Below are 43,797 nucleotides of genomic sequence, written 5' to 3' on the forward strand. Positions count from 1 at the left end.
CGGCCAAGCGCTTGCCAGCGGGGACGAATTTGGCCAGAACGTGGACAGGTCGGCCCCGTGGCTCAACTGGATAGAGCAGCCCCCTCCTAAGGGGCAGGTTGCAGGTTCGAATCCTGCCGGGGTCACCATACGCGCCAGATAGCATCAGAAAGCTGTCCGCAACCGGTGCCGCCGGGCGATCGTTGCGACGTCAACGACGGCATCCGGGAACAGGTTGCCGGGGTCAAACCTGAAACCGCATGACCCGGTGCACCCGGTCGTCAGGCCTCGGCCTCCAGACGCGCGTGCGGGAAATGCGCCAGGGCATCCGTGCCACGCGCGGGCGGCAGCAGACAGAGCGCGGTCGATAGCCCATCGGCCACGGCCGCGGTGGGGGCCGAGACCGAAACCAGCGCGCGCGAGGGCGCACCGCCGGCAGGGTTCAGGATATGGCCCTGTCCGGTTGTGGCATTCAGCAGGGTGCCTTGCGGCGCAGATGTGGCGAGCGCGCGGTCGCTCAGGGTCATGCGCCGAACGATTCGGCCCGCGGGGTCGGCGATGCCCACCGACCAGGGCGCACCGTCGGCGCGGCGGCCCGATGCGGCGATCTCGCCCATGTCGATCAGCACGTCGCGCAGCCCCCGTGCCCGCAGAAGTGCGGCGATCCTGTCGGTCACCGCGCCCTGGGCGATGCCGTTCAGCGTGATCGCCATGCCCGGGGTGTCGAAGCGCACCGCAGCGGCGTCAAAGCGCAGCCCGGTCCAGCCGATACGTGCGCGGGCCGCCTCGATTTCCTTTCCGGTTGCCAGCGCCAGCCACAGCGGCTGCACCGTCGGATCGAACGCCCCGCCGGTCGCATGATACAGAGTGTCCGACAGGCTCAGAACCTGCAGCAACTCGGGCGAAGGTGCGGCCAGCACGCCGTCACGGTTCAGCCGGGCGATCTCGGAGTCGGTGCGGTAGAGACTGAAGATCGCTTCCAGCCGAATCAACTCCCGCTCGACCTCGGCAAAGATCGGCGCGGCTTCCTCCTCGGACAGCCCGGCCAGTTGCATCGACACCCCGGCGCCCATGGCGCGGCCCTGCCAGCGGGCGGTAACGGGTGTCGCCCCGGCCGGCAGGGCGGCGCAGGCGGCGGCGATGGTCAGAAATCTGCGGCGGCTGAAAGGGGTCATGACGGAATCTCCAGTAGCGGGGTCTCAAGGATTTTTTCCAGATCGACGGGGCCAAGGGCGGCATCGTCGGGAATGTCGGATATCGGCAGTGCCTGGCCGCCGTAGCGGGCGATGAATCCTTTCGCCTCTGCCGCATCGGCAAAGGGCACGATCTCGGGCGCACCCATGCCGCCGGCGACTTCTGCACCGACCACGAATATCGCAGTCCCGGCGGCGGTCCAGTTCTCGGGGCCGGGGTTTTCCCAGCTTCCCGCGCGGCCCATGTCGCTGACATAGACAGCGGTGATTTCGGCGTCGCGCTCGGGGCTTTTCAGATAGGCCACAAGGTCACGTACCTGGGCAAAGAACAGCGGCTGCTCGTGGCCGTCCAGGTGAATCTGCCCCTTGGGTCCGCCGTGTTCGGCGATGCTCATCTGGCAGAAATAGCTCAGCGCGGTTTCGGTCAGCGGCGCCGGGGGCGGGGGTGCCGCGGCCTCATCCTCCTTGCAGGCGGTCAGCGCCAGCAGCGCGGCAAGGACAAACCCATGTTTCATGGCTCGACCCTCCGGAAGGCGGCGCGGGCGGCGGCAAAGCCCAGCACCGGCCAGACCAGCAGCGACACCGGCGCCGCCCAATCGGGCAGGGCGCGCGCCGCACCGGCCATGCCGCTGCTCAGCGCGACACCATCCGAGGCGGCGATATTCCAGACCCGGAACGCATCGGCGGGGTTGGCCACCATCACCCAGGGAAACACCGATTGCGTGAAGGCACCGCCCTGGTCCATCACCACCGCGCCGAGCAACCCGAGGTCATAGAGCACCACGAAGATCAGCCACAACCCGGCCGACATCCCCGCCGCGGCGGTGGTGCCCGGCGCCAGGGCCGAGATCAGGTAACCCAGCGTCAGGAACACCGCGCCCAGCAGCACCGAGGTGCAGATCAGCCGGGCCAGCGCGATGAGGCTGTCTGATCCCGCGCCGCCGGACCATGCCGCCACCGCCCCGGCGCTGCCGAACCCGATGACCATGGCGAAGGCAAGGGCTGCCAGTTGCGCGGTGAACTTGCCCAGCAGAACCTCGCCGCGCCCGGCCGGGTAGGACAGCAACAGCGCAAGGCTGCCGCGATCGGCCTCGCCCGCGATGGCGTCGAAGGAGATCATCAGCGCCAGCAGCGGCGCGAGATAGACCGACAGCGTGGTCATCGAGGCGACGGAAACCGTCAGCATGTCGACCCCCAGCGTGCCGGTGGGCGCGCTTCCCGCAAAGGTCAGTGCCAGCGCGAACAACACCATGATCAGCGTCGCGACCACCAGCCAGCGGTTGCGTTTCAGGATCAGCATCTCGGTTCGGGCGATGGCGAGGAAACGGATCATTGCGGCACCTCCTGCGCATAGTGGCGATAGAGGTCCTCCAGCCGGGGCGGGGTGATGTCGATGTCAGTCACGGCCTCGCCCATCGCGGCGACCCGGCGCAGCGCCTCCATCTTTTCCGCCGGGCTGCACAGGATCTCGACCGAGGCGCCGTTGACCCGCCGCCCGCCGGTCTGTTCGGCAATCGCCCCGGCATCCTCGCGGGCGCGGATGCGCAGGCGGATCGGCAGACCGGCCCGCGCGCTCAGCCCGGCAAGGGTATCGTCGGCCACGAGCACACCCCGGCGCAGGATGGCGATCCGGTCGGTGCGCGCCTCGACCTCGGTCAGGGCATGGCTGGCAATCAGCACTGCGGTTCCCTGCCCGGCCAGTTCGTCGATGATGTCATAGAGATCCTGCCGCGAGATCGGGTCAAGCCCGCTGGTCGGCTCATCCAGCAGCGCCACGCGCGGGCGGCCCAGCAGCACCTGTGCCAGACCCAGCCGCTGCCGCATGCCCTTGGAATAGGTGCCGATGCGGCGGTCGAGCGCGTCGGCCAGCCCGACCCGGTCGAGCAGCGCGGGCACATCGGCGCGGGCGCCAGCCAGCCGGGAAAACAGCGTCAGCTGTTCGCGCCCGGTCAGCGCGGGATGAAAGCTCACCGCCTCGGGCAGAAAGGCGGTCGCCGCCCGCGCCGACCCGCTGCCCGGGGCTGTTCCGGCGACGGAAATGCGCCCGCCGCTGAGCGGAGTCAGCCCAAGAATGGCCTTGATCAGGGTCGATTTTCCGGCCCCGTTATGGCCCAGCAGCGCCACTCGTTCGCCGGGCGCGACCGACAGCGACACGGCGTCGAGAACCCGCAGCTTGCCGCGGGTCTTGCTGGCCTGTTCGATCTGCAGAACATTATCCGTCATTTGTCACCTTCTGGCTGGCCTCGGGCCGCGCCGGTTTCATCACCGGATGGGAATCGATCACACCGCCGGGCAGCAGCGCCGGGAACGCCGATTGCGACCAGCGTACCAGTTGCACCGCCGGCGATCCCATCAAAAGCTTGGCCGCCGGCTGGGTCCACAGCACGTGGTCCATGCTGTCGTTGGGCCGATAGGGCGCGTCGGCAATGCCGTCACCATCCACATCGAAGCCGGCGAAATCGCTCCAGTAGTTGCCGCGACCGTCCTCGGACCATTCCACCCATTTGGTCGAGACATACTTGACCTGTGTGCGATTGCCGACAAAGGCATTGCCGCTGATCCGGTTGTCCTGCGATCCGGCGGTGAAATGGATTCCGATGCCGCAGCCCTCGAACCAGTTGCCGGCAAACCGGTTGCGGTGCGCGTTGTAGAGAAAGGCGCATTTGCCCTTGGTGCCCTTCACGTAATTGCCGCTGATCTCGCCCTTGTTGGCATAGTTCAGCATCACCCCATGGTCGCGATCCCCGACCGAGACGTTGTCGGTGACCTTGACCCGGGTCGAGAACATCACCGCATAGCCGAGGTGATTGCCGATCGAGACATTGCCGCTGACCTCGCTGTCATCGGCATACATGTAATGTACCGCAAAGCGCAGATCGCGGAACAGGTTATCGCGAAAGATGTTGCGCTTGGACGAATTGACAAAAATCCCGTCGCGGCCAAACCGGATGTCGTTGCCCTCGACCACCGCGCCGGGTGCGTTCCAGACATAGACGCCGTTGCCGCGGGCATTCATGCGGGCATCAAGGCGCCCCTCGATCCGGTTGCCGGCAACGCGAGCGTCCCTGGCGCCGTGGATGTCGATGCCATAGAGATTGCCCAGCAGCACGTTGTCCAAGATCTTCGGCGCGCGCGCCGTCTTGGTCAGCTTGATGCCGCTGTCGATCCCCTCGTGCCCCGAGCCTGAGCCGATGACGGTCAGGCCGCGCAGGGTGACGCCGGGGCCGGTGACGGTGATTACGCTGCCCGCGCCCTGGCCGTCGATAGTTGCGTGCCCTTGCCCGTCCAGCACCACGGGCCGGTCGAGCACGAGGGTTTCGGCATAGGTGCCGGGACGCAGCCGAAGGACGTCGCCATCCTCCGCCTGCGCCAGGGTTTCGGCGATGGCCCCCGGCCGGTTCGGCACGTCCCACTCCGCCGCGGCGGCAACCGCGGCGAAGAGGATCGGCATCAGGGCAAGAAGCCAGCGCATCGGTCAGACCGCCCGCGGCTCGACCAGCATGCGGCCGCGCATCTCCATGTGCAGCGCGTGACAGAACCACTGGCAATAGTACCAGTGCACGCCCGGACGGTCGGCGGTGAAGGTGATCGAGGCGGTCGCCTGCGGTGCAACTTCCATCGCCACGCCATAGTTCGAGATGGTCAACCCGTGCGTCAGGTCGTCGATGTCGTCGATATTGGTGACATAGATCGTCACCTCGTCGCCCTGTTTGACGGTGAACTTTTCCAGGCTGAACACAGGCGCCGAGGAATACATGTAGACCCGCACCTTGTTGCCATCGCGGATCACCTCGTCATGGCCGTCCTCCAGCACCACACCATCGGCGGCGGCCTGTTTGACCGCATCGGCGAACATCGGATCGTCCCGCGACCAGACCCGCGCAGGGTTGACGATATCCGACCGGACCAGGATCACGTCATGCGGTTCGGCAAAGGTCGGGCCGTCATGCACGACCTTCATGTCGTCCGTGGAAATGTCGATGATCTGCTCGTTCTCGGGCTTCAGCGGACCCACGTTCAGGAACCGGTCTTTCGAGAACTTGTTGAGCGAGATCAGCCACTTGCCGTCGGCCTCCTTGGTTTCGCCCATGGTCGTGTGGTTGTGGCCGGGCTGGTAATGCACATCGACCTTGGAGATGATGGGATCGACATCCTCGCCGGCATAGGCGCGCACTGCCTTGGCCATGTCCCATTTCACCACCTGGCTGTCGAGGAACAGGGTGGTATAGGCGAACCCCTTGCCGTCAAAGGCGGTGTGGAGCGGCCCCAGCCCCAGTTCCGGTTCGGCCACCACGCAGGAGCGCGGGTCGGCATCCTCGTCGAACAGCGCATCGACCTTGGTGACGTCGATCACCGAGCAGGTCGGCGACAGCTTGCCGTTGATCACCACGTATTGCCCGTCCGGGGCGGTGTTGCAGCCATGCGGGCTGTTCGGAATCGGGACATAGCGGGTGTATTTCTTGTTCTGGCCCTTGCGCCCGTCGATCACCGGCACGCCGTTCAGCACCTGCACATCGCCCGACGCCACGCCCTTTTCGATCTCCTTGAGGTTGAAGATCACCACATGGTCCATCTCGTTCTCGGTCATCTCGGTCAGGGTCATGCCCATTTCCGAGTTGTACGAGGTCGAGAACGCGTATTTGCCCTGATAGTCGCAGTCGGTGTTGTCGAGGTTGCCCGAAACGATCACCTGCCAGGACACATCCATCGTATCGCCGTCGATGGCGGAAAAGATGTTCACGTATTTTTCCGGCTCGTCCAGAATCGACCCGTCGTTGACCAGCGGCGCCTCGTGTTCGCCATTGGCAAAGACATATCCGGTGCGCGGGAATTTCTGCGGCCGCAGCCCATGAATGTCGCTGGCGTTGGGGATCTCGGTGATCTTGTCGCATTTCATCACGTCGCAGCGCACCCGCGCGACACGGGTATTGGCCTTGTCGTTCATGAAGAGATAGCGGCCGTCATAGGTGCCGTCGGTGAACGACATGTGCGGGTGGTGCAGGTCGCCGTTGTCATAGGTGACCTTGCCACGCTTGGCGAGGAACTCCTTGGTTTCGGGCAGCAGCCCTTCGGTCAACACCTTGAGGCTTTCGTTGGTCTGGCCCCAGCCGGTGGCCGAGCAGCGGTTGAACACCGGCACCCGGACCAGCTCGCGCATCGAGGGAATGCCCAGGATGCGCAACTCGCCGGACTGGCCCGAGGACCAGAAGCCATAGTATTCGTCCAGTTCTCCGGGCTCCAGGTTGATCTTGCCGGCGGCGTTGGCCGCGGGTGCGCTCATCAGCGTCGCACCAAGGCCGGTTCCGGCCATCACGGCCCCGGTTGCCGTCGCGCCCAGCAGGCCGCGACGTGTGACATTCAGTGTCTTTTCCTGTTCCGACATTGTGTGCTCCTTTCAGGAAGTGGGTGTTGGTTTCGCGTTGGGGTGGTTCGCCGGCGGATCGCCGAGCGGCATCTTCAGATCGGCGGTCCCCACCTTGGCCCGGCGCTTGATCCGCTTGATTACCACCGGGCATTTGCTTTCCGACTGGTAGAGAACCTGGCAGTGCAGGCAGTCGATGCATTCGTTGGGGTTGATCTCGCCGGTCGGGTGGATCGCCTGCACCGGGCATTCGTTGGCGCAGGTCTGGCACGGGTTGCCGCATTCCTTGTAGCGGCGCAGCCAGTCGAACATGCGCATCCTGGCCGGGATCGCCAGCGCCGCGCCCAGCGGGCAGAGATACCGGCAATAGAACCGCTCGACGAACAGCCCCAGACCCAGCAGCACCAGCGCGAACACCACGAAGGGCCAGTCGCGCATGAACTTCAGGATGATCGCGGTCTTGAACGGCTCGACCTCGGCATAGGTCTCGGCCATCGGGATCGAGACCATCGACAGCCCGAACAGCCCCAGGAATATCATGTATTTCACCGGCCACAGCCGTTCGTGCAGCCCCCAGGGCAAGGTCCATTGCGGCAGCCGCAGGGCGCGGCCGATCTGGTTGACCAGCTCCTGCAGCGCGCCAAAGGGGCACAGCCAGCCGCAATAGGCCCCCCGCCCCCAGAAGATCAGCGCAGCGGCCACCGCAAACCACTGGATGAAGACCAGCGGATCCAGCAGGAAGGCATCCCAGGTAAATCCGGTGCGCAGCGTGCCGGCCAGCGCCATCAGGTTGACCACGCTCAGCTGCGCATTGGCATACCAGCCCAGGAACACCAGAGACACGGTCAGGAACCCGATCCGGAACCAGTAGAACACGCGCTCGTTCGCGGTGGCCTGGAACTGGAAGAAGAACACGCCCGTCAGCACCAGCAGCATCGCGGCCAGTCCGGCGATCTGGCCGGTGCGATCCTTCCAGATGCGTTGCCAAAGGGCGGTCTTGGCGGCCTCTTCGCCGCTGGTATCGCTGACCAGCTCGGGCGCGGGCGCCCGCGGCAGCAGATATCCCTCGGGCAGGCGATAGCCCAGGTCGAAGGTCAGATAGCTTTTCTGGACCGCCCCGACCGCGCGCTGCACCAGCAGTTGCAGGCGGTACGGTTCCGCCGGATCGAACCCGGCATCGGCGGGAATGCGGAACAGGTCCAGCTCGGTGAATTCGGGGGCGTCGGCCGCGGCCAGCGCGCCGATCCGCTTGTGCTGGCGATCGACGAAGCGCACCGATTGATCGCCCTGGATTAGCTGGATACGGTCGAAGATGCCGCCGCGGACATAGCCCGATCCCTTGAAGCTATAGCGCCCCCGTCCCATCACCAGGATCGCCTGTTCGCCCGGCTCCAGCGCCTGGGTCAGATTCTGGTACTCGGAGTCGCCCAACAGGCTGCGCCCGATGCTGGGAACCGAGACCAACGCCATTTGCAGGTCGATGAAGGTGTCGGATGCCTCGCCCGGCTCCGGTCGGCTGATCGCGCGGGCATCGCCGCTGGCCTCGAACGCCGCGTTGATCTGGCCCACGTCCAGCGTCAATCGCCGCACCGATCCGTCGCCCGCCAGGGTGATCCAGTCGGTCACCTCGGTCTGGCTCATGTCGATTTCACGCGGGGGGCCGCTTGGCCGGGCCGGTGACAACCCGCCCAACCCCAGCGCGCGCGCCACCTTCAGCCCGCCGCGCACGATGCTGTCGTCGATCACCATGATCGTCACCGTCGCGCCCGAGATGATGTCCAGATCATGCGACTCGCCGCCGGTCTCGGCCTCGGCCTTGAGGTCCAGCCCGGCATAACCTTCGGTCAGCCGAATCATCTTCGCGTTGGGAATGCCAACAAGAACAATGGGTTCGGAGTGCTTGACCAGCTTGACACCGGTCATCACCGCGTCGGGGTCGATCGCGGCCACCACGTGGATCGGCTTGCCGGAATATCCGGTGGTGCCGACGAAATCCGAGGTCAGGAACGCCCAGGCGACGGTTTCGCCGCCCTTGAGCACCGGTGCGACCGGCACGTCCTCGCGGATCGGGCCAAAACTATCGGCGCCGGGAACCAGTTCGTCTGGGGAAATGTCGGGAAGGAAACTGGCCAGGCTGTCTGCCCGGGCCGGAGTGGCGAGGATCGGAGAGAAGATCAGGGCCAGGGCCATCAGCCAGGAAGATATCGCGCGCTTTACGTCCACAGCGCACCTCCTTTGTTGGGGATTGACGCTTTGGACGCGACCGGGGCGCGGTCGGTCATGTTCTTGGGCGCGGACGGGGGGCCGCGCGGGCTGGGCCAGACCGCGCGCGGCACGGCACGGTCGGTTTGTGCATCAGGCAGGGTCGCGGCACGCGCCGCACCGTGAAGAAGGGTCAGTGAAATCGGGTCAGGCGGAACCGCCGCAGCAGTGCCACCGTGGGACAGGCAGAAACCGCAGCAATCACAGGGGCCGTCAGGGACGCGTGGCGATTGCGGCGCCTCTTCGTCCCCGAAATCCACGGGCACCACCACGACACCCTGATCGGAACAAATCTCCATCCAGTCGGCCTGCGACGCCCGCGCCAAACCCGGCGCCAGCAGTTGCAGGATCAGCGCGAAAATCCCCAGAATCGTCGCCACCGGGCACGCGCCGCACCGGCGCCGGGGCGCGGCGTCGGACACGAAGGCCGGGTGCTGGATCCGGAGAAACATGGTCACTTCCATACTCTTGTTCTGCGTCGGGTGTATGCCCCAGTGGTGCGGATCGACTTGATTCATGTCAAGCAAACCCATTCATTTATCCAGAAAACCCAGCCTGAGGGATTTCACTCGGAAGGAACCGCGACCCGTTCTTCAAATATCGTAATTTCGCAATATTAACAGGAAGTTGAGCAAATCTGTTGAAATCGGCTCAGATGGTGCGAAACCGCGATCCCACACACCCGACAGCCCCGTGCCCGGACATAAGCAAGCGATTTGGAACCGGCTTCGCGACGACGGATCTGCCCGGACGAAACGGCCTCTCCACAGCGGTTCAAAGGCGGACCATTCCTTTGCCGCTTGCGATGTCTCCGCATCCGTCAGTCGATCCGGGCAAGGTGACGGGCTCCTCTGGGTGCATTGGTCTGGACCACGACCCATGCAGACCGGTCGGCTCACCTCGATCCCCGCCCGTCGCCGTGGACGATCGGCTCGCTTTTTGCTAGCACAGGCGCGGGAACCGGCGGCAGACCCTGCCCGTGCAGGACAGCAACGAAAAAGGACAGGTCTTGATCCAGGAACACCACAGGGTGATCGCGCGCAAGTCCGTGCTGCTGCGCTCCCTGCCCGATCAGCACGTCGAACCGCTGTTGTCCCGGGCGATCCACCGCCACTACGAACGGGGCGAGACGCTTTTCCTGCAGGATGAGGCCGCCGACGCGATCCACATTGTGCTAGAGGGGTGGGTCAAGCTTTATCGCGTCACCCCGAACGGCAACGAGGCGGTGGTCGGGGTCTTCACCCGTGGCGAAAGTTTCGGCGAGGCGATCGCGCTGCGTCACCTGCCTTATCCGGTCTCGGGCGAGGCGGCGACCTCGGCCGAGGTTCTGTGCCTTCCGTCCAGCGTCCTGATCGACCTGATCAAGCGCGACGCCGAGGTTGGGCTTTCGATCCTGTCCTCGACCTTCACCCACCTGCATTCGCTGGTGGCCCAGCTGGAGCAGCTCAAGGCGCAGACAGGGGCGCAGCGGGTGGCCGAGTTTCTGCTGGATCTCTGCGATGGCGATGGTGGCAGTTGCATGGTGAAGATGCCCTATGACAAGGTGCTGATCGCCGGGCGGCTGGGGATGAAACCCGAAAGCCTGTCGCGCGCCTTTGCCCGGCTCCGGCAGTCCGGGGTGACCGTCGAAAGGAACCAGGCCCGGATCGAAAATGTCGAACATCTCCGGGATCTGGTGGAAAACAGCGGCTGAGCACGAGGAAAAACGAGCAGATGACCGGACATCTTGACCAGGCGCTTGCCGCCATCGACACCGCCAACGCCGCCGATCCGCGCCGTGAATCGGGGAGTCCAGAGGCGCTTTTGTACGGTCAGCGCATGAGCGCGGAATGTGACCGCCTGTTCCCCGATGCGCCGGAGGTGCTGAAGATCGCCGCGCGCGGCCAGCATATCGAGCGTTGGGTGCTCAGGCGCGCCGACTACCCCGAGGGCCGGGCCGGATACCTGGCCTGGCGCCGGGACCTGGCCGAGCACCACGCGACCCGCGTGGGTCAGATCATGGCAAAGGCCGGCTATGATGCCGAGGCGGTGGAACAGGTCGGCCGGATGCTGCGCAAGCAGGGGATCAAGCGCGACGACACTGTGCAGGCGCTGGAGGACGTGATCTGTTTCACCTTCCTGAAATGGTATTTCGCCCCCTTTGCCGCCAAGCATTCCCCGGAGAAGGTGGAGGACATCGTCGAAAAGACCGCGCGCAAGATGTCGCCCGAGGCCCGTGCGCGGGTGCTGCGCGAGTTCGACTTGCCGGAAACATTGGCCGCCGCCTTCAGGACGTGACCCCGGGGACCAGGTAAAGCGCCAGCAGCAACAGGCCGAACAGCGTGAGCGTCAGGTTGAAACCACGCCGCCAGGACGGTGCCCGCCACAGCCCGAGGTATCGCGACAGGATCAGCCGCGATTTGACCAGCGCCAGCGCCAGAACCACCGCGCCGGCCAGCCGGCGGTCGATCTGCACCCCGGCCAGCGCGGCGACCAAAGCCGATGCGCCGCTGAGCGCGACAAGCGCGATCCAGGCCCGCGTGAGCGCATCGGGGCGCAATCCGGGCCGCGTCGCCGTTTGTCTTGCCGGTTTCAAATCCTCCATCGCATCGCCCTACCCAAGCAAATAGACGACCGGGAACAGCAGCACCCAGACCAGATCGACCATGTGCCAGAAGGCGGCGCCGGTCTCGATATTGGCGGGTTCGTCCCGCCAAGCCACCAGCAACAAGATCACGACGCCGGCGGCGACATGGGCGGCGTGAAATCCGGTGAGCAGGTAGTAGAAGGTAAAGAACGCGTGAGTATCCCAGGCGATCCCCTGTGCCGCCTTGTCGGCATATTCCGCGCCCTTGATCACCAGGAACACCGCCCCGAGCGCCGCCGCCGCGACCAGCGCCAATCGCGCAGCACCGCGCCGGGAAGCTTCGCGCAACCGCAAGGCCCGCGCGGCCAGAAAGCCGCTGGTCACAAGAACCACGGTGTTCAGCGCCGCGCCGGTGCGGTGCAGATGGTCCTGCGCCTCGGCAAAGCCCAGCGGGTCGGTCAGCCGCACCGCAAGGAACACGGCCAGCCCGGCGCCGAACACCAGCAACTCGCTGACGATCAACACCCAGATCATCAACTCGCCCGGCAATTCGTCCAGAATCGAGGGGGTTTCAACGTTCTGGGTCATCCGATCACCAGCTGGCGATAGATCTGCGGCAGCGCATGGGTCAGCTTGTCGGGATCGGGCACGATGGCAAAGCCGCCCTGTCCGAACATCCGCGCAAACCACGATTTTCCGGCGCGATCTACCGTCACGCCGTAAACCGCCTGACCGGCGCGGCGCGCCTCGCGCACCGCCATCGCGGTGTCCTCGATGCCGTGGCGCCCTTCGTAATGATCCAGGTCATTGGGCTTGCCGTCGGTGATCACCAAAAGCAGCCGGCGCTTGCGCGCCTGCACCGCCAGATCGGCCGAGACATGGCGGATCGCCGCACCGAGACGGGTGTAGAAGCCGGGGCGCAGCGCGCCGATGCGCTGTTCGACCTGCTCTCCCATCGGCTCATCGAACCCCTTGCAGCGCTGCACATAGACCCGGTCGCGCTTCAACGACGAGAATGCGTGGATCGCGAAACTGTCGCCGCAGGCCTCCAGCCCCCAGGCCAGCGCGTCCAGTGCCTCGCGCTCGATGTCGATGACCGCGCGGCCTGACACCGCGCTTTCGGTCGAACGGCTGACATCCAGCAGGATCGACACCGCCAGATCGCGCGCCTCGGGGCGCGACTGTAGCCAGATCCGGTCGCTGCCCTCGCTGTTGGCGCAGCGGTCCACCTGCGCGCGCACCGCCGCGTCCATGTCCAACCCGTCGCCGTCCAGATGCCCGCGCGTGGTCACCCGACCGGGGCGCAGCGCCTCGAACTGGCGCTTGACGGCGCGGATGCGGCGGGCGGCGGCGGCGTCATGGGCATAGGCGGCATTCGCCTCGCCCGCCTCGGCGATGGAGGTCAGCACGCAGCAGTGATCAGGCAGGTAACGCCCGGTGCGGCAATCCCATTCGGGATACATCACCTTGCCCGACAGCCGTTCGCGGTCGACGTCCTCGGGCGCCAGGTCCAGGTGCAGTTTCAGCCGCGTCGCCGGCGCCTTGGAGATCTGGCCAAGCCCGATCTCGTCCTGGTCGTCGGCGGCCTTGCGGGCGCTGTCGGGATCGTCGTCATCGACCCGGCGGTTAAGGTTGAGGAACTCGGCCCAGCTGAGGATCGCCTCGAACTTGTGCAGGATGAGGCTGTCGTTGCGTTCGGCCTGATCGGACTTGCGCCGCCGGGCGCGGTGGGTTTTCTCGCCGCTCTCCTCGGGCGGGCCGTCGGTGTCGCGGCTTTCGGCCTCCTGCGCTTCGGAAAACTGCACAGGTCGCAGATCGGGCCAGAGCGGCACCGGCCGGAACGGCCGGTAGCCGCGCGGTGCGCTCACCGCGTCCAGCGCCCCGGCGGTCATCCCCTGCCACATCGGCGTGGCGTCGGCCGACAGATCGTCCCCCAGCATGTGCCGAATGATCTGTTCCACCGCCGTCTCACTCGACGGCAGGTCAGGGGCAGCCCGGTGATGCAGGACACCTCCGCACAGCGCCTGATACAGGTCCGTCAGCCCCGGCGCGTTCTTGAGCGTTGCTGCCACCATGTGCCGCGCGGCGGCCAGTGCGCGCAGGTCGGCGTGCAGCGGGTCCTCCGCCTCGATCCGGCCCGGCGCATGGGCGGCGCAGGCCGCCAACCAGACGTAAAGCGCGCCGTTTGCCGCCCGCGTGGGCAGCACCGCCAGCCGGTCCGGCAGACGCAGCACCTCGCCGTCGAAACTGGCGCGCGGCAGGGCCTCGGCCTCGGTGCCCAGCCGCCGCCGCCAGCCCAGCCGGTGGCGCGAGATTTCGTCGGAGACCGGGCGCAACTCCACGCTCGGGTTGCCGCCCAGCCCCCGGAACAGAACGGCCAGCCGTCCGCCGACCTCGGAAAGATCGACAGCGGCCTCATCATGCGCCTGCGGCGCATCCAGACGGCTGGCAAAGCTGTGCCACAGTTTCCCGACGGTTTCCTCGGGCTCCCATGGCTCAAAATCGATCCGTGCCATCGCGGGCCTCACCCGAAAACAGCGGTGACAAGATCGAAGAGGCCGCGTTTTACATCCTCGTCATCGGTCAGGGGTTCGATCATCGCCGCGCGAATGGCGCGATCCGGCCCCATGCCCTGGGCGATCAGGGTCGCGGCATAGACCACGAGGCGGGTCGAGACCCCCTCTTCCAGGTCCTGTCCCTTGAGCCCGCGCAGTTTGCCCGCCAGCCGCACCAGCGGCTTCACCCGATCACGCGCAAGGCCGCTTTCGCTGGCGACCACCTGCTCCTCCAGCTCCGGCGGGGGAAAGTCGAATTCGAGTGACAGGAACCGCTGCCGGGTCGAGGGTTTCAGCGTTTTCAGGATGTTCTGGTAGCCCGGGTTGTAGGAGGCCACCAGCATGAAGCCGGGCGCGGCCTGCAACTCCTCTCCGGTGCGGTCGATCGGCAGGATACGGCGATCGTCGGTCAGCGGGTGCAGCACCACGGTGACATCCTTGCGCGCCTCGACCACCTCGTCGAGGTAACAGATCGCGCCCTCGCGCACCGCGCGGGTCAGCGGCCCGTCGACCCAGACGGTTTCCCCGCCCTTCAACAGGTAGCGCCCGATCAGGTCGGCGGCGGCCAGGTCATCGTGACAGGCCACGGTATAGAGCGGTCGACCCAGTTTCGCCGCCATATGGGCGACGAACCGGGTCTTGCCGCAGCCGGTCGGCCCCTTGAGCAGGACCGGCAGGCCGTTGTCATGGGCGGCGGTGAAGACTTCGCATTCATCCGCCTGCGCCAGGTAGAAGGGGGCGTTAGCCGCCCCCGTTCCAAGGGTCAAGGATCCGTCCATCGGCCTCACTCCGCCGGCGCCCGGGCGGGCCCGGGTTCGATCACCTCGCGGCGCGGCACCCAGAGCGCGTAGAGCAGCAGCAGCGCCCCGACGACAACCGCCACACCGGCGCCGAAGCGCATCCAGTAGAAGATCGCCAGCTGGTCCTGCACGTCCATGTAGTAGTCGCCGATGACCCTTTGCATGTGGGTCTGGATGGTGCCGGCAAAGGTCAGCGTGAAGGTCATGAAGACCATGCCGCCCGACATCAGCCAGAAGCTGCCCATGTTCAGCACCTGGTTATAGGGATCTCGCCCGCGAAGGATCGGCATCGCATAGGTGAAGATCGCCAGGTTGAGGCAGACATAGGCCCCGTAGAACGCCAGGTGACCGTGCGCGGCGGTGATCTGGGTGCCGTGGGTGTAATAATTCACCCCGTGCAGCGTGTGCATGAAGCCCCAGACACCGGCCCCGAAAAAGGCCAGCGTGGCACAGCCCAGCGACCAAAGCAGCGCCGCCTTGTTGGGATGGTCGCGGCGGCCCTTCCAGACCATGACGAAGGCAAAGGACATCATCGCAAAGAACGGAACCACCTCGAACGAACTGAAGATCGACCCGATCCACTGCCAATAGCCCGGTGTGCCGATCCAGAAGTAATGGTGCCCGGTGCCCAGGATGCCCGAGAACAGCGCCGCGGCGACGATGACATAGAGCCATTTCTCGACCACCTCGCGGTCGACCCCGGTCAGCTTCAGCATCAGGAAGGCCAGGATCGAGGCCATGATCAACTCCCACACGCCTTCGACCCAGAGGTGCACGATGTACCACCAGTATTGCTTGTCCAGCGCCAGGTTCGACGGGTTGTAGAAGGCGAAGAGGAACAGCAGCGCCAGCCCCCAGAGCCCCAGCAGCAGGATGCCGGTGATCGCGGTCTTCTTGCCCTTCAGCACCGTCATGGTGACGTTGTAAAGGAACATCAGCGCCGCCACGACGATGCCCACCTTGACCCATTTGGGCTGTTCGATGAACTCGCGCCCCTCCTTGCCGAGCAGCCAGTTGCCCTCGAACAGGTTGAACATATAGGTCAGCACCGCGCCCAGCGTTCCGATCACCAGGATCGCCAGTTGCAGATAGGCCAGTTTCGAGCTGTGGATCTCGCGTTCGGCCTCTTCCGGGATCAGGAAATAGGCGGCGCCGAAGAACCCCAGCAGCAGCCAGACGATCAGCGCGTTGGTATGAATCATCCGCACGATGTTGAACGGCAGCAGTTCCGACAGGGTATTGGGCGCGACATAGATCCAGCCGGCCAGCAGCCCGAAGCTCACCTGCGTTGCGAACAGCGCCATGGCCACGCCGAAATAGGCCAGCGCGATTTTCTGTGTTTGGTATTTCATGATTTCAGCCTCCTCAGCCCGCGTCGTTGGGCGGCCAGTCCTGCGCGTCGATCGAATCGACCCACAGCAGGAAGTCGGCCATGTTGCGAATTTCCTCGTCGTTCAGGTTGAACTGCGGCATCTGGCGGCGCCCCTCGATGCCGGTGGGCTGGGACTCCATCCAGCCCTTGAGGATGTCAAAGGCGCCCTCGGGGTCGTCCTCGACGCCCCAGCGGGTCATTACGTTGGCCAGTTCGGGGGCGAAATAGGCGCCCTCGCCCAGAATCGTGTGACAGTTGATGCAGCCCTTGTCCTCCCAGATGTGCTTGCCCGCCGCGACGCTGTCGGTCAGCGTGGCCGCGTCGGTTGAGGTGGTGACGATATAACGGTGTGAATGGACCGACAGGCCCAGAAAGATGATGATGAAGAACAGCGACCCGCCATAGAAAATGTTGCGGGCCATGCTCTTTGTCATGACATCGCGCATTGGGCTCTCCTTTGCGCCAGGTTGATAATGGCGGCAAACTGGGCCCGGACGGGCGGCACAGCCTTAACGAAAGTCAAGCCGGGGTCGGTTTCGCGCCGCGTTCATGCACCACGGGCCCGGCGTTTCAGCACCGGGCAGGTTTCGGGGTCGTGCAGGACCACCTGGCAGCGCAGGCACAACACGCATTCGTTCGGGTTGATTCGGCCAAGGGGGTCGATCGCGCCGACGGTGCATTTCTGTTCACACAGCCGGCACTCGCGGCCGCATTGCGGGCGCCGGTGCAGCCAGTCGAAGATCTTCAGCTTGGCCGGGATCGCCAGCGCCGCGCCCAGCGGACAGAGGTAGCGGCAATAGAACCGCTCGATGAACAGCCCCGCCGCCAAGAGCGCCAGCACAAAGACGACGAAGGGCCAGGCCCGGATCATCCGGAACGAGATCGCGGTCTTGAACGGCTCCGCCTCGGCCAGGATCAGCGCGTCCTTCATCGAGTAGAAGGACAGCGCCAGAATGGTGATGAACAGCGTGTATTTGATCACCCACAGCCGTTCGTGCAGCGCGTTAGGCACCGCGATCTGTTTTACTCCCAGCCGCCGGGCCGCCGCGTTCAGCAATTCCTGCAACGCGCCGAACGGGCAGAGCCAGCCGCAATAGACCCCGCGGCCCCAGAACAGCAGCCCCAGCGCCACGAAGCACCACAGTACGAAGATCACCGGCTCGGTCAGAAAGGTCTCCCAGCGGAACCCGTTCAGCAGAGATTGCAGAAAGGCGACCACCTGCACCACCGACAATTGCCCGCCCACGCCCCAGCCCAGCCAGAACAGCGTGACCGTCAGAAAGCCCAGCCTGAACCGCAGCCAGGCCCGCTTGCGCCGCACCAGCGCCTCTTGCGCGAACAACGCGGTGGTCAATACCACCAGCATCGCCAGCACGCCGATTACCACCGGCCATTTGCGCTGCCAGATCTCGCGCCACAATGGTTCGGGCTCCGGCGGCGGCGGGGTCAGGAAGTGCTCCGGCAGGCGGTAATCGACGCCGATCATCATCGACACCACGCCGCCGTCCTCCGCCGGGCGGCTGGCGGTGACCTCGACACGGAAGGGTGCTGCGGGATCGAACCCGTCGCCGCCCAGCTGGAACAGGCTGCGCTCCTTGAACTCCGGCGCGTCTTGCGCCGCCAGCCGGTCGATCCGGGTGTACCCCTCGGCGCGCAGGGCATGGCGCCGACCGCCCTGCAGCACCGCGATCCGGTCGAACACGCCGCTGCGGCGCCAGTTCAGGCCGCGATGGGACTGCACCCCGCGCGAGGCGACGAACAACGCCACCTTGCCCGCCGGAAGCGCCCCGACCGCGCGGGTGTACCCCTGTTGGCCAAGGATGTTCTGGCCGATTTCCGGCGGATCGAGCAGCGCCACATGCAGATCGATGAAATCCCCCGCGCCGGGCTCCGGGGGGTGTTTCGCGCCCGCCAACGCTTCGGCCGCCCGGGTCCGGTCGATCCGGGTCGCGGCAATGGCGCCCATCGCGGAAAGCTCTGCCCAGCCATGCGGCGCAAAGCCTAGCCGGTCGATTCGGTCGCCGCCCATGAGACCCTGCGCCAGCGCCAGCGTGCGCCCCACCCTCAGGATCGAATCGCGAATCACCCCGGTTGACACGGTGGCGCGCGAAATGATGTCGGGCTGGTCCGCCTCGACGCGGGCGGCGGTTTCCAGCGGGCGGGTCAGGTCGATCCCGGAAAACCCTGCGACGAAACCGGCGATGTCGGCCTCGGAGAGGCCCAGGGTGAGAACAGGCTCGCTATGCCGCATCAGCCGGGCGCCGGTGATATGCGCCTTCGTGTCGATCGCGACCAGCATGTCGATCGGGCGGCCCGAGTAGCCGACCGAATGCGTAATCGCCCAGCTGGACCCGATATATCCCAGGATCCGGCCCTCGGGGCCGGTCACGCGCCAGCCGGGTCGATCCGGGCCCTCTGGCCAAACCGTGACGGTTCCATCGACACCGAGCAGGGCGGCGGCAATCGCGGAGTCGGGTTCCGCCGCCGGTACGCTGGCCTCGAACGAGGGCCGGGTCTGCGCGGCCCCCATTCCGCCCAGCAGCAGGAACAGAAGACCTGCCAGCGCGGCGCGCGCATGTCCGAGGAATCGATCCATGCGGTCTTGGCTACGCCGCGTTTTGAATCGCCACCTTAACATAAATCAAGGCGAAGCACTTTGCGTTCCCGCAACCTCCGGCCAGCCTCACCAGCACAACGGAGATACCGTTATGAGACCAAGAACCCCCATTCGCGCGCGCCTGTTTTTGACAAGTGCGGCCTTTGCCATGGGGCTGGCCGCGCCGCTCGCCGCGCAGGACAAGCCCAAGACGCACGCCGATACCCCGGCCGCCGCCTATGAGCCCAGCATGACCACGCTGGGAGAGTTGCGGGTGGAGATCCCCGGTCGCAGGGAGGGCGATCCGGTGATGACCGAGGACGAATACAACATCGCCAACAAGATCTATTTCGAACGCTGTGCCGGCTGCCACGGCGTGCTGCGCAAGGGGGCCACGGGCAAACCGCTGACCACCGACATCACCCGCGAGAATGGGTTTGAATACCTGCGCGACTTCATCACCTACGGCTCGCCCGCCGGCATGCCCAACTGGGGCACCTCGGGCGACCTGACCGAGGAAGAGGTCGACATGATGGCGCGCTACATCCTGCTGGAGCCGGCCGCGCCGCCGGAATTCGGCATGGCCCAGATGCGCGAAAGCTGGAAGCTGATCGTTCCGCCGGACCAGCGCCCGACCGAGAAGATGAACGATATCGACATCGACAACCTGTTCTCGGTCACCCTGCGCGACAGCGGCGAGGTGGCGCTGATCGACGGCGCGACCTACCAGATCCACTCGGTGATCAAGACCGGCTACGCGGTGCATATCAGCCGGATCTCTGCCTCGGGGCGCTACCTGTTCGTGATCGGGCGCGATGCGCTGATCAACATGATCGATTTGTGGATGGAAACCCCGGCCACCGTCGCCCAGATCAAGATCGGCTCCGAAGCGCGCTCGATCGAGACCTCGAAAATGCACGGGTGGGAGGACAAATACGCCATTGCCGGCGCCTACTGGCCGCCGCAATACGTGATCATGGATGGCGACACGCTGGAACCGCTCAAGATCAAGTCGACCCGCGGCATGATCTATGACGATCAGGAATATCACCCCGAGCCGCGCGTTGCGGCGATCCTGGCGTCGCACTTCCGCCCCGAGTTCCTGGTCAACGTGAAGGAAACCGGCAAGATCCTGATGGTCGATTACTCGGACATCAAGAACCTGAAGGTGACCGAGGTCGAGGCCGAGCGATTTCTGCATGACGGCGGGCTGGACAGCTCCAAGCGGTATTTCCTGACCGCCGCCAACGCGCGCAACAGGGTGGCGGTGATCGACACCAAGACCGGCACGCTCACGGCCATCGTGGATACCGACGGACAGACCCCGCACCCGGGGCGCGGTGCCAACCTGATGCACCCGACCTACGGGCCGGTCTGGGCGACCTCGCACCTGGGCGACGACACCGTGGCGCTGATCGGCACCGACCCCGAGGGGCATCCCGACCAGGCCTGGAAGATGGTTCAACAGCTTTACGCGCTGGGCGGCGGATCGCTCTTCGTGAAATCGCACCCGAGTTCGGAACATCTCTATGTCGATGCGACGCTGAACCCGGATGCCGAGATTTCCGGCTCGGTCGCGGTGTTCAGGATCGCGGACCTGGACCAGGAGGAACCGGAGTTTGCCACCCTGCCGATCGTCGAATGGGCCGATATCTCCGAAGGCCAGCCGCGCGTGGTGCAGGGCGAGTTCAACCGGGCCGGCAACGAGATCTGGTTCTCGGTCTGGAACGCCAAGGACCTGCAAAGCGCCATCGTGGTGGTCGATGACAAGACGCTGACGCTCAAGGCGGTGATCAAGGACCCGAGGCTGATCACCCCGACCGGCAAGTTCAACGTCTACAACACCCGGACGGATACCTACTGATCCGCAGGCAAAAATCGGCGCGGGCCGGACGCGATCCGGCCCGCGCCTTTCCCAAACGCCCCTGAAGGACATTGCCATGACACAGCCGGGAAAAGTCTTTCTGATCGGCGCCGGGCCGGGCGACCCGGAGCTGATGACCCTGCGCGCGCTGCGCCTGCTGCAAACCGCCGACACGGTGGTCTACGACCGGCTGGTGTCGCGCGAAATCCTCGCACTGGCGCCGCCGGAGGCCCGGATGATCCCGGTCGGCAAATCGCCGCATAATCACCCGGTCCCGCAGGAGCGGATCAACGACATCCTCGCGCAAGAGGCCGGCGCCGGGCACATCGTGGCGCGGCTGAAGGGGGGCGATCCGCTGATCTTCGGCCGTGGCGCCGAGGAGGCGGCCCACCTGGCCGAGCACGGCATCGCGGTGGAGCATGTTCCCGGGATCACCGCCGCGCAGGGCGCGGCCAGCGTCGCCGGCGTGCCGCTGACCCATCGCGGCCTGGCGACCGGCGTGCAATATGTTACCGGCCACCGCGCCGCGGACCAGGTGCTGGATCTCGACTGGAAACGGCTGGCCAATCCCGACACCACGCTGGTGATCTACATGGGCGTCGCCAGCATCGGCCAGATCGCGGTCGGCCTGATGACCGAGGGGCTGCCCGGCAGCACCCCGGTGCTGGCGGTCTCGCGCGCCACCACGGCGGAGGAAACCCGGCTGCTGTCCTCGCTGGGGCGGATCGGAACGGACAGCCGCGACAGCGGGCTGGCGGCGCCGACGCTGTTCATCATCGGCAAGGTCGTCTCGCTCTATCGCGGCCAGGTGGTGCCGGACGAGGCGATAACTCAGGTCAGCGCCCGTGGGTGATCCGCGCGGGCATAAGGTTGCGCCGATCCTCGGGCTGGCGTGTCTGGGTTTGGGCCTGCTCCTGCTCCCCGACACAGCCCGCGCCGCCGACGCGCCGGATCCGGCGCCACTGAAACGGCTGGTGCACCAGGATTGCGGCTCTTGCCACGGGCTCACGCTCAAGGGCGGGCTGGGTCCCGACCTGCGCGCCCCGGCCCTGGCCCATTACGACCCCGAAACGCTCCGCACGGTGATCCTCGACGGTATCCCGGAAACCGCGATGCCGCCCTGGCGCCCGCTCCTGACTGAGCAAGAGGCTGCCTGGATCGCCGACTACCTGCTGAAGGAGGCTCCGAAATGACCCGGGTTTTCGCCGCGGCGCTGGCCCTGCTCCTGGCCGCGCCCGCCGCCCCGATGGCCGAAACCGCCGCGCAGACCGTCGCCACCGGCGACCTTGGCCTTGTCATCGAGCGCGCGACCGGCTCGGTTCTGCTGGTCGATCAGTCCGACCGCGCCGCGCTGGCCCGGATCGGGGGGCTGGGCGATCTCAGCCATGCCTCGCTGGTCTATTCGCCGGACGAACGGTTCGCCTATGTTTTCGGCCGCGACGGCGGGCTGACCAAGGTGGACATCGTCACGCGGCAGATCGCCGCCCGGGTGATGCAGGCGGGCAATTCCATCGGCGGTGCGATTTCCGACGATGGCAAACTTGTCGCGGTGTCGAACTATGAGCCCGGCGGGGTGCATATCTTTGACGCCGATACGCTGGAGATGGTCGCCGACATTCCGACCGGGTCCAAGACCATCGGTCTGGTCGATGCGCCGGGCCGCCGCTTTGTCTTTTCCCTGTGGGACGCGGGCGAGACCTGGATCGCCGATCTCTCGGGCGAAGTGCCGCAGATCACCAAGATCCCCGGCATCGGCAAAAACCCCTATGACGCGCTGATCACCGCCAACGGCCGCACCTATATCGCCGGGCTGTTCGGTGAGGACGGGCTGACCGCGCTGGATCTGTGGGACGACACCCCCACCCCAATCCGGGTGCTGCCCGGCTACGGGCGCGGTGAGCGGCAACTGCCGGTCTACAAGATGCCGCATCTTGAGGGGTGGGCGCTGACCGGGCGCGACTTTGTCCTGCCCGCTGTCGGGCACCATCAGGTGCTTTGGATCGACGCCGCCACGCTTACGGAATCCGGCCGCACCGATACCCACGGCCAACCGGTCTTTGCCATGGCCCGCCCCGACGGGCGACAGGTCTGGGTGAATTTCGCGCACCCGCTGAACGACACGGTGCAGGTGATAGACACCGTGACCAAGCAGGTGATCCACCAGTTCAAACCCGGACCGGCGGTGCTGCACATGGAGTTTACCCCGCGCGGGCACCAGGTCTGGATCAGTGTCCGCGATGCCGGAAAGGTCATGATCTATGACACCCGGAGTTTTGAAAAGATCGGCGAGATCGACGCCGACAGCCCCTCCGGCATTTTCTTCACCGCGCGCGCGCACCGAACCGGGTTGTAACCGATGCAGATCGTCGCAGACCCCATCGACCGCGACCTGCTGGACAACTGGCAGCGCGATTTTCCGGTCGAACCGGCGCCCTTTGTTGCGCTCGCGCAGGCCCTTGGGCTGACCGAGGGTGAGGTGCTTGGGCGGCTCGAAAAGATGCGCCAGAACGGCCGGATCACCCGGGTCGGCGCCACCTGCGCGCCCAACACGGTGTCGGCCAGCACGCTGGCCGCCATCGCCGCGCCGCATCCGCGCATCGACGAGGTCGCCGCCATCATCGGCACCGAACCGGGGGTCAACCATTCCTACCTGCGCGAGGATATGTGGAACCTGTGGTTCGTCCTCACCGGCCCGGACCGCGCCTATATCGACGCCGCGCTGGAACGGATCGAGGCGCGCGCCGGGCTGCGGGTGCTGGATCTGCCGATGGTGCGGGCCTTCAACGTCGACCTGGGGTTTCGCATGGGCGGAGGTGTACGGATGCCGGTGCCCCCGGCGCGCCCGGCCGACCGTGCCGCCCTGCGCCCCGGTGACCGCGACATCCTGCAGGCGCTGACCCGGGGTCTGACCCTGACCGCGCGCCCCTATGCCGCGCTGGCCGAGCGGCTGGATCGCCCCGAGGCGGAGATTTTGACCCGTATCGGCGCCCTGCTGGCGGCCGGCCTCATCACCCGGCTGGGGGTGATCGTGCGGCACCGGGCGCTGGGCTGGCGGGCCAACGCGATGGTGGTCTGGGACATCGCGGCGGATCGCATCGACCGTGCCGGCCCGGCGCTGGCCGCGCATCCCGGCGTGACGCTGTGCTATGAGCGGCAGATCGTGCCGGGGGTCTGGCCCTATCGGTTGTTTTCGATGATCCACGCCCGCAGCCGCCCCGAAGCGCTGGAAATCCTGCGGGGCGCTGCCACCCTGTCCGAGCTGGCCGGCGCGACGCACAAGGTGCTGTTCTCGACCCATTGCTACAAACAGACCGGGGCGATGATATCGGCCAAGAGGGGGCATTCCGCATGATCCGACCGGACAAGACCGACCGCGCACTTCTGAACCTGTTGCAGGAGGATCTGCCGCTGACCCACCGCCCCTTTGCGGCGCTGGCCGCGCGGTTGGAGCTCACCGAGCCGGCGCTGCTGGACCGTGTGACCTGGCTGCGCGACGAAGGTTACATCACCCGGTTCGGCCCGTTCTTCGACGCCGCCGCGATGGGCGGGGCGTTCTGCCTTTGCGCGATGGCGGTGCCAGCCGCAGATTTCGACGCGGTCCTGACCAAGGTCAATGCAAGACCGGAGGTCGCGCACAACTATGAACGCGCGCACCGGCTGAACATGTGGTTTGTTCTGGCGACCGAGACGCCCGAGGGGATCGCGCAGACAGCCGATGCCATCGAGCGGGAAACCGGGCTCAAGGTGCTGCGGTTTCCCAAACTGCAGGAATTCTACATCGGGTTTCGGGTGGCTGCATGAGCATCGACAGCACAGACCGCGTCCTCATCGAGGCGCTGCAGGGCGGGCTGCCGCTGGTGCCGGCGCCCTATGCCGAGGTCGCCGACCGGCTCGGCCTGACCGAGGCCGTGGTGACCGACCGGCTGGCGGCGATGAAATCCACAGGCGTGATCCGCCGCATCGCCGCCGCGCCCAATCACTTTCAGCTGGGCATGACCGCCAATGGCATGACAGTGTGGGACGTGGGCGATGATCGCATCGCCGAACTTGGCGCGCAGATCGGCGCGCTGCCCTTTGTCACGCACTGCTATGAACGCCCGCGCGCGCTGCCGGACTGGCCCTTCAACCTTTTCGCCATGGTGCACGGCGAGACCCGAGAGGAGGTCGAGGCCAAGCGCGCGCAGATCCGCGATCTGCTGGGCGAGGCACGGCGCGGCGATGATATCCTTTATTCCACCCGGATCCTGAAAAAGACGGGGCTGCGGCTCCGCAAGCGGGGGTAGCCGCATGTTCCGCCTGACCGAGTACATGCACCAGCTGGTTGCGCCCACGCCGCCGCGCAAGCGACGCGGCAGCGGGCCGGTCAAACCGGTGGTGATCTGGAACCTGACGCGCCGCTGCAACCTGAAATGCCGCCATTGCTATACCGTCTCGGCCGATGTGGATTTCCCCGGCGAGCTTTCCCCGCAACAGGCGATGCAGACGCTCGAGGATCTCGGGCGGTTCCGCGTGCCCGCGCTGATCCTTTCGGGCGGAGAGCCGCTGGACCGGCGCGACCTGTTCGACATCGCCACCCGCGCCCGCGATCTGGTGCGGGTGCTGGCGCTCTCCACCAATGGGACGAAAATCCACGGCGACACCGCCGACCGCGTCGCCGACATCGGGTTCGACTATGTCGGCATCTCGATCGACGGCATCGGTGCCACCAACGACTGGTTCCGCGGCGTCGATGGCGCCTTTGACGCCGCCCTGCGCGGGGTGCGAGCACTGAAGAAACGCGGGGTTCGGGTCGGGCTGCGGTTCTGCCTGACCGAGGGCACCCAGCATCACCTGCCCGACCTGTTGAAGCTCTGCGACGACGAGGGCGTGGACAAGTTTTACCTGTCGCATCTGGTCTATGCCGGGCGCGGCGACAAGAACCGTGGCGAGGATGCCGCGCACGCCCGCAGCCGCCACGCGCTCGACCTGCTGATCGACCGCGCCTGGCAGGCCGCATCGGGGGGGGCGCCGCTGGACATCGTCACCGGCAATAACGACGCGGACGCCGGTTATCTGCTGCACTGGGCGGCGCGCCATTTCGATGCCGACCGGGTTGCCAACCTGCGCGCGCATCTGGCGGCCTGGGGCGGCAACTCCTCGGGGCTGGGCGTGGCCAATATCGATTTCCTCGGCAAGGTGCATCCGGACACCTACTGGTCGGATTACACCGTCGGCAATGTGAAACAGACTCCGTTTTCCCGGCTCTGGACCGGCGATGACCCGATGCTGGCCACCCTGCGCACCCGGCCCCGGCCGCTCAAGGGGCGCTGCGGCGCCTGTGCGCTGCGCGATGTCTGCGGCGGCAACACCCGCATCCGCGCGCTGCAACTGACCGGCGATCCCTGGGCCGAGGATCCGGCCTGCTACCTGACCAACGAGGAGATCGGCGTGGATGCCGCCGATCGCCTGCAAACCACCCCGTTCCGAGGCAAGCGCCATGATCCGCAACACCGGTTTTTCTGACCCCCTGCACCCGGCCCCGAGGGCGGATGCCTCCGGCGGGAGTATTTGGAACGAGAAGAAGACAGGACGCCTGGCCCGATTTGCGGCGGTGGCGCTGCTGGCGCTGGCCGGGCCGGTTCAATCCGACCCGGCACAGAGCTACGCCGCGCATTGCGCCGCCTGCCACGGGGGCGACCGGCTGGGCGGCACCGGGCCGGCGCTGATTCCGCAGACGTTGGGGCGGATGCGCGGGCCGAACCTGACCCGGACGATCCTGCAGGGGCGGCCGGCCACCCAGATGGCCGGTTTCGCGGACAGGCTGGATGCCGCAGAGGTGGAGGAATTGGCGGCCTGGCTGAAGACCCCGCTAGCCGAGGTTCCCGACTGGACCCGAACCGAGATCGAGGCCAGCCGGAAGGTGAACCCCGATTACCTGCCGGTTGCGGCACCGGCCTGGGAGGCCGACCCGATGAACATCACGCTGGTGGTGGAAACCGGCGATCACCATGTCAGCGTTCTGGACGGCGACACCTTCGAGGTGCTTGACCGGTTCCCGACCCCCTTTGCCGTGCACGGCGGGCCGAAGTTCACCCCCGACGGGCGCTATGTCTTCATCATGTCGCGCGACGGCTGGGTGCAGAAATACGATCTCTGGGCCCTGCAGGAGGTCGGCCGCCTGCGCGCCGGTCTGAACAGCCGCAACATCGCCATCAGCCATGACGGCAAATGGCTGGCGGTGGCCAACTACCTGCCGATGACATTGACCCTGCTCGCGACCGAGGATCTTTCGGTGGTCCGGGTGATGCCGGTGGTGGCCCGGTCCGGGCAGTCAAGCCGTGTCTCGGCGGTCTACCAGGCGCCGCAACGCAAGAGCTTTATCCTCGCGCTCAAGGACGCGCCGGAGATCTGGGAGGTCGCGACCGACCCGGAGGCCGACCCGGTCTATGAAGGGTTCGTGCACAGCCGCGAAAAGGATATGGTCGAGGCGCTGCCTTCCTCGCAGGGGTTGTTCGCGCGGCACCGGATCGAGGTGTCGGAACCGCTGGACGATTTCTTTTTCTCGGACGATTACCGCAACCTGATCGGTGCTGCGCGCGACGGTATGCGCGCGGTGGTGGTCAACCTGAACGTCGGTCGCGAGATCGCCGAACTGCCGCTTGAGGGGATGCCGCACCTGGGCTCCGGCATCAGTTGGGAGCGGGACGGCCACCGGGTGATGGCGACGCCGCACTTGAAGGAGGGCAAACTCTCGGTGATCGACACCGAAAGCTGGGAGCGGATCGCCACGATCCGGACCGAGGGGCCGGGGTTTTTCCTGCGCAGCCACGAGAACACGCCGTATTTCTGGGCCGACGTGTTTTTCGGCCCGAACAAGGACGCGATCCATGTGATCGACAAGCAGAGCCTGGAAATCGTGAAAACCCTGCGCCCGGTTCCCGGCGCCACCGTCGCGCATGTGGAGTTCACCCGAGACGGGCGTTTCGCACTGGTGTCGGTCTGGGAGGAGGACGGCGCCGTCATCGTCTATGACGCCGCCACGCTGGACGAGGTCCGACGCCTGCCGATGCGCAAACCCTCGGGGAAATACAATGTCTGGAACAAGATCACCTTTTCCGAAGGCACCAGCCACTGAGACGCCCGGCCAGTCCGGGCGCTGGCCGGTGCGGCGACTGGCGCTGCTGCTCTACCCCTTCGCGGCGGCGGCGGTGGCGATCAACCTGTTCATGCTCGGGCTGATGGGCCAGGCCATCGGCCTGACCGCGCCAACGCCGGTGACCGCGCTGCTGCTGTCGGTCCCGCTGGGCGTGCCGGCCGCCTGGGCGGCGGGCCGATGGGTCCGCCGGCTGATGGACGCGGCCGACGGGCGCTGACGACGGACACTGAGGACGGGCGTTGAAGCCGGGTTTCAGGAGCCGAGCGGAGGCCGCTCACCCGCCCTTCGCCGCCCGTTCCACCAGCCTCAGGCACAGGTTTGTCGCCGCGCCCATGTCCTGCACCGAGATCCATTCCAGCGGGCCGTGGATGTTCTGCATGCCGGTAAAGAGGTTGGGGCAGGGCACTCCCATCTCGGTCAGGCGCGAGCCGTCGGTGCCGCCCCGGATCGGAACCGAGACGGGATCGAGCCCCAACTCGCGGCAGGCGTCCAGCGCCAGCTCCACCGGCGTCATGTCCTGTTCCAGCCAATAGCGCATGTTGCGGTACTGCGGGCGGATCTCGCAGGTGATGGTGGCGCGCGGCTCGGTCGCCTGCACCGCCGCGCAGACCGCGCGCAGCATCTCGCCCTTCTGCTCTAGCCCGTCCATCTCGAAATCGCGCAGGATGAGCTTGATCTTCATTTCCGACGAGCCGCCGGTCATCTCGGTGGCGTGCCAGAACCCTTCCAGCCCTGCGGTCACCTCCGGCGTCATGGTGGCCTGCGGCAGGCATTCGATGATCTTCGACGCCAGATGGATCGCGTTGACCATCTTGCCCTTGGCAAAGCCGGGGTGGATGGAGACGCCGGTGATCATCACCTCGGCGGCATCGGCGGAAAAGGTCTCGTACTCCAGTTCCCCGACCTTGCCGCCGTCGAAAGTATAGGCGAAATCGGCGCCCAGGTCCTTGGGCAACCGCTCGTCCACGCCGCGCCCGATCTCCTCGTCAGGGGTAAAGGCGATGCGGATCGGCCCGTGTTCGATCTGGCGATTTTCCAGCAGGTGCCGCGCGGCGGTCATGATGATCGCAACCCCGGCCTTGTCGTCCGCGCCCAGCAGGGTCAGCCCCGAGGCGGTGATGATGTCATCGCCGATCTTGTCCGCAAGATAGGGCGAGGCTTCGGGCGAGAGCACCAGTGCGGGATCGTCGGGATAGGTGATATCGCCGCCGTTATAGCCCCTGATCACCCGCGGTTTCACGCCGCTGGCGTTGAACTGCGGCGCGGTGTCCACATGCGCCAGCAGGCCGACGGTAGGGCCGGGCACAGTGCCGGGGATGGTGGCCAGCACGGTGCCGTAACCGGTGAGCGTCACATCCTGCGCGCCGATCCCCGTCAACTCGGCCTCCAGCAGGCGCAGCATGCCGAACTGCACCTCGGTGCTCGGCGATGTGGGCGAATCCTCGTCGCTCTGGCTGTCGATGGCGGCATAGCGGGTCAGCCGCTCTTCGAGTTCCTGGTCGAATGGGGTTTGCATCTGGCCTCCTGTCTGTTGCGCGAAAGAAGGGCGGCCACGCCGGGTGAAGTCAACCCCGCCGCAACCCGTCCCGCGTCGGCTCCATCCGTTTGCGGCTCAAACCGGCCCCCGGGCGGCAACCAAGACGCCCCTCATACCATCCGGATCACGTCCTTCTCGATCGCCAGCATGTAGCCGCGCCGCGCGATGTTCTTGACCAGAAGCTCGCTCACCATCTGGTTGCCCAGCGTGTCGCGAAGCCGCTTGATTCGGGTGGCTCCGGCGGCCTCTTCGCAATCCGCCGCGTCGCGCCCCGAGATCACCGCCTCGATCTCCACGCCCGAGAGCACCTCGTCATCCAGCCGCGCCTCGGCCAGAACCGAGAGCGTCTCCATCGCCGCCGCCGTCAGCTTGAAATCCATGTTGTTGAGATAGACGGTATTCTCCTCGCGGCTGATCAGCAGCGAGTTGACCTGGATTCCCGCACGCTCGATCTGGGCCATGCGCCGGTTCAGCCCGGCCAGCAGCACCAGGAACACCAGGGCGGCCACCATCATCGCGGTGGCAAATAGCAGCAGCACGAAGATCACCATACGGTAGCTGGCCAGCGTGTCGGCAAAGGCGGTGCCCGATTGCGCCAGGATCTCCAGCAGCTTGATCTCGGCGCCCGTGGTCAGGTCGCTCTCGACGAACAGCCGCTCCACCCGCGCGTTGAACGCGTTGGCGTCGGGCAGCGTCAGCAGCAGCACAGCGCCGGCAACGACCAGGATCGCCACGATCGCCGCGATCCCGATCCCGACGATCCGGGCGCCGGGGCGGCGCGCCTCAGAACCGGAGATAGAAGCGTCCGGCATTGGCCCTCCTCCCGTCCAGCCCCTCGGGGCCGAACACCGACATAACGTTCAGAAGGGTCCAGCCGTTCTGTTGCAGCCGGGCCGAAACCTCGGCCCGCGCCGATTGGCGGTCACAGCCGCCGCGCAATTGCATGACGCCGTAATGCAGCTTCAGCGGGTTGTCGCGCTTGGCCTTGTAATCGGCAAAGCACTCCGCCGCCGAGGCTGGCGCGGCCGCCACGAGACCGGCGATCAGGGCGATGGAAAGCAGGATCTGTTTCATGCGGCCATCCTGACCGCAGCGCGCCGGATATTCAATAACCACAGGGCCTTGCGGCAGCTGTTATCCGATATCAGCGGGCCGTTATTGCCTGTCCGGACGGGTCGGGGCGAGGGTGGCTGCATCACCGCTGCGGCATTCCCCCGCCGCGACCCAACCCCGAAAGGAAACACATAATGACCCGCAAGAATTTCTCGCACCGCTCCTTCATCGCCCTGGTTTCGGGCCTCGCGCTGGTGGTGGCCATCACCGGCGCCACCGCCGCCCCGGCCCGTGCCGGCGACGACGCCGCGCGCATCTTTGCCGGTCTCGTCGGCCTCGCCATCCTCGGGGCCGCCATCGAGGACAGCCGCAACGACCGCGCCACCGTCGTGCATCAGCGCAAGGTCGTGGTCCACCAGCCGCCGCACCACGTTTATCAGCCGCCGCGGCCCGTCTATCAGCCGCAGCACCACTACAACCCGCAATACCGTGCGCCCCGCGTTCAGCAGCCGCCCCGCGCCCATCAGCCCCACGTGCAGCGTCCCCCTCAGCGGCAGGTGCAAGTGATCCGCAAGAAGGTTGTCAACAAGCGCGTGGTGCACGTTCACCGCTGACACCGGGCGACACATCCTCTCGATCCCAAGGGCGGCCTTTTGGCCGCCCATTTTTTATATCGTGGGGAGTTGCAACTGGCGCGTCCATCGCTTTTTATGCGCTGATTCTTATCTGGACAGGATCCCGCTTGGCTGCCGCGTCGACTTCGACGCCCCAGCGGGGCCGCGTGCAAACCCGCCCGCGACCGACGTCACCCCGAACGGGGCGACGCGGGGACCTGCCCTTTCAACTCGACATGCATGGGCCCGTTTAATGAAACCCAAGATCCTGACCACTTTGCAATCCTATACCCTGCCCGATTTCGGCACCGATGTTCTGGCCGGTGTGACCGTGGCGATGGTGGCGCTGCCGCTCAGCCTCGCCATTGCCATTGCATCTGGCGCCGACCCGGCCGCCGGGCTGGTCACCGCCATCGTTGCGGGTTTCCTGATTTCGGCCTTCGGCGGCAGCCGGGTGCAGATCGGCGGGCCGACCGGCGCCTTCATCGTGGTGGTCTACGGGGTGATCGCGGAACACGGATATGACGGGCTGGTGCTGGCCACGCTGATGGCCGGGATGCTGCTGCTGATCGCGGGCTACCTGCGGGCGGGCAATCTCATTGCGCACGTGCCGGAACCGGTGATCAACGGGTTCACCATCGGCATCGGGGTGATCATCGGCACCAGCCAGCTCAAGGATTTCTTTGGCCTTTCGATGGACGAGGTGCCGGCGGATTTCGTCGAGAAGGTCCCGGCGCTCTGGGCGGCGCGCGATTCGATGGGCTGGGAAAGCCTTGGCATCGGGCTTTTCACGCTGATCGCCATCGTGGCGCTGCGGCGCCTGTTCCCGCGCTTTCCGGGGTTGATCGTTGCGGTGGGGGCAGGCTCGGCCATTGCCGCGGTGCTGACCCTGCCGGTGGATTCGATCTATTCCCGCTTTGGCGCCTTGCCCGATCACCTGCCGATGCCCAAGCTGCCCGAGCTCTCCTATTCGCGGGTGATCGAACTGCTGCCCTCGGCTGCCGTCATCGCCTTTCTGGCCGGGGTCGAATCGCTCCTTTCGGCGATGGTGTCCGACCGGATGATCGGCGGTCAGCACCGTCCCAATGCCGAGGTCCGCGCGCAGGGTCTGGCCAATATCGGCTCGGCGCTGTTCGGCGGGTTGCCCGCGACCGGCGCCATCGCCCGGACAGCGACCAACGTGCGCGCGGGCGGCAAGACGCCGGTCGCCGGGCTGGTGCACGCGCTGACCATTCTCGTGGTGATGATGCTGGCGGCCCCGCTGGCGGGGTATCTCGCGATGCCGGCGCTGGCGGCGCTGCTGATGCTGACCGCCTGGAACATGAGCGAGCCGGACAAGTGGCGCAGCTACATGCAGGGGCGGATGTCTGATCGGATCCTGCTGCTGCTGACTCTGGTGCTGACCGTGGTGACCGACCTGACCGTCGCCATCGGCACCGGCGTGGCCATCGGTCTTGCGCTGCGGCTGCGGCGGCGCGACGTGCCGCCGGCCGAGTGGCACACCCCGGATCGCTGAAACACCCTTGCGCTGCCCCGCCTGCCGGGGCAGCAAGGCGGGCATGAGCACAGCCGACGACAGCCTTGAACAGGCACTGCGCGCGCAGGGTTTCCTGCGCATCGCCGGGGTCGACGAGGTCGGCCGCGGCCCGATCGCCGGCCCGGTGACCGCCGCCGCCGTGATCCTTGACCCGCAAGCGACGCCCGAGGGGCTGAACGATTCCAAGAAACTCACCGCGCGCCGCCGCGAGACGCTGGAGCGCGCGCTGTGGGACAGCGCCGAGGTCGCCATCGCCCATGCCAGCGTCGAAGAGATCGATCAGATCAACATCCTTCGCGCCAGCCACCTGGCGATGGAGCGCGCCATCGCCGCGCTTGATCCCGCCCCCGATTTCCTGCTGATCGACGGCAACATGATCCCTGCCGGGCTGACCCTTCCCGCCCGCGCCGTGGTGGGCGGCGACGCGCGCTCGGTGTCGATTTCGGCGGCCTCGATCATGGCCAAGACCTGCCGCGACAGGCTGATGGTGGATTTGGCGCAACAGCATCCCGGCTATGGCTGGGAGAGCAACGCCGGATACCCGACCAAAAGCCACAAAGAGGCGCTGCGAAATCTCGGTGTCACCCCACACCATAGACGTTCCTTCAAACCGGTACACAATATCTTGTATCAAGAAAATACGTAAGTAACTGATTCAAAAAAGAAATTGACGACGAATCGGGTTTGACTCATCTTTGCTGCTAATAATCGAGCGCGCCAAAGCGCCGGGACAGAGGCAGAAAATGACGAAAACAAGATCCACGGGCGCCGCGGCGCTCCCGCTCAACGTGATTCTGGATGGTGACTGCATCGAGGTGATGAACAGTCTGCCCGAGAACAGTGTCGATCTCATTTTTGCCGACCCGCCCTACAACCTGCAACTCAAGGGCCAGCTTCACCGCCCCGACAACAGTCAGGTCGATGCGGTCGATGACCATTGGGACCAGTTCGATTCCTTTGCCGCCTATGACGCTTTCACCCGCGACTGGCTCGCCGCCGCCCGTCGGCTGCTGAAACCCAACGGCGCGATCTGGGTGATCGGCAGTTACCACAACATCTTCCGTGTCGGCGCGGCGTTGCAGAACGAAGGCTACTGGATTCTCAACGACGTGGTCTGGCGCAAGGCGAACCCGATGCCGAATTTCCGCGGCAAGCGATTCACCAACGCCCATGAGACGATGATCTGGGCCTCGAAATCCGAGGGCGCGAAATACACCTTCAACTACGAGGCGCTGAAATCCCTGAACGAGGGGATCCAGATGCGCTCCGACTGGGTGCTGCCGATCTGCACCGGGCATGAACGGCTCAAGGACGACAACGGCGACAAGGCGCACCCGACGCAAAAGCCGGAATCGCTGCTGCACCGGGTGCTGGTGGGCTCCACCAACCCCGGCGACGTGGTGCTCGATCCGTTCTTCGGCACCGGCACCACCGGCGCCGTGGCCAAGATGCTGGGCCGCGAGTTCATCGGGATCGAGCGTGAGGCAGCTTATCGCAAGGTGGCCGAGAAACGCATCTCGCGCGTGCGCAAGTTCGACCGCGACGCGCTGCAGGTCAGCGCCAGCAAGCGGGCCGAACCGCGCGTGCCCTTCGGCCAGCTGGTCGAACGCGGCATGCTGCGCCCGGGCGAGGAACTTTACTCGATGAACAAGCGTTACAAGGCCAAGGTGCGCGCCGACGGCACCCTGATCGGCGGCGAGGTGCGCGGCTCGATCCACCAGGTCGGCGCCGCGCTCGAGGGCGCGCCAAGCTGCAACGGCTGGACCTACTGGTGCTTCAAACGCGACGGCCAGACCGTGCCGATCGACGTGCTGCGCCAGCAGATCCGCTCGGAAATGCGCGAATCCTGATCACCGACACCCGGAATGACCGCCGGTGCCCGCGGGCCACATGTTGGCCCCTGCGCGGCACCGCACCTTGCCCCGCCGTTCCGGCGGGGCTTTTTTCTGCCGGATTGCTTTGCCTTGGGGGCCCGCGACCCGCTAGGAAGGGGCCGTCGCGAAACCCTGCAAGGACCGCCCCCACATGAGTGAAAACGCATCCCGCCGGTTCCGCTCGCCCCGGGCACTCATGGCGGGCCTCGATCCGGCCGGGGGCACGCCCGGCAAGTACACCGAGGCCGCGCTGCTCCGGCACAAATGCGAGGGCATGGACCTTGCCGTGCGCGCCCGCTGGGTGGCGCTGGCGGTGATCGCCGTCTTCCTGATCTTTCTCACCCCCAGCCGAGAGGTGTTGTTCTACCACGGGTTCCTCGCCCTTCTGGCACTCAATGGCTGGCTGTTGCGGCGCGTCGCGCGGGTCGGGCAATCGCGCGCCGAACTGGCGCTGATCTTTGCCGACCTGGCGATCATGACCCTCGGCATCGTCATGCCCAACCCGCTCAGCGACGAACATCTGCCGCTGGCCATGCAGTACCGCCATGGCAATTTTCTCTATCTGTTCGTGATCCTCGCCGCCGGCACGCTGGCGTTTTCCTGGCGCACGGTGATCGGCATCGGGCTCTGGACCGCCGCGATCTGGACGGGCGCACTGATCGTGGCGTGGTGGTCCTCCGCCCCGTTTCCCGGGTTGTCACAGGCCGCGCAGACCGTCTTTGCCGGTCACTCGGACCTCGCGGCGCGGCTGGACCCGAACGCCTTTCAGCTGCGCCTGCGGATTCAGGAGGTCGTGGTCTTCCTGATCGTCGCGGTGACGCTGGGCGTCTCGGCCCGCCGGTTCAAGCGCCTGCTGATCGACAACGCGGCGCTGGAACGCGAACGCGCCAACCTGTCGCGCTATTTCTCGCCCAACGTGGTCGAGGAGCTGTCGCAGAACGACGAACCGCTCAAACAGGTGCGCCGGCAGGACATCGCCGTTCTGTTCGTGGATATCGTTGGCTTCACCCGGTTTTCCGCCGATCTCGACCCCTACGAGGTGATCGAGGTGCTGCGCGGGTTCCATGCCCGGATGGAGGCCGAGGTCTTTCGGTACGACGGCACATTGGACAAATACCTGGGCGATGGCCTCATGGCGACCTTCGGCACCCCGCTGTCCGGGGAAACCGACGCCACCAACGCTCTGGACTGCGCCCGCGCCATGGTTCGGGTGATCGACGGCTGGAACCAGGAGCGCCGCCAGCGCGGCGAGGCCGAGATCCACGCCGGGATCGGCGTGCATTTCGGCACCGCCGTTCTGGGCGATATCGGCGCCAACCGGCTGGAGTTCGCCGCCATCGGCACCTCGGTGAACGTCGCCAGCCGTCTGGAGGCGCTGACCCGGCCCCTCTCGGTCCGGCTGGTAATCAGCGACGCGCTGCGCGCGCAGGTGCTGCAAGAGGCCGGCGGCGCGGTGACTGCGCTCGACGGGTTCACCCGCCGCCCGGATCAGAGCGTGCGCGGGATCGAAGAGACGATGACGATCTGGACGCTTGGCTAACCGGAAGCCTCCGGTCAACTGCCCTTCGGCATCGGGTTCGTGGCCCGGGCGTAGGGTGTCCAGTCGGTGATCTCGGGGTAATACATCGCCCGCCATTGCCGCACCCGCGGGTTCATCACCCGGCGCCACAGCGGCGGGATCATCGCCGCCACGGTCATGACCGGATATCCGTAGGGCAGTTGCGGGGCGTCGGCGGAGGTATAATTCTGCAACAGAGGAAATCGCCGGTCCGGCTTGTAATGATGATCCGAATGGCGCTGCAGGTTGATCAGCAGCCAGTTCGAGGCCTTCTGCGCCGCGTTCCAGGAATGCTGGGGAAGCACATGTTCGTACTTTCCCTCGCCCAGGTATTTCCGCGTCAGCCCGTAGTGCTCGACGTAATTGACCAGTTCCAGCTGCCAGACCGCCGTCCCGGCCTGGATCAGAAACAGCCCGATCCCCGCCCAGCCCCCGAGCAGACCCGCCAGACCCAGCATCGCCGCCTGCAATGCCCAATAGCGCCAGAACGGATTCGCCGAGTCGGTCCAGGGCCGGTCCTTGCGCGCCAGCCGGTCCCTTTCCGCGCGGAAGGACGAGATCAGGCTTTGGCGCAGCACGCGGGGATAGAACCGGTGGAACCCCTCGTTGAACCGTGCCGTGACCGCATCGCGCGGGGTGCCGACGTAACGGTGATGCACCAGCAGGTGTTCCGAGCGGAAATGCGAATAAAGCACCATCGCCAGCAGCAGATCGCCCAACAGCCGCTCCAGCCGGTTCTTCTGGTGCATCAGCTCGTGGCTGTAGTTGATCCCGATCGTGCCGGTGATCACCCCCATGCCGAAGAACAGCACGAGTTTTTCCAGCACGGAGAGGTGTCCGGTATGGGTCACGTACCAGATCATCCCGAACAGGGTGACGAATTGCAGCGGCACCCAAAGGCTGGTGAGCAGCCGATACCAGACCAGATCCTCCGGCGGCGTCTCCGGGTCGGCATTCTCCAGGTTCAGCCCGACCACCCCATCGAGCGCGGCGAACAGATACCAGGTGATCAGCGGCAGCAGGATCACCGTCCAACCGCCCTGAACCGCGCCCAGCCAGGCGACCGGGATCAGCAGGAACGAGATCCAGAAGGGCAGCGCGCTCTGCCAGCGGCTCAGTGTTTCTGCGCGGATCATCGGCGACCTCGTCGGGTTGTACGAAACAGGGCGGATTCTACCCAATTAGCGGCGCCTTGCCTATGGGTCATGGGGCCCCGTCGCGCCAAAGATCATAGGCCTTGCGCATCACCGTCGGCAGGTCGCCGGGCCGGAACGCCGCGCGCGGAATCACCTCGCCCACCTCGGTGGTGACGGCCTTTGGCAGCGGCGCGCATTTGATCGTCAGGATCAGGTGAAAATGCGTGAAGGTATGGCGCACCTCTGCCGGCAGGGTGATCCAATCGGCGGCAAACGGCGGGTTTTCTTCCGGCGCCTCCGACCAGTCCGAGCCCGGCCAGCCCAGCATGCCGCCCAACAGCCCCTTGTCGGGCCGCCGTTCCAGCAGCACCGCGCCATCGTTCCTTTGCGCCAGATAGACGATGCCGCGCCTTGTGGGCTTGGGTTTCTTCGGCGTCTTCTTCGGCAGTTCGGGCGCGGTTCCCGCCGCCCTTGCGCGGCAGGGGGTCCGCAACGGGCAGATGCCGCAGGCGGGGGATTTCGGCGTGCAGATCGTGGCGCCCAGGTCCATCACCGCCTGCGCGTAATCACCAGGCCGGTCCGCCGGTGTGTGGGCGGCGGCCTGCGCCTTCAGCGTGGGCTTGGCGGCGGGCAGGGGGGTGTGGATGTCATGCAGCCGCGCCATCACCCGTTCCACGTTGCCGTCCATCACCGTTTCCGGCCGGTCAAAGGCGATGGCGGCAATGGCGGCGGCGGTATAGGGGCCGACACCGGGCAATTGCAGCAGCGCGTCATAGTCCTCGGGAAAGCGCCCGTTCAATCCATCCGCGACAAAACGCGCGCATTTCAACAGGTTACGCGCCCGTGCGTAATACCCAAGGCCCGCCCATTCGCCCATCACCTCGCCGTCCTCGGCTGCCGCCAGCGCACTCACGTCGGGCCAGAGTGTGGTGAAGCGGTGGAAATAGTCGCGCACGGCGGCCACTGTTGTCTGTTGCAGCATCACCTCGGACAGCCAGACACGATAGGGATCGGGGCGCACCCCGGCAGCCCGCGCCGCCGGGCTCACCCGCCAGGGCAGGTCGCGGGCGTGGGCATCGTACCAGGCCAGCAGGTCGCCGGCGATCGGCGCGGCGTCGGGACCGGTCTCGAAATCTGAGTCACGCAATCTTTATCCGCCCTGGTTTCGGGTTTCGCTGGTACTCGCTGTCTTGTGACATAGAATAACGCGCAGAAGATGGGAATCCACGCATGGCACCGCGCCGGTCGACAACTCGGGGCTTCAAACGCACCGCGACGCTGCTGAACGAGCAGATCCGCCGCGCGGGCGAAAGCCGGGGCTTTGCCGTGACCCGGGTGCTCACCCATTGGGCCGAGATCGCCGGGCCCGAGATCGCCGCCATCGCCCGCCCGGTCAAAATCGGCTACGGGCGCACCGGCTTCGGTGCCACGCTGACCGTGCTGACCACCGGCGCGCAGGCGCCGATGCTGGAGATGCAGAAGGACCGGCTGCGCGAGCGGGTGAACGCGGCCTATGGCTACAACGCCATCAGCCGGGTGCGCATCACCCAGACCGCGCCAACAGGTTTTTCCGACGGGCAGGCGCGTTTCGAGGCTCCCGCGCCGGTGCAGCCCGCCGAGCCCAGCCCGGAGATATGCCGTGACGCCACGCAAACCGCAGGCGATGTCGCGGACGACGGATTGCGCGCCGCCCTTGAACGTCTGGGCCGCAACGTTCTATCCAAGCAACGAAACTGAGAAAGGGGTTCAGATGACCCGTATCATTCCCGCGATATTCGCGGCAATCCTGCTGACTGCGGGCGCAGTCCTGTTCACCGGACGGTCCGACGGCCTGTCGGAACCGCTGCTGATCGGCGCAGCCCACGCGCAGGAGGCGGCTGAGGTCGATACCTCCTCGATCGTCGACATGGTCCAGGGCGCCGAGGATGCGCCGGTGACGATCATCGAATACGCCTCCTACACCTGCCCGCATTGCGCGGCATACCACGAGGGCCCGTACAAGAAGCTCAAGGCCGACTACATCGACACCGGCAAGGTGCGATTCATCTACCGCGAGGTCTATTTCGACCGTTACGGCCTCTGGGCCTCGATGATCGCGCGCTGTGGCGGCCCCGAGAAGTTTTTCGGCATCTCCGACCTGATCTTCAAGGGGCAGGGCGAATGGATTCGCGCCGGCGGCCCGACCGAGATCGTCGATGAGTTGCGCAAGATCGGTCGCCTCGCCGGGTTGGACAACGACAGGCTCGAGGCCTGCCTGCAGGACGGCGCCAAGGCGCAAACCCTGGTCGCCTGGTATCAGCAGAACGCGGAAGAGCATGGAATCGACGCGACCCCCAGCTTCATAGTCAACGGCGAGAAGGTCTCGAACCAGTCCTACGAGGACTTCAAGGCGCTGATCGAGGCGGAGCTGGCCAAGCAATGAGTGCACCGCTTGCCGGGCTGAAAGTCGTCGAACTGGCGCGCATCCTGGCCGGCCCCTGGGCCGGCCAGACGCTGTCGGATCTTGGCGCAGAGGTGATCAAGGTGGAAAGCCCGGCGGGCGACGATACCCGCGCCTGGGGCCCGCCCTTTGTCGAGCGCGGGGGGGATGTCTCGGCCGCCTATTTCCATTCGACCAACCGCGGAAAGGCCTCGGTCCTCGCCGATTTCTCCACCGAGGAAGGGCGCGAAAAGGTCCGCGCGCTGGTGCGCGACGCCGACATCCTGATCGAGAATTTCAAGCTGGGCGGGCTGAAGAAATACGGGCTGGATTACGACAGCCTCAAGGAGATCAACCCGCGGCTGATCTACTGTTCGATCACCGGGTTCGGCCAGGACGGCCCCTATGCGCATCGCGCCGGCTATGATTTCATCATCCAGGGCATGTCCGGGCTGATGTCGATCACCGGAGAGCCGGATGGCCAGCCGCAGAAATCCGGTGTGGCGATCACCGATATCTTTACCGGCATCTACTCGGTTGCGGCGATCCTGGCGGCGCTGCATCAGCGCGAACGCACCGGGCGCGGCCAGCATATCGACATGGCGCTGCTGGACGTGGCGGTGGCGGTGACTGCCAACCAGGCGATGAACTATCTCACCACCGGCAAGACGCCGGGGCGGATGGGCAACGCGCATGTCAACCTCACCCCTTATCAGGTGTTCGACTGCGCCGATGGTTATATCATCATCGCCACCGGCAATGACGGCCAATACCAGCGTCTGTGCCGGATCCTCGGGCTCGACGACATGGCCGAGGCGCCGGAGTTCCTGCACAACAAGGACCGTATCGCTAACCGGCGCGTGATGATCGCGCGGCTCAACGGCGCCACGGCGCAGCGCAGCAAGGCCGATCTGCTGGCCGCCTGCGAAGGGCAGGGGGTGCCGGCCGGCCCGATCAACGACCTGGCCGAGGTGATGGCCGATCCGCAGGTCGTGGTGCGCGGGATGCAGATCGAACTTGACGGGGTGCCGGGGGTGCGCGCACCGTTCCGGTTCTCGGATGCCGAGCTGGCGCTGCATCGTCCGGCGCCGAAGCTGGGCGAGGACGACGCCGAGGCCTAGCGCGGACAGGCTTCAGGCCGGGGGCGGCGCGGCCTTGCGCAACAGCTGCGTGACGTGATCCGCCTCTTCGACCTGCAGCCGGACCGGCAGGGTAATGACCTTGAGACGAAACTCGGCGGGCAGGCGCACGGCATCCTTTTCCGTCGTGACCAGCTGCGCGCCGAGCGCCTGCGCCTCGGCCTCCAGCCGGGTCATCAGCGCGGTTGACAGCGGCTGATGATCGTCCAACGGTTCGGCCCTGCGCAGATCGGCGCCAAGTCGGCGCAGGGTGGCAAAGAACTTATCCGGGTGCCCGATCCCGGCAAAGGCCAGTACCGGCGCATCGGACCAGTCCATCCCGGTCTGCAGCGGCGCCAACTCGGCCCGGGCGCGCGGCAGGGCAATCTTGGCGCCCCAGAGCTTATCGAATTGCGCCTGCGCCTCCGGCCCGCCGACGGAAAGCACCAGATCGGCGCGCTTCAGGCCGGTGTCGACGGGTTCGCGCAGTGGCCCGGCGGGCAGGCATCGACCGTTGCCGAATCCCTGCGCGGCATCGACCACGACGATCGAGAGATCCTTTTGCACGGAAGGGTTCTGGAACCCGTCGTCCAGCACGATCACGCTGGCCCCCGCCTCGGCGGCCTTGCGGGCACCGGCGGCGCGGTCCCTGGCGACCCAGACCTCGGCGAAGGCGGCGAGCAGAAGCGGCTCGTCCCCGGTCTGGGCGGCGCGGTGGCGGGCAGGATCGACCCGAACCGGACCGGGGAGCGTTCCGCCATAGCCGCGGGTGACCACGTGGGGCTCGTGCCCGGCGGCGCGCAGGGTCTCGACCACCCAGATTACCGTCGGCGTCTTTCCGGTCCCTCCGGCATTGAGGTTGCCGACACAGATCACCGGCACGCCGGCGGCAATGCCCGGTCCGCGGGCCACCCTCCGGGCGGTGGCGCGGGCATAGAGCGCGCCCAGCGGCGCAAAAAATCGCGCCCGCCAGCCGGGGCGGTCGGGCGAACGATTCCAGAACTCAGGCGCGCGCATGTCGGGCCTCCGAAAGGTCCAGCCGATCCTGGATCAGGTCGACCAGATGATCGGTGAGCGCGGCGCTTTCGGTGATCGCATCCCATCCGGCCAGGGCCATCGCCGCCGCGTGATCCGGCGAGGAAAGCTGCATCACCGCTTGGGCCAGGCTTTCGGCGTCGCGGACGGGCTGCGCGGCCTTGATCCGCTGCAACCGGTCATAGGCCTCCACATGGGCCGAGACGTTCGGCCCGAACAGCACCGCCGAGCCAAGCGCGGTGGCCGCGAAGGGGCCCCGCCCGGTCGTGCCGGGGGTCAGCGAACTGGCCATGAAGGTCACCGGCGCCATCCGGTACCACAGCCCGAGATCGGCGCTGTCGTCACAGATCAGAACCTGCGTTTCCTCGCCGATCGAATCGCCGCCGTGCCAGTCGGCATGGCGCAGCCCGGCGGTGGTGATCGCCTCGACCAGCCTGCCGGTCTGGCCCGGGTCCGCCGGAACCGCGATCAGCAGCAGCCGGTGTTGCAGCCGCAGCGCATCCCGGTGGGCGGAGAGGACCGGCGCAAACTCTTCAGGCTGCAAATAGGCGGCCAGCCAGAGCGGTCGGCCCGACAGCGCCTGTATCGCCGCGGTCAAGGCGGTATCCGGGCAGGACGGCGGGCTGACCCCCATGACCAGACGCGATTGCACCTCGACCTTGTCCCCGGGCAGGCCCAGCCGCGCCAGATGGGCGGCGGCGGCGTCGGTCGCGGTCAGGATTGTCTCGAATCGGCCGAGGCAGGGGCGCGTCACATCGGTGAGCCATCCCGCGCTGCGCCGCGGCAGGTCCTCGATGGTCAGATCGGCCAGGATCATCGGGATGCCCAGATCCGCGCTCTGGCAGATCAGGTTCGGCATCAGGTCGCCACCCGTCCACAGGCAGAGATCGGGCCGCCAATGATCGAGAAATCCGCGCGTGGCCTGCGGGTGGTCCGACAGCATGGGTATCGGGGCCGGAATGTGTCGCGCCCCGCCCGAGACCGGGACCGAGGCATTCACGGTGATCAGCAGGTTGTCCCCGGGGCTCTGGGCCTGCAACCGGACCCCGAGATCGCGGAGCGCCGAGTACCGTTCCGGGCTGGTGGCGTGCATCCATACCAGGCGGCCACGCGGTCGCGGCGGCGGAACCTCCTGCGGCGGCAGGGCCGACCGCCAGGACAGGGCACGATAGGTCGCGAGTCCCAGCGAAAGACGCATGGCGTCAGCCCAGTTCCTCGGTCGAGGAGGCTTCCTGTTCCTCGTCGCGCAACCGGTGGATATGGGCGATGAAATACCGCATGTGGGCGTCGTCCACGGTGCGCTGCGCCTCGGCTTTCCAGGCGGCATAGGCCGACTCGTAGTCAGGAAACATGCCGACGATATGGATGTCATCCATATCCTTGAACGCGCTCTTCGACGGATCGACCAACTCGCCGCCGAAAACCAGGTGAAGTCGTTGGGCCATGTCGGATCCTTTCCGAATTGGGTCAGCATTGCGGGCGCCCGTTTCGCCGGCACCCTACGCCTTGGCCGTGCCGCGTCAAGGCAGGGTGGTTTCAGGCCGGGGCGATGTCGGGATCCTGCGGGGCAAGCGCCGCGCTCAGCCGTGCGTGCAGCGGCGCGCCGGCCGCGATCACCCCGTTGACCTGTGGGTGCGGGTTGTTGAAGCGCAGCGTCCCGCCGCGCCGGTCGGTACAGACCGCGCCGGCCTCCTGCAGGATCAGGTCGCCCGCGGCGATGTCCCATTCCCAGCTCGGGCGCAGCGTCATCATGCCGTCGAAGCGGCCCTGCGCCACCAGCGCCATGCGGTAGGCCAGCGAGGGGCGGTAGGCGCGGCGAAACCCGGGCACGGCCCCGGCGCGCCAGTGTTCCGGTTCCAGGTTGGGGCGGGCCGCGAGGATTTCGGCGCTGCCCATGTCGCGTGCCGAGCTGGCATTGATCGCGGCGCCATTGAGCTGCGCCCCGGTTCCCCGCGCCGCGCTGTAGAGCAGATCGCGCATCGGCAGGTAGATCACGGCGGCTGTCACCACCCCACGCTCGGCGATGGCCAGGGCATGCGCCCAGGTGGTTTCGCCGGCGGCAAAGCTGCGGGTGCCGTCGATCGGATCGATGATGAAGACACGCTCGCGCCCCAGCCGGTCGCTGCCGTCCTCGCTCTCCTCCGACAGCCAGCCGTAATCGGGGCGGGCGCTGCGCAGGCGGTCCTCCAGCATGTCGTTTACGGCGATGTCGGCCTCGGTCACCGGCCCGGC

At 66.4% G+C, this 43,797-nt stretch carries 44 protein-coding genes and 1 tRNA gene; 21 read left to right on the plus strand and 24 right to left on the minus strand.

Annotation, left to right across the window (positions count from 1 at the left end; translation table 11 throughout):
* The first annotated feature begins 51 nt into the window (after positions 1-51).
* Positions 52-128: transfer RNA gene (locus tag P1U75_RS19550), tRNA-Arg, on the plus strand.
* Positions 129-260: 132 nt separating this feature from the next.
* Here P1U75_RS19550 and P1U75_RS19555 read toward each other — a convergent pair.
* Genes P1U75_RS19555 through P1U75_RS19590 form a run of 8 tightly spaced genes read right to left on the minus strand, consistent with a single transcriptional unit; the run spans position 261 to position 9,329 of the window.
* Positions 261-1,154, minus strand: a complete 894-nt coding sequence (locus P1U75_RS19555) for an FAD:protein FMN transferase (protein ID WP_300246353.1) — start codon at positions 1,152-1,154, stop codon at positions 261-263.
* Positions 1,151-1,687, minus strand: coding sequence for a nitrous oxide reductase accessory protein NosL (locus tag P1U75_RS19560; protein WP_300246355.1), 537 nt, complete (start codon positions 1,685-1,687; stop codon positions 1,151-1,153). The genes P1U75_RS19555 and P1U75_RS19560 overlap by 4 nt, the downstream gene beginning before the upstream one ends.
* Positions 1,684-2,505: an ABC transporter permease subunit gene (locus tag P1U75_RS19565; RefSeq protein WP_300246358.1), complete on the minus strand. Its 822-nt coding sequence runs from the start codon at positions 2,503-2,505 to the stop codon at positions 1,684-1,686. The genes P1U75_RS19560 and P1U75_RS19565 overlap by 4 nt, the downstream gene beginning before the upstream one ends.
* Positions 2,502-3,395, minus strand: coding sequence for an ABC transporter ATP-binding protein (locus P1U75_RS19570; RefSeq protein WP_300246361.1), 894 nt, complete (start codon positions 3,393-3,395; stop codon positions 2,502-2,504). Before P1U75_RS19570 ends, P1U75_RS19565 begins: the two co-directional genes overlap by 4 nt.
* Entirely contained in the window at positions 3,385-4,644 is a 1,260-nt protein-coding gene (locus P1U75_RS19575) for a nitrous oxide reductase family maturation protein NosD (RefSeq protein WP_300246364.1), read from the minus strand. The genes P1U75_RS19570 and P1U75_RS19575 overlap by 11 nt, the downstream gene beginning before the upstream one ends.
* Positions 4,645-4,647: 3 nt before the next feature.
* Positions 4,648-6,555 (minus strand): TAT-dependent nitrous-oxide reductase, encoded by a 1,908-nt coding sequence (nosZ, locus tag P1U75_RS19580; protein WP_300246366.1) that lies wholly within the window; start codon positions 6,553-6,555, stop codon positions 4,648-4,650.
* A 12-nt stretch (positions 6,556-6,567) separates the two neighbouring features.
* Complete coding sequence (locus P1U75_RS19585) at positions 6,568-8,724, minus strand: NosR/NirI family protein (RefSeq protein WP_300246467.1); 2,157 nt, start codon at positions 8,722-8,724, stop codon at positions 6,568-6,570.
* Between the two features lie 23 nt (positions 8,725-8,747).
* A complete protein-coding gene (locus P1U75_RS19590; RefSeq protein WP_300246368.1) occupies positions 8,748-9,329 on the minus strand; it encodes a DUF2946 domain-containing protein in 582 nt (193 codons plus the stop codon).
* A gap of 476 nt (positions 9,330-9,805) precedes the next feature.
* Between P1U75_RS19590 and P1U75_RS19595 the strand changes: the two genes are divergently transcribed.
* Together P1U75_RS19595 and P1U75_RS19600 are read left to right on the plus strand one after the other, a co-directional pair.
* On the plus strand, positions 9,806-10,489 hold the full coding sequence (locus tag P1U75_RS19595) for a Crp/Fnr family transcriptional regulator (RefSeq protein ID WP_300246370.1): 684 nt from the start codon (positions 9,806-9,808) through the stop codon (positions 10,487-10,489).
* Positions 10,490-10,509: 20 nt separating this feature from the next.
* On the plus strand, positions 10,510-11,073 hold the full coding sequence (locus P1U75_RS19600) for a DUF4202 domain-containing protein (protein WP_300246373.1): 564 nt from the start codon (positions 10,510-10,512) through the stop codon (positions 11,071-11,073).
* Here P1U75_RS19600 and P1U75_RS19605 read toward each other — a convergent pair.
* The 7 genes from P1U75_RS19605 to P1U75_RS19635 form a co-directional block, all read right to left on the minus strand.
* Positions 11,063-11,380: a cytochrome C oxidase subunit IV family protein gene (locus tag P1U75_RS19605; RefSeq protein ID WP_300246376.1), complete on the minus strand. Its 318-nt coding sequence runs from the start codon at positions 11,378-11,380 to the stop codon at positions 11,063-11,065. The genes P1U75_RS19600 and P1U75_RS19605 overlap by 11 nt on opposite strands.
* Before the next feature lie 9 nt (positions 11,381-11,389).
* Positions 11,390-11,950 carry a cytochrome c oxidase subunit 3 gene (locus P1U75_RS19610; RefSeq protein ID WP_300246378.1) on the minus strand — a complete coding sequence of 187 codons (561 nt, stop codon included), beginning with the start codon at positions 11,948-11,950 and terminating at the stop codon, positions 11,390-11,392.
* Positions 11,947-13,878, minus strand: coding sequence for a VWA domain-containing protein (locus tag P1U75_RS19615; RefSeq protein ID WP_300246380.1), 1,932 nt, complete (start codon positions 13,876-13,878; stop codon positions 11,947-11,949). Before P1U75_RS19615 ends, P1U75_RS19610 begins: the two co-directional genes overlap by 4 nt.
* Before the next feature lie 8 nt (positions 13,879-13,886).
* On the minus strand, positions 13,887-14,696 hold the full coding sequence (locus P1U75_RS19620) for a CbbQ/NirQ/NorQ/GpvN family protein (protein WP_300246382.1): 810 nt from the start codon (positions 14,694-14,696) through the stop codon (positions 13,887-13,889).
* Between the two features lie 5 nt (positions 14,697-14,701).
* The gene (locus P1U75_RS19625; RefSeq protein WP_300246384.1) at positions 14,702-16,069 is read right to left on the minus strand and encodes a cbb3-type cytochrome c oxidase subunit I; all 1,368 of its coding nucleotides are present in this window, start codon (positions 16,067-16,069) and stop codon (positions 14,702-14,704) included.
* 13 nt (positions 16,070-16,082) lie between these two features.
* The gene (locus P1U75_RS19630; protein WP_300246386.1) at positions 16,083-16,535 is read right to left on the minus strand and encodes a cytochrome c; all 453 of its coding nucleotides are present in this window, start codon (positions 16,533-16,535) and stop codon (positions 16,083-16,085) included.
* A gap of 101 nt (positions 16,536-16,636) precedes the next feature.
* Positions 16,637-18,685 (minus strand): 4Fe-4S binding protein, encoded by a 2,049-nt coding sequence (locus P1U75_RS19635; protein ID WP_366915073.1) that lies wholly within the window; start codon positions 18,683-18,685, stop codon positions 16,637-16,639.
* 112 nt (positions 18,686-18,797) lie between these two features.
* On the opposite strand from P1U75_RS19635, the gene P1U75_RS19640 reads away from it, so the two are divergent.
* The 10 genes from P1U75_RS19640 to P1U75_RS19685 all read left to right on the plus strand — a co-directional run bounded on the left by P1U75_RS19640 (position 18,798) and on the right by P1U75_RS19685 (position 27,901).
* Complete coding sequence (locus P1U75_RS19640) at positions 18,798-20,549, plus strand: nitrite reductase (protein ID WP_300246388.1); 1,752 nt, start codon at positions 18,798-18,800, stop codon at positions 20,547-20,549.
* A 76-nt stretch (positions 20,550-20,625) separates the two neighbouring features.
* A complete protein-coding gene (cobA, locus tag P1U75_RS19645) occupies positions 20,626-21,402 on the plus strand; it encodes a uroporphyrinogen-III C-methyltransferase (RefSeq protein WP_300246391.1) in 777 nt (258 codons plus the stop codon).
* Between the two features lie 61 nt (positions 21,403-21,463).
* Positions 21,464-21,742 carry a cytochrome c gene (locus P1U75_RS19650; protein ID WP_300246471.1) on the plus strand — a complete coding sequence of 93 codons (279 nt, stop codon included), beginning with the start codon at positions 21,464-21,466 and terminating at the stop codon, positions 21,740-21,742.
* Positions 21,739-22,902, plus strand: a complete 1,164-nt coding sequence (locus P1U75_RS19655) for a cytochrome D1 domain-containing protein (protein ID WP_300246394.1) — start codon at positions 21,739-21,741, stop codon at positions 22,900-22,902. The genes P1U75_RS19650 and P1U75_RS19655 overlap by 4 nt, the downstream gene beginning before the upstream one ends.
* A 3-nt stretch (positions 22,903-22,905) precedes the next feature.
* Positions 22,906-23,901: an AsnC family transcriptional regulator gene (locus P1U75_RS19660; protein ID WP_300246396.1), complete on the plus strand. Its 996-nt coding sequence runs from the start codon at positions 22,906-22,908 to the stop codon at positions 23,899-23,901.
* Positions 23,898-24,350, plus strand: a complete 453-nt coding sequence (locus P1U75_RS19665) for an Lrp/AsnC family transcriptional regulator (RefSeq protein WP_300246398.1) — start codon at positions 23,898-23,900, stop codon at positions 24,348-24,350. Before P1U75_RS19660 ends, P1U75_RS19665 begins: the two co-directional genes overlap by 4 nt.
* Positions 24,347-24,832, plus strand: a complete 486-nt coding sequence (locus P1U75_RS19670; protein ID WP_300246400.1) for an AsnC family transcriptional regulator — start codon at positions 24,347-24,349, stop codon at positions 24,830-24,832. Before P1U75_RS19665 ends, P1U75_RS19670 begins: the two co-directional genes overlap by 4 nt.
* Before the next feature lie 4 nt (positions 24,833-24,836).
* Entirely contained in the window at positions 24,837-26,051 is a 1,215-nt protein-coding gene (nirJ, locus tag P1U75_RS19675; RefSeq protein WP_300246403.1) for a heme d1 biosynthesis radical SAM protein NirJ, read from the plus strand.
* Complete coding sequence (locus tag P1U75_RS19680) at positions 26,026-27,663, plus strand: nitrite reductase (RefSeq protein ID WP_300246405.1); 1,638 nt, start codon at positions 26,026-26,028, stop codon at positions 27,661-27,663. The genes nirJ and P1U75_RS19680 overlap by 26 nt, the downstream gene beginning before the upstream one ends.
* On the plus strand, positions 27,620-27,901 hold the full coding sequence (locus tag P1U75_RS19685; protein WP_300246430.1) for a hypothetical protein: 282 nt from the start codon (positions 27,620-27,622) through the stop codon (positions 27,899-27,901). Before P1U75_RS19680 ends, P1U75_RS19685 begins: the two co-directional genes overlap by 44 nt.
* A gap of 57 nt (positions 27,902-27,958) precedes the next feature.
* Here P1U75_RS19685 and pepT read toward each other — a convergent pair whose 3' ends face one another.
* From pepT to P1U75_RS19700, 3 genes are all read right to left on the minus strand, one after another.
* A complete protein-coding gene (pepT, locus tag P1U75_RS19690) occupies positions 27,959-29,200 on the minus strand; it encodes a peptidase T (protein WP_300246432.1) in 1,242 nt (413 codons plus the stop codon).
* Positions 29,201-29,331: 131 nt separating this feature from the next.
* On the minus strand, positions 29,332-30,033 hold the full coding sequence (locus P1U75_RS19695; RefSeq protein ID WP_300246435.1) for a hypothetical protein: 702 nt from the start codon (positions 30,031-30,033) through the stop codon (positions 29,332-29,334).
* Complete coding sequence (locus P1U75_RS19700; protein ID WP_300246437.1) at positions 30,005-30,295, minus strand: hypothetical protein; 291 nt, start codon at positions 30,293-30,295, stop codon at positions 30,005-30,007. Before P1U75_RS19700 ends, P1U75_RS19695 begins: the two co-directional genes overlap by 29 nt.
* A gap of 173 nt (positions 30,296-30,468) precedes the next feature.
* Here P1U75_RS19700 and P1U75_RS19705 point away from each other — a divergent pair, with 173 nt between their 5' ends.
* From P1U75_RS19705 to P1U75_RS19725, 5 genes are all read left to right on the plus strand, one after another.
* On the plus strand, positions 30,469-30,888 hold the full coding sequence (locus P1U75_RS19705) for a hypothetical protein (RefSeq protein WP_300246440.1): 420 nt from the start codon (positions 30,469-30,471) through the stop codon (positions 30,886-30,888).
* Between the two features lie 253 nt (positions 30,889-31,141).
* Entirely contained in the window at positions 31,142-32,404 is a 1,263-nt protein-coding gene (locus tag P1U75_RS19710) for a SulP family inorganic anion transporter (protein ID WP_300246442.1), read from the plus strand.
* Between the two features lie 43 nt (positions 32,405-32,447).
* Positions 32,448-33,071, plus strand: coding sequence for a ribonuclease HII (locus P1U75_RS19715; RefSeq protein ID WP_300246444.1), 624 nt, complete (start codon positions 32,448-32,450; stop codon positions 33,069-33,071).
* A 97-nt stretch (positions 33,072-33,168) separates the two neighbouring features.
* The gene (locus P1U75_RS19720) at positions 33,169-34,275 is read left to right on the plus strand and encodes a site-specific DNA-methyltransferase (protein WP_300246446.1); all 1,107 of its coding nucleotides are present in this window, start codon (positions 33,169-33,171) and stop codon (positions 34,273-34,275) included.
* 220 nt (positions 34,276-34,495) lie between these two features.
* Positions 34,496-35,839: an adenylate/guanylate cyclase domain-containing protein gene (locus P1U75_RS19725; protein WP_300246473.1), complete on the plus strand. Its 1,344-nt coding sequence runs from the start codon at positions 34,496-34,498 to the stop codon at positions 35,837-35,839.
* A gap of 14 nt (positions 35,840-35,853) precedes the next feature.
* On the opposite strand, the gene P1U75_RS19730 is transcribed toward P1U75_RS19725, so the two are convergent.
* Together P1U75_RS19730 and mutY are read right to left on the minus strand one after the other, a co-directional pair.
* Complete coding sequence (locus tag P1U75_RS19730) at positions 35,854-36,993, minus strand: alkane 1-monooxygenase (protein ID WP_300246448.1); 1,140 nt, start codon at positions 36,991-36,993, stop codon at positions 35,854-35,856.
* A gap of 67 nt (positions 36,994-37,060) precedes the next feature.
* A complete protein-coding gene (mutY, locus tag P1U75_RS19735) occupies positions 37,061-38,140 on the minus strand; it encodes an A/G-specific adenine glycosylase (protein ID WP_300246450.1) in 1,080 nt (359 codons plus the stop codon).
* A gap of 83 nt (positions 38,141-38,223) precedes the next feature.
* Here mutY and P1U75_RS19740 point away from each other — a divergent pair, with 83 nt between their 5' ends.
* From P1U75_RS19740 to P1U75_RS19750, 3 genes are read left to right on the plus strand one after another with little or no spacing between them, the layout of a single operon-like run.
* Positions 38,224-38,730: a DciA family protein gene (locus tag P1U75_RS19740; RefSeq protein ID WP_300246452.1), complete on the plus strand. Its 507-nt coding sequence runs from the start codon at positions 38,224-38,226 to the stop codon at positions 38,728-38,730.
* Positions 38,731-38,743: 13 nt separating this feature from the next.
* Positions 38,744-39,415: a DsbA family protein gene (locus tag P1U75_RS19745; protein WP_300246454.1), complete on the plus strand. Its 672-nt coding sequence runs from the start codon at positions 38,744-38,746 to the stop codon at positions 39,413-39,415.
* The gene (locus tag P1U75_RS19750; RefSeq protein ID WP_300246456.1) at positions 39,412-40,533 is read left to right on the plus strand and encodes a CaiB/BaiF CoA-transferase family protein; all 1,122 of its coding nucleotides are present in this window, start codon (positions 39,412-39,414) and stop codon (positions 40,531-40,533) included. The genes P1U75_RS19745 and P1U75_RS19750 overlap by 4 nt, the downstream gene beginning before the upstream one ends.
* 12 nt (positions 40,534-40,545) lie before the next feature.
* Here the strand turns inward: P1U75_RS19750 and lpxK are convergent, their stop codons facing one another.
* The 4 genes from lpxK to P1U75_RS19770 form a co-directional block, all read right to left on the minus strand.
* Positions 40,546-41,547: a tetraacyldisaccharide 4'-kinase gene (gene lpxK, locus P1U75_RS19755; RefSeq protein WP_300246458.1), complete on the minus strand. Its 1,002-nt coding sequence runs from the start codon at positions 41,545-41,547 to the stop codon at positions 40,546-40,548.
* On the minus strand, positions 41,534-42,763 hold the full coding sequence (locus tag P1U75_RS19760; RefSeq protein WP_300246460.1) for a glycosyltransferase N-terminal domain-containing protein: 1,230 nt from the start codon (positions 42,761-42,763) through the stop codon (positions 41,534-41,536). Before P1U75_RS19760 ends, lpxK begins: the two co-directional genes overlap by 14 nt.
* A gap of 4 nt (positions 42,764-42,767) precedes the next feature.
* The gene (locus P1U75_RS19765) at positions 42,768-43,010 is read right to left on the minus strand and encodes a DUF4170 domain-containing protein (protein WP_300246463.1); all 243 of its coding nucleotides are present in this window, start codon (positions 43,008-43,010) and stop codon (positions 42,768-42,770) included.
* A 91-nt stretch (positions 43,011-43,101) separates the two neighbouring features.
* Positions 43,102-43,797 (minus strand): 3'(2'),5'-bisphosphate nucleotidase CysQ (locus tag P1U75_RS19770; RefSeq protein WP_300246465.1); only part of this gene is annotated, 696 nt, incomplete at its 5' end.

This window comes from Antarcticimicrobium sp. (genome assembly GCF_029212575.1).
Lineage (GTDB): Bacteria > Pseudomonadota > Alphaproteobacteria > Rhodobacterales > Rhodobacteraceae > Antarcticimicrobium.

Coding starts and splice junctions, on each gene's coding strand:
- P1U75_RS19555 (WP_300246353.1), bottom strand. CDS start 1,154: ATGACCCCTTTCAGCCGCCGCAGATTTCTGACCATCGCCGCCGCCTGC.
- P1U75_RS19560 (WP_300246355.1), bottom strand. CDS start 1,687: ATGAAACATGGGTTTGTCCTTGCCGCGCTGCTGGCGCTGACCGCCTGC.
- P1U75_RS19565 (WP_300246358.1), bottom strand. CDS start 2,505: ATGATCCGTTTCCTCGCCATCGCCCGAACCGAGATGCTGATCCTGAAA.
- P1U75_RS19570 (WP_300246361.1), bottom strand. CDS start 3,395: ATGACGGATAATGTTCTGCAGATCGAACAGGCCAGCAAGACCCGCGGC.
- P1U75_RS19575 (WP_300246364.1), bottom strand. CDS start 4,644: ATGCGCTGGCTTCTTGCCCTGATGCCGATCCTCTTCGCCGCGGTTGCC.
- nosZ (WP_300246366.1), bottom strand. CDS start 6,555: ATGTCGGAACAGGAAAAGACACTGAATGTCACACGTCGCGGCCTGCTG.
- P1U75_RS19585 (WP_300246467.1), bottom strand. CDS start 8,724: ATGGCCCTGGCCCTGATCTTCTCTCCGATCCTCGCCACTCCGGCCCGG.
- P1U75_RS19590 (WP_300246368.1), bottom strand. CDS start 9,329: ATGGGTTTGCTTGACATGAATCAAGTCGATCCGCACCACTGGGGCATA.
- P1U75_RS19600 (WP_300246373.1), top strand. CDS start 10,510: ATGACCGGACATCTTGACCAGGCGCTTGCCGCCATCGACACCGCCAAC.
- P1U75_RS19605 (WP_300246376.1), bottom strand. CDS start 11,380: ATGGAGGATTTGAAACCGGCAAGACAAACGGCGACGCGGCCCGGATTG.
- P1U75_RS19610 (WP_300246378.1), bottom strand. CDS start 11,950: ATGACCCAGAACGTTGAAACCCCCTCGATTCTGGACGAATTGCCGGGC.
- P1U75_RS19615 (WP_300246380.1), bottom strand. CDS start 13,878: ATGGCACGGATCGATTTTGAGCCATGGGAGCCCGAGGAAACCGTCGGG.
- P1U75_RS19620 (WP_300246382.1), bottom strand. CDS start 14,696: ATGGACGGATCCTTGACCCTTGGAACGGGGGCGGCTAACGCCCCCTTC.
- P1U75_RS19625 (WP_300246384.1), bottom strand. CDS start 16,069: ATGAAATACCAAACACAGAAAATCGCGCTGGCCTATTTCGGCGTGGCC.
- P1U75_RS19630 (WP_300246386.1), bottom strand. CDS start 16,535: ATGCGCGATGTCATGACAAAGAGCATGGCCCGCAACATTTTCTATGGC.
- P1U75_RS19635 (WP_366915073.1), bottom strand. CDS start 18,685: ATGGATCGATTCCTCGGACATGCGCGCGCCGCGCTGGCAGGTCTTCTG.
- P1U75_RS19640 (WP_300246388.1), top strand. CDS start 18,798: ATGAGACCAAGAACCCCCATTCGCGCGCGCCTGTTTTTGACAAGTGCG.
- cobA (WP_300246391.1), top strand. CDS start 20,626: ATGACACAGCCGGGAAAAGTCTTTCTGATCGGCGCCGGGCCGGGCGAC.
- P1U75_RS19655 (WP_300246394.1), top strand. CDS start 21,739: ATGACCCGGGTTTTCGCCGCGGCGCTGGCCCTGCTCCTGGCCGCGCCC.
- P1U75_RS19660 (WP_300246396.1), top strand. CDS start 22,906: ATGCAGATCGTCGCAGACCCCATCGACCGCGACCTGCTGGACAACTGG.
- P1U75_RS19665 (WP_300246398.1), top strand. CDS start 23,898: ATGATCCGACCGGACAAGACCGACCGCGCACTTCTGAACCTGTTGCAG.
- P1U75_RS19670 (WP_300246400.1), top strand. CDS start 24,347: ATGAGCATCGACAGCACAGACCGCGTCCTCATCGAGGCGCTGCAGGGC.
- nirJ (WP_300246403.1), top strand. CDS start 24,837: ATGTTCCGCCTGACCGAGTACATGCACCAGCTGGTTGCGCCCACGCCG.
- P1U75_RS19680 (WP_300246405.1), top strand. CDS start 26,026: ATGATCCGCAACACCGGTTTTTCTGACCCCCTGCACCCGGCCCCGAGG.
- P1U75_RS19685 (WP_300246430.1), top strand. CDS start 27,620: ATGTCTGGAACAAGATCACCTTTTCCGAAGGCACCAGCCACTGAGACG.
- pepT (WP_300246432.1), bottom strand. CDS start 29,200: ATGCAAACCCCATTCGACCAGGAACTCGAAGAGCGGCTGACCCGCTAT.
- P1U75_RS19695 (WP_300246435.1), bottom strand. CDS start 30,033: ATGCCGGACGCTTCTATCTCCGGTTCTGAGGCGCGCCGCCCCGGCGCC.
- P1U75_RS19700 (WP_300246437.1), bottom strand. CDS start 30,295: ATGAAACAGATCCTGCTTTCCATCGCCCTGATCGCCGGTCTCGTGGCG.
- P1U75_RS19705 (WP_300246440.1), top strand. CDS start 30,469: ATGACCCGCAAGAATTTCTCGCACCGCTCCTTCATCGCCCTGGTTTCG.
- P1U75_RS19710 (WP_300246442.1), top strand. CDS start 31,142: ATGAAACCCAAGATCCTGACCACTTTGCAATCCTATACCCTGCCCGAT.
- P1U75_RS19715 (WP_300246444.1), top strand. CDS start 32,448: ATGAGCACAGCCGACGACAGCCTTGAACAGGCACTGCGCGCGCAGGGT.
- P1U75_RS19720 (WP_300246446.1), top strand. CDS start 33,169: ATGACGAAAACAAGATCCACGGGCGCCGCGGCGCTCCCGCTCAACGTG.
- P1U75_RS19725 (WP_300246473.1), top strand. CDS start 34,496: ATGGCGGGCCTCGATCCGGCCGGGGGCACGCCCGGCAAGTACACCGAG.
- P1U75_RS19730 (WP_300246448.1), bottom strand. CDS start 36,993: ATGATCCGCGCAGAAACACTGAGCCGCTGGCAGAGCGCGCTGCCCTTC.
- P1U75_RS19740 (WP_300246452.1), top strand. CDS start 38,224: ATGGCACCGCGCCGGTCGACAACTCGGGGCTTCAAACGCACCGCGACG.
- P1U75_RS19745 (WP_300246454.1), top strand. CDS start 38,744: ATGACCCGTATCATTCCCGCGATATTCGCGGCAATCCTGCTGACTGCG.
- P1U75_RS19750 (WP_300246456.1), top strand. CDS start 39,412: ATGAGTGCACCGCTTGCCGGGCTGAAAGTCGTCGAACTGGCGCGCATC.
- lpxK (WP_300246458.1), bottom strand. CDS start 41,547: ATGCGCGCGCCTGAGTTCTGGAATCGTTCGCCCGACCGCCCCGGCTGG.
- P1U75_RS19760 (WP_300246460.1), bottom strand. CDS start 42,763: ATGCGTCTTTCGCTGGGACTCGCGACCTATCGTGCCCTGTCCTGGCGG.
- P1U75_RS19765 (WP_300246463.1), bottom strand. CDS start 43,010: ATGGCCCAACGACTTCACCTGGTTTTCGGCGGCGAGTTGGTCGATCCG.